This window comes from Streptomyces sp. NPDC002206 (assembly GCF_053593595.1).
On the sequence record NZ_JBSFCW010000017.1, the window covers coordinates 1 to 57,671 of the forward strand.

A 57,671-nucleotide genomic window follows, 5' to 3' on the forward strand; every position below is an offset into this window, starting at 1 on the left:
CAGGCGGGCAGAAGCCGTCCGTGACGGCAACCTGCCCGCTACACTCCCACCGCTCGACGTTTCCCCAGGTCAAGCCACAAAGTACTGCTGGAGTACTAGGGCGCGTATTTGGTTGTGATCAATAGGTGGTCCAGGTGAGGTGCTCAAGCCAGATAAGGTGCCCCCGAAGTCAGGCATGAGGGGGATCTCGTTGGAGCGACGGAAGCTGATCGGGATCGGGGCGGGGCTGGCGGTCCTACCCGCCTGGTGGACCCTGCGTCAGGTGGCGAACGGGGCCAAGAGGGACTGGCACACCGACACCACACCGCTGGAGCGGGCGTTCCCACTGCTGGGCCCGCTCACCGACGCCAAGTGGGTGAGCAGCCGGGACAACGATCGCGGCATACCGTCGCCGGAGCTGGTGATCTCGGGCTTCGCCCGGTTGACACCAGGGAAACTTGCCGAGCTGACGGCGGCCCACGCCTTCGTCTCCGAGGGGCCGGTCGGTGAATTCTCCTCGTGGTTCGAGAAGCCACTCAAGGGCGAGGGGCCGGAGAATCCCCAGTGGATCCGGTCGCACGAGCTCGACCGCGACGGCAGCGACTACTCCACCAAACTGTTGTTTGACCGGCGCAGCGACACCGTCCGCTTCTGGGCACTCAACCCGTACGTCTAGGGCTCATCGATTGTGATCAATGGGCGGTCCGCGTGAGGTCCTTTATCCAGATTGGGTCGTTACCTGCTGGATGGACGCCATGATCGTGGGCCAGGGCAGCTCTCGAACTTCTGGGCCCTCACGAGGTCCATACAGTGGCCAGATATCAGGGCCGTAGACGAGATTCACGTCGGCCTTCCGCAGCGACTCGATGTGCCCCTGCCATGCCGGATGCCTTGCATGAGCTGCGTTGACCCGGGGGAACACCACGACGGGGACGCCGATCGTGCCGAGCGCCTCACTCACCTACGTCAGGGCTTGGTTGTCGGCGATGCCCGTCGCTAGTGCCCTGCGCCAGGAATTCGTTCAAGATATGAGGCGAGGCGTTCGAGGATCTCGTCGGCGGTCCTGGTCCAGGCGAAGGGCCGTGGATTCTCGTTCCAGGTCTTGATCCAGTCCCGAATGTCCTTCTCCAGCGCGTGGACGGACTTGTGGACTCCGCGTCGGAGTTGCTTGTCCGTCAGAAGGCCGAACCACCGCTCGACCTGGTTGAGCCAGGACGAGCTGGTGGGGGTGAAGTGCAGGTGGAAGCGGGGATGGGTGGCCAGCCACTTCTGGATCGCCGGGGTCTTGTGGGTGGCGTAGTTGTCACAGATGAGGTGCACGTCCAGGTCGGCGGGCACCTCCTTGTCCAGCTTGGTGAGGAACTTCTTGAACTCCGCGGCCCGGTGTCGGCGGTGGAGCGAGCCGATGACCTCGCCCGTGGCCACGTCCAGTGCGGCGAACAGCGTGGTGACGCCGTTGCGCAGGTAGTCGTGGGTGCGGCGTTCCGGCCTCCGCTTCTGGAAGTAGCCGCAGGCCAGCCAGAGCCAGCGAGAGGACACCGGGATGAGGCGCGGCGCGTGCCAGATCCGTGCCAGATCGAGCGGTCAACCACGGTCAATTGGGGTGTGAGGCGGTGCAGGCACGTGCTGACAGGCTTGGCCCTGCTGTACGGCTGTTGACCAGGCAAGTTCGTCCTGTGGTCGGCGCCAGGCTTACAACGCAGTGGTCGCGAGCTTCTGGGCAGGTCATGATCTGCCCATGGACGAGTACACCTGGCCAACGCGCCGACCCAACGTGCCGGGGCAGTCGCCAGAGGAAGTCTGGACAGCGCCCCTTGCAGTCCTCCCTCTGGGAGCCTCCGTCGCAGGAGAAGTGATCGGACGCCAGCCCTTCGGTGTCTTCATCCGGGTCGACGGAATTCCGGGCGCCATAGCGCTGGCCGAGATCATTGCCATGCCCGAGGGGATGGGACTGCCCATTCTCGGGGCCCGCATCCGCGGTGAGGTAATCGGGCACGCTGAGCACAACCACCAGGTGAGAGTTCGGCTGCACGAGTCGGGAGCGTCGCTTGGGTGATCACGTCTGGGCCGTGATTGGGAGCGATTGCTGCCCGGCGGCCGAAGGGCACCTGACATCCAAAGCTGACATCAACGGCGTTGGACAGTGGCAGCGTTGGGCGGTCTCCGGCGGCGGTCCTCTCCGGGAGACGGCCGGAGTTCAAGGCGCCCCGGCTGAACTTACAAAGCAGATGTCGGCGGTTCGAAACCGTCCGCGCCCACCAGCCAGAACGCCCCCGCTGCGGGGGCGTTGACGGTAGTAAGTGACGGCAGTTCCTCAGGCGCATCGCGTAGCGGTGGGCTGCGTGAGTAGAAACTTTCTCTACGGGTTCAAGTGCCCGCGCACGGCGCGGGTGCGTGCCGCCTCAGCGGCGCGGCCTGCCTCTGTCTTCGCCCCGGCTGGCCGCGCCAGGCGGCGCGCTGCGTGCTGCGGGTGGAAGCGAGGAAGTCGTCCGCGGCTCAGGGACATGCCTCCGGCGGGGGCGCTCAGACTCCGGGATGGGAGGGGCGCCGTTCGCGAGTGCCGGCCGGATCGTGGCGAGCGTCGTGGGCTCCCATCCCGACCACCTTCGACCCAGGCAGAGCCGAGCAGTCGCGGCCCAGGGCGTCAAGGAAGCTGATCGGAAAATCGAGGTTCGGGAGGGCAGGCGGCAGAACCTTGAGGCTCTTGTACGCGTATCGGGACAGGGGTCGTTTCACTGCGCGGGGGCTGATGCGGAGGCGACGGGCGGGCGTGAGCTGGTCCAGGACGGCTCGGCCGATCGTTCCGACGAGGTCGATCACGGTGTCGGCGATGATGCCCGCAGCCCGGATGATCTGATCGCGGGCGCATCGGAGCGCGACGCTGAAACTGCCCCGGTCCGGGTCCGCTCCGGGTGTGGTCTCGATGGCGTCGGCGATCGCGATCCGCAGGGCCTGGTAGGCACTCAGCAGGGAGTAGACCTCCTGGGCGATGCCGGCCCAGGTCTTCGAGCGCAGGACTCGTCGGCCCAGCATCGACTTCTTGATCGCGAAGTAGGCGGATTCCACTTCCCATCGCTCGTGATACAGGCTGACCAGGTCGGATGCCGGGTATCGGTGGTGGTCAAGGAGGTTGGTGGCCAGTCGGTAGAGCCCTGTGTGACGTCCCTGGCTGGTGGTGATGGTGATCTCGCACTCGATGATGCGGACCTCGATGCCTCCGAAGCGGGAGAGGTAGGAGCCGTCGTCGAAGCGGGCGAGGACCGGGGGCTTGCGGGCGGCCGAGACGCGCGACAGGAAGGCGGCCTCGGTGGCGGCGACGCCGGCCAGGAACGTATTGCTGGAGAAGCCCCGGTCCAGCAGGACGATCATTCCGGCGTGAAGGGAGCGCGTCAGGCGCTTGCCGTAGACGGTCTCGCCGCTGGACCGGGGGCCGAAGGCGGCGTCCAGAACCGCGCGGGTGCCGCAGGCCACCAGCGCGGTCAGGCAGATCTGCGGGTAGCCGGAGGTCGCGTACTGGTTGGTGCCCTTGCCCAGGCGGGCCCGGTGCAGCGGGCTGTCGGGGACGTCGAGGTAGGTGCCGTCGATCGCGACGGTCAGCAAGCCCTTGAAACGGGCGCCGACGGTACGGATCGCCGTGGCCGGCCCGCGCAACAGGTCGAACAGGGCACGCATGGGGCGGACACCGAGACGGGTCCGGGCGTCCCAGAGCGCCGTGCCGGTGACCTTCGCGACCGGTATCGCCTCCAGCGCGGCGGTGAGCTTGCGCCAGACGGCCAGGTATCCGCAGTCCTCGAACAGGGCTGCGGCCAGCAGCAGGTAGACCACCACCCGGGCGGGAATCTTCCGCAGTCATTGCTGGACGGCACCGGTCTCGGTGAGGGCCGCATCGACCATCTCGAACGGGACGATCTGGGTGAGTTCCCCCAGGTGCCCGGGGGCGAACAGGCCCTTGGCTAACGTGATTTCACGCGTGATGACACACTGATCGGACAGCGGAGCCTCCGGTGCTGTGAACGGTTGTCTTGGTCGACTGCCAGTTCTACCGGGGCTCCGCTTCTCACGTCCGAAGTCGCCGCAGATCAGAGCGCACTTGCGAACGCCTCCGGAGCCGTAACTTCACGGCCTTGTCCTAAAGCGGGTGTCGACCCGCCAGTCGAGCGCCGTTGCGGGGCCGCCTTCGGGCCGTCTGCGGGCCGTCCGAGGGCGCCCAGGGGCGATCGACGCTGACAACCGTTGACGGGCTGATCGCAGGTCAAACGGCTGCTGGTCCTGGTCATCCCAGGTCAGCGGAAGCCCGATTGACTTCCAGAAGAACTGATCGAGCGCCCTAGTAGTGCTTGGTCAGGTCGGTTGTGGTGGTGCGTGTCCTTCTGGCCCGGTGTGGCGTTGAGAGTGTGTGACTCCGGACGAGATTGCTGTGGTGCGTGGTGAGTTGGAGACGTTCGCGGCGGAGGTGTTCGAGCCGTTCGCGCGCAAGGATCAGCGCCGGTGGGGGCAGGTCTATCTGCGGGGGCTGCTGGCCGACGGCAAGCGTAAGTCGGTCGAGCCGATGGCCGCCCGCCTGGGTGAGGACGGGAACCGGCAGGCACTGGCCAACTTCATCACTACGAGTCCCTGGGACCCGGCACATATCCGGGCGAAGCTGGCCTGGCGGATGGAGGGGGTGATCGGACCGGAGGCCCTGGTCTTCGACGACACCGGGTTCCTCAAGGACGGGACGGCCTCGGCGTGTGTGTCGCGGCAGTACACCGGCACCGCGGGCAAGGTCACCAATTGCCAGGTCGGCGTCTCGCTCCACCTCGCGTCCGACCACGCTTCGGCGGCGGTCAACTGGCGGCTGTTCCTGCCCCAGACCTGGGATCCCGCCTCACCGAAGGCCGATGCGGGCAAGGTCGCCCGCCGCACCGCCTGCGGCATCCCCGAGGATGTCGGGCACGTGGAGAAGTGGCAGCTGGCCCTGGACATGCTCGACGAGATCCGCTCCTGGGGACTCGAGGTGCCGCTGGCCATCGCTGATGCCGGATACGGCGACGCCGCCGCGTTCCGGCACGGACTGCAGGATCGCGGCCTGAACTACGTGGTGGGGATCTCCAGCACGCTGTCGGCCCAGCCCGGCAACGCGGTCCCGGTGGCCGAGCCGTACTCGGGGATCGGACGCCCGCCGGTGGCGAAGTATCCCGGCAAGCCGCGGTCGGTGAAGGAGCTGGTCATCGCGGCGGGCCGGAAGGCGGCCAGGCCGGTGCAGTGGCGTGAAGGTTCCCGGTCCGGCACCGGCCGGTCGGGCCGCAAGCGGATGTACTCCCGCTTCGTGGCCCTTCGTATCCGGCCCGCCGGACGCGAGGTCCTCCAGAACGTCGACGGCCCGGAGCTGCCGGAGTGCTGGCTGCTGGCCGAATGGCCTGCCGGCGAGAGCGAGCCGGTGCAGTTCTGGCTGTCCGACCTGCCCTCCGGCATGCCGTTGACCACACTGGTCCGCCTCGCCAAGCTCCGCCGGCGCATCGAGCACGACTACCGGGAGATGAAGCAGGCCCTGGGACTTGCCCACTTCGAGGGCCGGACCTGGGGCGGCTGGCATCACCACGTCACCCTCGTCTCCGTCGCGCACGCCTTCTGCACCCTGCGACGACTGGCCCGGGCCCCAAAAGACCCAGCGCCGGCCTGAGCCTCTACCAAGTCGTCCGCGAGTTGCAGACACTACTCGCGGTCTGGACCGGCGCTTGCCCGACCTGCCACCGCGACATACCAGCACCAATACACACCTGACCAAGCCCTACTAGGCACCCTCGGTCGACGAGCCCCCAGTGCAGCCGCCACCAGGCGGCGGGCTAGGGCTAGTGTGCGCCTTGTGAGGGGGCAGGGGTGACGGACAAACCGAAATGGCAGAACCATCCGGTCTGGTACCTGGTGTTCATGGTGCCGCAGCTAATATTCGTGACCTCCGAGGACGATGCAATCAGTCGTTTCCTCGAGGCGTCGGGTCTCGCGCTGTGGGGAATCCTTTGTGGGCGCGAATTGGCGAAGCGGGCCGCGTACCGGAGGACTACCGCTGAGGGCACGGTCGCGGCGGACAAGAGACGCCAGTGGCGCGAACGTAGCCGCAACACCTAGGCCGCAACCCGAACACCTCAAGGCCCTCCTCCGACCGACTCTGTCCTCCCAGCGGTCGCTGGCTATGAGCGTCGGCTGCTCCGTGAACGCGCACCCTCGGGTACGCGCGGGAGATCGCATCGGGCGCACCTCACGGCCGCGCCCGGTGCAGCGGGTCAGTGGACCGTTTCGCGGCCCGCTCCGTGCACGCCTCGGTGTCGGCGCAGGCGCGAGGGAACCATGAGTACGCGGCCCCGTTGGTCGGCCGGGCGCGCTGCTCTCCTAGATCGATGTCGTCCCCCACCGTGAGGGGATGCCGGCACCAGACGCAACGCCACCCGCGGCGCTGCTGCTCGGTGAGCTCGTTGACTGGCGGTAAATCCCTCACGGTCATGGCGTCCCCGGTTGTCTCGTCGGCAGTTCCCTGACGGTACGAGCGGGCGCAGCAAACGAGGGGCAGCAATCCTGCCCCTCGTTCATGGGTTCGAACTATGCGGCGAGCAGCCCAAGTTGGTCAGCCAGCGCCGCAGCCCGCTGGCGCCGAGCCGGGACCCGAGACTCCGTCTCCTCCAGCACAATGCGCCGGGCGTAGCCGTTGTATTTGATCGTCTCCGGGGCGGCCTTGTGCGCCTTCTCCAGCGTGGCGAGCGCGGTCTCCGCCTGCCCGTCGAGTTGGTACGCGCGAGCCTCCTCGATCCGGTGCCGGGCCAGCCTCGGCCGGGACGGAATCGCCGCCGTGTCCGCGGCCACCGCCTGCCGCACGGACTCCCCGTCGGCGCGCAGCTCGACCGCGACTGTCACGGCGTGGGCGCCCATGATGGCCTGTGAAAACGACGTGATCGGGTGGTAGTACGTCGGGTTCAACCGGCGGGCGGTGGCCTGTGCCTTGTCCCACCATCCCCACGCGGAGCCGTTCTCTCCGCGGCGGGCGGCGGTGTATCCGGCCTCGAACTGGAGGGCCCCGGTGATGGCGACGGTGCGGTCATCCGCGTCGGGGAGGAATCGCTCGAGGTAGCCGAGCGCCTCCATGGTCATGGCGTCTGCGGCGTCGAAGTGCGACGGGCCGCTGTCGCGGTGCGCCTGCGCGGCGAGCCACGCGGCTACGCCGATTGCGTGCGGATCCTCGGATTCCTGCGCTGCGACCATGCCGCGCTCGGCCACCCGCCACAGAAGGGCGCTGTCTGGCTGGTACGCCACGAAGAACTGCGACAGGGAGTAGACCTCGGAGAGGACGGCCTGCGCCGCACGTCGGTCCGTTGCCGAATCCGATTGCCGCACGGTGAGTTGGGCGTCGCGAATCAGGCCGGGCAGCAACTCGCCGATGACCTCACGGTGGTTCGCCGCCTGGTGCCGGGCCGCCCATGCTTTCGCGAGGCGTGCCGCTAGGTGCTTCGCTGACGGGGCCTCGCGATCCCCGCTGAGGGCCAAGGCGTTGACCGCCTCCCGGACAGCAGGCAAGCGTGAGTGCCCGGGACCGATGAACAGGTCCACCGGGGCGCTTTGGTCGCCTGTCAGGTCGGAGAGGTCCCGAACTCGCAGGAGCTCAGCGATACGCAGGACTACTGGGAGTTTCGGCATACCGATTTGTCCTGCTTCAACTTGCTTCACCCACGACGGCGACATGCCCAGTAGGCCAGCCACAACCGGACGGCTCATTCCGCGCTTGGTTCGGAGGATCTGCATTCGCTGGCCGAATGCCATCGGGTCGGCGTACGGGGCCGGGGTAGCATCATCTGGCATGGCCTTGCCCCTCTCTGAACAGCTCGTCACTGTCAGGGTATGGGGCAAGGCCCTTTCTGTGGGTGGCCTCGGATGATCCTGTCCGCGCGGGCTGTATGACAGTCGGCCCGGCGGCGCTAGCGTTGGGTCCCGTGATCATATGGCTCAACGGCACCCACGGCGCAGGCAAGACGACGACCAGTGCACTCGTGCAGGAGCTGATCCCGGATTCACGGGTGTTCGACGCAGAGAAGGTCGGCGAGACGCTCATGGACATCACGCCGGGGCTGCCCTGGACGGGCAACTTCCAGCACTGGCCGCCGTGGCGGCCGCTCGTCGTCGAGACCGCCCGCCGCGTACTCGACTACACCGGCGGAACTCTGGTGATGCCCATGACTGTCCTGGTCGAGCAGTACTGGCGCGAGATCAGCACGGGCCTCGCCCAACATGCCATTCCGGTACGGCACTTTGTTCTCCATGCTGACCAAGACACCCTCCGCGGGCGCATCGAGGGGGACACTGTTCTTGGCCCCTCCCCATTCCGTCTCGAATACCTTGAGCCCTACGCCGAGGCGGCCCGCACGTGGCTACACGGCGAGGCCGAGGTCGTCGACACCACGCACCTCACGCCCGCCCAGGCCGCCCTACAGATCGCAGAGGCCGTCAAGAGCTGAGGTCCGCCCGCCGCGCGAAAACAGGTGCAGGTGGCAACAAAGAACGACCTCCCGGTCTCGAGTGGTACGAACAGGCTCAACCAGGGGCCCGCTCAGTCCAGCACCGAGGTGTCATCTATCCCGAAAAGTCGCATCGGGCCAGGCTTTCAGTACCCGCCCGGCGTCCGCTTCGTCGGTGAGCGTGATGCGGGCGCCATCCCTGCTGCCGCGCTCGCCTATCCACCGCGCGTACTTCCGCTCGGCCGTCCTTGAATTCCAGCGATCGACGCAACACGGGGGTCAGTGTGAGGCGGGCGCGAGCAGTTTATGCATGCGCTCGGCTGGGGTTTCCCAGCCCGAGCGTTTTGCGTGGGCGGCTGTTGAGCTCAGCGGCCACGGCGTCCAGCTCCTCGCGGGTGTGGGCAGACAGGTCGGTGCCCTTGGGAAAGTACTGCCGCAACAGGCCGTCGGTGTTCTCGTTCGAGCCGCGCTGCCAGGGGCTGCCCGGTTCGCAGAAGTAGACCGGCATGTCAGCCGCGGTAGAGAAGACGTGGTGGCGTGCCGTCTCGTTGCCCTGGTCCCATGTCAGGGACCTCTTCAACTGCGGCGGAAGCGACTTCACCGTGTCCGCCAGGGCGACGTGGAAGTGCTCGGCTCTGTGCCCGTCGGGTAGGTGCACCAGCATCACGTAGCGAGTGGTTCGTTCGACGAGGGTGCCGATGGCGGATCTGTGACTGGGGCCGACGATGCAGTCGCCTTCCCAGTGGCCCGGGACGGCACGGTCTGCGACTTCGGCCGGCCGTTCGCTGATCATCACCATGGGCGTGGAGAACCGGGGCTGTCGCTTGTTGGACTGGCGGTGCGGCTTGCGGCGAGCCCGTCCCGTGCGCAGGGCCCGGGCGAGGTCCCTGCGGAGCTCGCCCCGAGCCTGGACGTAGAGGGCTTGATAGATCGTCTCGTGGACCACGTGCATCTCCGTCACGATGGACCCCAAGTGCAGAGAACCTGGAGATCTACCACGGATGTTGACGATTGGCCCAACGCCGGGTGGCACCGCCCCAGCCACACGCTGGTTCGCGCTTCCGACCGCTGGCTGCAGCGCGCTGTGCGCTGCAGCCAGCCGGGGCGAGGACAGAAAGGAGGCCGTGCCTCTGAGGCGCGTCATGGGGTGCAGGCCTTGACGAGGTGCTGAAACTCTTCTTACCGTCCACGCTCTTGCTCGGCCGTGGTGACCCGCGGTGGCCTGGTCGGACTGCAAGTTGGAGTGGCGGTACAGCAGCGCAGTACCGCAACCTCAGCAACCACCCCCGTCCGCCACCGTCTCTCCGAGGTTCTGTAGCGGCCGGTATGGCCGTTACTGACCGATCTGGCTAGAGCTACGGAACAGAAGGTGTCCGCGCCCGATCCGTGCCCGGTCGGGCGGGGAACCACGGTCAAGCACGGGTGCCAAGGTGAGCCCTAGAGTGGTGGCTCAGCGGCTTGGGTAGTTGGTATCTATTGGGTCGCGATCAGCGGCACGGCGGGGCAGGCTGTCATGATGGTCAGCCCCTTCGTCAACATCCAGCGGAACGTCGAGGACGGCCCGTACTGCTGTCCCTGCTGCGGCTTCCTGACGCTTGATGAGCGCGGAAGCTACGAGATCTGTCCCGTGTGCTTCTGGGAGGACGATGGGCAGGGCGACCACGATGCGGACCGGGTCCGGGGCGGTCCGAACGGCCGGCTGAGTCTCACGGAGGCACGTCGGAACTTCCACGACATGGGAGCCTGTGACGAGCGGTCTACCAAGTTCGTCCGTGCCCCTCTGCCCGACGAGCACCCAACGGTCTGACATCACCAACTGACATCAACATCGCCAGATGACGACGGATCTCGGCGTCCAAAGTTGGATTCCGATTCGCCCGGCAAGCACGGGCCCGAGCAACCCGCACGGCCCATGGAGCGAACTCCTGGTTCAGCGATCAGAATTGGGTCGCCTGTGGGGGGAGTGGCCGTAGTGGCCGCCCATGGATTGGAGCGCCGGGGGGCTTCGAGGAGTTCGGGCGGAACACGCAGCTGGGCTGTCCGGGGCTTCGAGGCGCTCGGCGGCTAAGGCCAGCACAGAGCTCGGGGTCCCCGGGTTTGCGGCCGCGTGCGATCACCCGCGACGCCCGCCACGGCGAGTTCGAATGGCATCTCCATGGCTGCCACGCGGCGCTTTCGGCGGCGGGGCCCAACCCGGCGCGGCGCGCGCACCTGCCGTGATCCGGCAGATGCCCAACCGCGTGAAGCCGCTGCACGCACACCTCGGCCGTCCCCCACGGGCACCCGTCGATCCACCGGACGGGCAGCCCGCACTCGGACGATCCGTCAGACCGCTTCCACCACCATCGCGTTGGCGAGTCCACCCGCCTCGCACATCGTCTGCAGGGCGTAACGGGCGCCGCGCTCGCGCATCGCGTGGACCAGGGTGGTCGTCAGGCGGGTGCCGCTCGCGCCGAGGGGGTGGCCGATGGCGATCGCGCCGCCGTGCACGTTGACCTTGGCGAGGTCGGCGCCGGTCTCCTGCTGCCAGGCCAGGACCACGCTGGAGAAGGCCTCGTTGACCTCGAACAGGTCGATGTCGTCGAGCCGCAGGTTCGCCCTGCGCAGCACCTTCTCGGTCGCCGGGATGACGCCGGTGAGCATCAGCAGCGGGTCGGAGCCGGTGACGGCGAAGCTGTGCAGGCGGGCGAGGGGACGCAGGCCGAGGCGGGCCGCGGTCTCGCTGGAGGTGATCAGGACGGCCGAGGCGCCGTCGTTGATGGGGCTGGCGTTGCCCGCGGTGACGTTCCACCCGATCTGCGGGAAGCGCTCGCCGAAGCCGGGATCGTAGTAGGCGGGCTTGAGGCCGGCCAGGATCTCCGGGGTGCTGCCGGGCCGTACGCACTCGTCGCGGGTGACGCCCTCCAGGGGCGCGGTCTCGGCGTCGAACAGGCCGGCATCCCAGGCGGCGGCCGCCTTGTGGTGCGAGGAGACAGCGAAGGCGTCCATCCGCTCGCGCGTGATGGACCACTTGGCGGTGATGAGTTCGGCGCTGATGCCCTGCGGGACGAGGCCCTCGGGGTAGCGCTCGGCGACTCCGGGGCCGAAGGGGTCCTTGCCGGCGGGCACGTTCGACCACATCGGCACCCGGCTCATCGACTCGACGCCACAGGCGACGACCAGGTCGTACGCACCCGAGATGACGCCCTGCGCGGCGAAGTGCACCGCCTGCTGGGAGGAACCGCACTGGCGGTCCACCGTGGTCGCCGGGACCGTCTCGGGGAAGCCTGCCGACAGCACGGCGTACCGAGTGGTGTTCATGGCCTGCTCGCCGACCTGGTCGACGGTGCCGCCGATGACGTCGTCGATGAGAGCGGGATCGACGCCGGAGCGCTCGACGAGGGTGCGCAGGGTGTGGGCAAGGAGCTCCACTGGGTGGACGTGCGCGAGGGCGCCGCTCGGCTTGCCCTTGCCTATCGGCGTGCGTACGGCTTCGACGATGACTGCGTCACGCATGGTGCGGGCCTCCTGGCCGCCGGGGCGACGGGCGGGCCGCCGTCGCGATTATCAATGAGTTGGAAAATCAAACTCACTATAGCTCGATGACTTGGAAATTCAAACCACCCTGGTCTGGACGTCATGGCCGCCACGAAAGATCCGCGCCCCTGCTCCATCGCCGACCGTCGAGCCCGGCGGACGTATCCTCCTGACCCCCTGACGCCCGTCGTGTCCGAACACCGGCACGGCCCCAACTGCCGTCGAACGAAGGAAAGTCTTCGGTCAGGACGCGCCCGTGAGAGCCTGCGCATCCGCCTCGGGCTCCTTCGGCGCGGCGGACGCCGTCCGGCCCGAGCCGCCGCCACGGCTGAGGTGTACACCGGTCGCCGACGTCGACAGGCCCAGTACGGCGGCTACGCACCACACGATCCGGAAGTCGGGACGTGAGGCGGCACCTCCGTGGGAGCTGACCACCGCGACCAGGACGGCGACGCCGACCGTGACCGAGATCTGGCGGAAGGAGTTGACCAGCGCCGACCCGGTCGCCGCACGGTGCCCCGGCACGGCAAGCACACCGGCGGCCACCAGAGTGCCCAGGGTCAGACCGATACCCGCACCGGTCATCACCTGGCTGGGCAGCAGGTCACGCAGATAGTCCGGCGTGACGGACGCGAAGCACGCGAGCCAGACCATGCCGCCGGTGAACAGCAACCCGCCCGCGGCGACCAGCGGACCGTGCCCGAAGCGCTGCCCGGCGCGGGCGGTCAGAAGGGTGACGACCGGCACGAGGGCGGGGGCGGGGACCAGGGCGGCACCGGTGCGCAGCGCGCTCCAGTGCCAGACCTCCTGGCACCACAGCACGTTCGACAGCAGCCTGATCGCGAAGGCGACGCAGAAGACGAGGGTGCCCGCGTTCGCCGCTCCGAAGCGCGGCAGCCGCAGCAGGTGCAGCTCGGACAACGGGTGAGGGTGCCGCAGGGACCTGAGGGCGAACGCGGCGCCGCTGACCACGGCAACGGCCAGGAGCAGTACGGTCCTGCCGCTCGTCCAGCCCCGGTCGGGTGCCTGCACCAGTGCCCCGGACAGTCCCGCGACCGAGGAGATGACCAGCAGGGCGCCGAGGAGGTCGGGCAGCGGTCCGGCCTCCCGGGCGGCCGGCTTCGGCAGGACCGATTGGCTGGCGACGAGCGCCGCGATGCCGATGGGCACGTTGACGGCGAAGACCCACCTCCAGTCCACCTCGGTCAGGAGGCCCCCGGCGACGGGCCCGGCGGCCGCGGCGAGTCCGCCGACCGCAGCCCGGCTCCGGGTGGTCTGGGTACGGCGCTCGGCCGGCACTGTCGCCAGCAGCAGGGCCAGGGATGTCGGAATCTGGGCGGACGCCGCGACGGCCTGCACCGCCCGGGACATGACGAGGGTCCCCAGGTTCGGGGCCAGGGCACAGCCCAGCGATGCGAGGGTGAAGACGGCGATGCCGGTGAGGAAGACCGGCCGCCGGCCTATGCGGTCACCCGCACGCCCGGCCACCACCAGCAGCGCGGCGAAGGTGATCGCGTAGGCGTTGAGGACCCACGACAGCGAACCGAGGGTCGCACCCCCGCCGCCCCCGGAGAAGGTCGCTCCCGGCGGCCGTTCGAGGGTGCTTTGAAAATCGAAGCATCGTAGTCATGGCGCAAGCCAAACATGGAGTGATTTGGAAATCAAACCCTGCCGGGGTGATACTGAGGCCGTGACCACGCGCATCGATCCCCAGGACATGACCGGACGCCCCTGCTCGCTCGCCGCCGCCCTGCAGATCATCGGAGACCGATGGGCCCTGCCGGCGATCCGCGAGGTCATGCTCGGCAACCACCGGTTCCGGCAGATCGCCAGGAACACCGGCGCCCCCACAGACCGCCTGGCGGCGCGCCTGAAGGCGCTGGTGGAGAGCGGCGTCCTCGAACGGCGCCCGCTGCCGGACGACGCACGCTACAGCGGCTACTACCTGACGGAGGCGGGGCGCGATCTGGGAGGCATCACCCGCGAGCTCATCGGCTGGGGCGACCGCTGGGTCGTCACCGCGCCGCCCAGCCGGATCCGTCACCGGGACCACGAACTCGTCACCCATACGGTCTGCGAGACCTGCGGCGAGCAGGTCCACGCCGAGGAGGTCCACCGGGAGGAGCTGACCCCCGGCTGGGACCGGTCCGGCCCGGTGCAAGCCCCGTAGACGGTGCGGTGGTCGTCGATCGCGGCGCGGTCGTCGGCCCCGAAAGTCTCGCGGATCTCCCGGTCGTTGTCCTTGATCCGCTCGCCCAGGGCCAGGAGCTGGCGAGCCACGTCGCGCACCGGTCGCCCTGCCCAACGGCCCTCGCCGGCCAGTGCGGTGGTCTGGACGGGGCGGCTGCAGCCCGCGGTCTGCGCCGCGGACCACCTGGCCGAGCGGGACCTGCTCGCCGACGGCTTCACCACCGCAGCCCTCTCCTGCATCGGCTCACCATTGACCGCCGGCATCTTCGCTGTCGCCCGCCGCCGGGGGAACGGTTGGCGTTTGAATGTTGGTACGCCGTCGGGGTGTTGTGTGACAACCAGGGCCGCGGCGGCCGCAGCTCGCTCGGCGTCAGACGATGACTCAACGAACCGATACGCCTCCCACATGGGACGAGCGCACACAGGTGACACCTTCCTGGATCGCATCGACGAGCCGAAGCACTGTGACTACGCCGGTGACACGGCGCGAGCCAAGTGTGAGGGCGTGTCCGCGGAAGACGTTCGCAAGGCCCCGCTCCCGAGTTCCCCACTGATGACGATGTGCGGGCGACCACGACCTGTACTCAACTGCCAAGCGCCCCATTAGTGACGGCCGCCACGTGGACCTCCGCTGGGTGATCCTCCACCTCATTTCTATGTCCTCACCATCGAGCGGACTGCCCGGTACTGACCATGATCGCTCGCGTTCCGGGCGCGGACTGGTGGGTGACCGGTGAGTGGCTGGTTGGCCGTGTCGGCGGGCTCTGTGGTCCTCAGCATGCCTGTCGAGTATCTGTCTGCCGAGCAAGAGGCCCGGCATGCGCAGTTCGCCGCCGCGCCCACACCGGGAGAGCTGGAGCAGTTCTTCCGCCTGGGCGCGAAGGCCCTGGAGTTGTGCAGTGGGCACGGTGCGGATGCTGGACACCTTCCTGACCGAGGACCCCACCGCGGTCCGGGCCTCAGCCATGCGGATCCCGCCGAGGCAGATCTCCACGGCAAATGCTCGTCGGGGCTTGACGTGGACCCCGACGCCCCATCACTCTTTCACTACTTGATTAGTTAAAGGGGGGTTGTTGTGATCGAATACCGGATCGACCGGGGGACCGGCGTAGCCACTTACCTGCAGATCGTCCAGCAGACGAAGCAGGCCTTGCGGCTGGGCCTGCTCGAGCCGGGCGACCGGCTGCCCACCGCCCGCGAGGTTGTCGAGGCAACTGCCATCAACCCGAACACCGTGCTCAAGGCCTATCGCGAGCTGGAGCGCGAGGGCCTGGTGAAGGCACGACGCGGCCTCGGCACGTTTGTGCAGAAGTCGCTGGGGGCGGCAGCGACTCAGTCGCCGCTCGCCGATGAGCTGGCCGACTGGATGAAGCGAGCCCGCACGGGGGGGCTCGCTCGCGAGGACGTCGCCGCACTGTTCAGCTCCATTCTGGAGCAGGAATTCACCGAGGGAGAGCAATGAGCAAGGAACCAGCTGCGCTTGAGGCGCGAGGGCTCGTGATGCGCTACGGCCGCCGTCGCGATCCGGTCCTGCGGGACTGCTCCTTCCGGCTGCCCGCCGGTCGGATATGCGCACTGGTCGGCCCGAACGGCGCCGGCAAGTCCACGCTGCTGGCACTGGCAGCAGGGATGCTCCGCCCGACGCAGGGAACGCTGCGGGTGCTCGGGGCCGGCCCGGCCGAGTCCCGGCCGCGGATCGGCTACGTGGCGCAGGCTCGTCCCCTGTATCCGCAGCTCACCGTGGCGGCCACGCTCCGGCTGGGCGCCGAACTCAACCCGGGGCGCTGGGACCAGGAGGCCGCGGAACGCGCCGCGTACGGCGCTGATCTGGATCCGAAGACCAGGATCCGCACCCTCTCCGGGGGCCAGCGCACGCGAATCGCCCTCGCGCTGGCTCTCGGTAAGCGCGCCGAACTGCTGCTGCTGGACGAGCCGATGGCGGACCTGGATCCGGTCGCTCGCCACCAGCTGATGGGCGCCCTGCTGGCTGTGGCCGTCGAGCACGGCACCAGCGTAGTCATGTCCTCCCATGTCCTTGCCGAACTGGAAGACGCCTGCGACTACCTCCTGCTGCTCGGTAGCGGGCAGATCAGGCTCGCCGGGGAGAGCGAGGACGTCTTGACCGCGCATGCACGCCTCACCGGCACCTCGCCCGACTTCGCACCGCACACCGTCGTTGAGTCCAGCGCGACCGGCCGCGGCCACACCGCGCTGGTGCGCCCGCAGGGCCCAGTCGATGCGGCCTCATGGCTGGTCGAGCAGCCCTCCATGGAGGAGCTGATCCTGGCCCATCTGCGCAACCCCGGCGCTCCCGCCCTGTTCACGGGGAGCGCCTCGCCCGCACCGAGCCAGGAGGCTGTCGCATGACCACTCTCTCGCACTCCCCGCGCCGCGGCCTGACCTGGGCGGTGCTGCGGCTGAACCGGGTGCCGCTGTGGGTCTGGGCGGTGATGGTCATCGCCGGGGCCGGCGGGCTGATCTGGCTCTATGAGCTGGGGCAGGAGGCTGCTCTGTACGACGCCTGTGGTGGCACAGGGATGCTGCAATGCGCCACAGAGATGCGCTATGGGGGTTCTGAACTCCAGTCCGCCCAGCTCCTCGCCTGGCTGCCGTGCGGCATCGCCGCCTGCGCAGGCGCTGCGCTGATCGGCCGCGAACTGGAAGACGGCACTGCCGCCTTGGCGTGGACCCAGTCCGTGTCCCCGGTCCGCTGGCTCGCCGCGAAGCTGGCTGTCCCGGCGGTGGCACTCCTCGGTGGCATGGCGGCGCTGACCCTGATGTTCCGGTGGGTGTGGGTGTCCGGTCCCGGTGGCGGGGGCAACCGGTGGAACAGCGAATACTTCCACGCCGCCGGACCAGTGGGCCCGGCGTACGTTCTGCTCGGACTGGCGCTCGGTGCGCTGGCGGCGTTGCTCACGCGGCGCACCCTTCCCGCGATGGGCCTGACCTTGGTCGGCATCGGGTTGGCGTACCACCTGGGCGACAGAGTCCGGTCTTCTCTCTGGCCGGCGAGCGAGGTGCGAGGCCCGTGGGACTCCACACTCAACCATGTCGATCAGCTCGAGCGCGGGATGATCATGGAGTCCGGGGAGCAAGTCAGCGGTCTCGACTGCAACGACCAGGCCGTGCCCGGCGACCTCAGAACGTGCCTGTCGGATCACGGGGCAGTCGACTTCTACGCGAAGATCCACCCGACCTCGCACTACTGGCCGATCCAATTGGTCGAGACCGGCGTCGTCCTGGCCCTGGCCGCCGCCGCGGTGGCCGCCGCGTTCTGGGTGCTGGGGCGCAGGCTCCCTTGACCGGCTGCTCCGGGCGCGGGTTTCCATGACCGTCTGCGCCCAGAGCTTGCCTCAAGCCGGCGGACCCCACTCCGCGATGCGTGGGCACCGTCCTGTCCAGCCACTTCGACAGTGCTCTGCCAACGTCACTGAAGCAGGACGCGGGCTCGGCCTACCAGGCGCTCGGTGCCGCCCGGCAGTTGGGGCCAGCAGTCCGGGAGGACTTCATACGCGTGCACTGGGGCCAATTCCCCTCCGCGGTCCAAGTCTGCGGCGAATACCCCACGCAGGCCGAGGCGGAACGAGCCTCCCGCGCCATCCTCGCCCTGCTGGGTGCGCACCTGGTGGGCGATGTGCGGGCCGAGCTCGCTGCCCGGTTCCCCGAGACGCTGGCGCTGGAAGCTAGGCCAATTCGTTGGTGGTGGCTGCGGCGGCAGGGAAGAGGCGCTGGACGGCGGCGACGACGGCGGCGCGGCGGGCTGCCAGGGAGGTGTTGCGGACCTGGTCGCCGGCCGCGTCCACGAGATCGAGTTGTCCGGCCCAGGCCATGGCGATCTGGTTGACCAGGACGAGGATGTCAATAGGGTCCCAGGCGGTGTCCAGTTGGCCGACGTCCTGGGCCTTGCGCAGCAGCTCGGCCTTGCGGCGGACGGTCTTCTGGGTGACGGCATCGGCGGTGCTGCCGGCGAACTCCAGTCGGCCCCAGGTCATGAGCCGGTGGCGGTCGGGGTGGCTGACGAAGTAGTCGTGGACCCGCCCGGCGTATTCGGGCAGGTCGGTGGGGTCCAGGCGGGTCGCCTCGGCCACCAGGGCCATCTCGTGCTCGGCGACGAACTGGTAGAGCGCTTCCTTGCTGCGGAAGTAGGCGTAGACGCGTTCCTTGCTGGTCTTCGCGGCTTTGGCGATGCGCTCGATGCGCGCTCCGGCGATCCCGTGCTGGGAGAACTCGGCCGTGGCCGCGGTGACGATGCGGTCGCGGGTGGAATCTGCGCTGGTCGAGGACGGCATGCCCTCAGATTACCCGACCGAACCGTTCGGTTTGGCGTGCGCCGGAGCAAGGCATACGGTAGAACCGAACCGTTTGGTTTGACTTGAGGAGTACGTCATGCAGCACAGGACACTCGGCAGCCAGGGCCTTGAGGTCTCGGCGATCGGCTACGGCACGATGGGCCTGACGATGGCCTACGGCCCCGGCGACACCCAGGAGGGCGTCGCCGCCATCCGGCGCGCCCACGACCTGGGAGTCACTTTCTTCGACACCGCCGAGCTCTACGGCTTCGGCACCGGGTCCAACGAGACCCTGGTCGGCCAGGCCGTCGCGGACTTCCGCGACGACGTGGTCCTGGCCACCAAGTTCGGCTTCGACCTGTCCGACCCTGAGCGGTTCGGTCACGCCCTCAACAGCCGTCCCGACAACATCCGTAAGGTCACCGACAACAGCCTGCGCTACCTCGGCGTCGACCACATCGACGTCCTCTACCAGCACCGCGTCGACCCGGACGTGCCCATCGAAGACGTCGCCGGTACCGTCAAGGAGCTGATCGATGCGGGCAAGGTGAAGTACTTCGGCCTGAGCGAGGCCGGCCCCGCGACCATCCGCAAGGCGCACGCCGTGCAGCCGGTCTCCGTCTTGCAGACCGAGTACAGCCTGTTCGAGCGTGACGTTGAGCAGCTCTTCCCCACGCTCGACGAGCTGGGCATCGGCTTCGTCGCGTACTCGCCGCTGGGGCGCGGCTTCATCACCGGCACGGCGAAGCCCGCCGGTCAGTACGACGCCACCGACATGCGCAATATCGACCCGCGCTGGCAGCCGGGCAACTTCGAGAAGAACGTCGGCGCCGTCAACCGGCTCGCCGACCTCGCGGCCACCAAGGGCGTCACGGTTTCGCAGCTGGCCCTGGCCTGGCTGCTCGCCCAGGGCGAGCACATCGTGCCCATCCCCGGCACCCGCAGCTCGAAGCGCGTCGAGGAGAACACCCGCGCCGCGGGCGTCACGCTGACCGACGCTGACCTGGCCGCGATCGACAAGATCCTGCCCCACGGCGGCTTCGGCGCCCGCTACGCCGAAGCCGCCCTGCCTACCTGGGTCTGACCTCGGATCACTTCGCCCCCAGCCACATGAACGCCGCCGGGGCTCTTGCCTTCAGGGCCCCGGCGGCATCTCACACCCGGCATCGTTCCGACGATCACAATGAAGGGCCTGGGCTACGTGCCTGTCGCGTGCGCAGGTGGGGCCGGCTTTTGTGTGTCGGCGGTGATGACGCCGGCGATTCCCTCAGGGGGCATCGTGCGTCTTCATGGCGGTTCAGGGTCCGCGTTCACAGCGGACGGGTGATCTTCTGTCTCGTGGCATGCGCCAGTGTGTCCTCACTTTGCTGCACCGGGCGGGTGCGGGGCCCGGGCGCTAGAACGCGTGCGGGCCAAAGCGGCCCCGGACGACCACGGCCGCCAGTGCCAGCAGGACGACGTTGATGGTGATCATCTGGAACTCTTTGCGGCGACCGTGGGCGACGGCCGCGCCGATCACCAGTGCCACGAGTCCGGTGGCAGCCACTGGCGTCAGGATCTCCGCGACGTCGACGAGCGACGGAAGGATCAGGCCGAGGACGGCGAGGACGGCGAGGACTTCGAGGGCGCCGATGAGCTCCACCGGTCCGGCACCGAAGTCCTCGGCAGCATTCTGAGGTGGGCATCGAGCACCTCCGAGACCTGCACCCAACTGCGCAAGGCCAGTGGCACCGTGATCTGAGCCCGCCATTGTACCGCCCCGACTGCGTGCCGCTGATCTGCGAACTGGTCCATGGGGGGCGTGGCTTTGGATTGCGCTGGTTGTCGGAGCCGGATGTGGGCTTCGGCGTCGGTGGTGCACCAGTTCAAAGACGAACCTTGGCCACACCGAACAGGCGTGGCGCAAGTTCAGCTCTGTGTCGGCTGCGACAGTCTCAGCGCCCATGCTGACTACGCGTCGGGAAACAGTTTGGTGAGCGCGTCCCAGTCGAGGAGTTCGGGTTCGGTGCCCAATGGTACGAGGCTGCACGTGTGGGAGAGCCAGCGGATCAGGGCGGACCGGTCGATCGTGAACAGCGCATGGGCTTGTGGGTGACCTAGACGCAGGTGGACCTGACCGTCGCGCCCAGAGCCACAGACGGGCCACAGACGGACGTCGCCAACGCCCGTCAGCACACGCGTGCCCGAGATCAGTACATCGCGTGAAACGTGCCAGGCGACCTGCGGTGCGTTCGGAGGCCGGAAGACGATCTGAACGGCAAGCGGATCGGCTGCGGAGTAACGGAACGTCGCGGCTACGGGAAAGCACAGGGAACGACGGACTTGGTGCACGCGCGCCTGCCAGGTGAGAACACGACGGGAAACGCGCGTGGCGGCTGAACTGTCCTGCGTCGTCATACGGCACCAACTCCCACCTCGGTCGTCGGCTCCGCCGGCGTCTTCCTTGCTTCTGGCCGCCGCCCGCTCGATCACTCACGATGGTTGTGTGGATAACGTGACCGGTCGGACAGCGGTCACACCGTCGGAGGCAACGCCCCGAACCTGCCTGGGCATCAACCATCCCCAGCCGCTCGGTGCGTTGTCCGGACAGGTTGGTGACGCGGATGGCTGGGGTCTGAGCGTCGATTCTGGTGTCTGGGCGAACGGCTGGAGCGGTCCTCCATGCCTGCCAGGCCGTGCGCTCGGTAGCGGCTGGCCCACCGGCGCGGTGGTGTGGCTGACCTGGAAACGTTCTGCGGCCCGCCGCAGCGGCCAGCCGTCTTCCACGACGCACCGGGCCAGACGCAGTCTGCCGGTCGGAGGCAGCGGGGCATTTCGGTGGGACACGAGGGTTCCCTGCGGGTCAGTGGAGATGTCGCAATCCACACCGGACCCAGAAGGTCCTCATCCGTACAAGCACCACGAAGCGCATGTCGCCCGCCACTGACATCCTGGGACAAACAGCCAGGACGTGTTCAGATGCGGTCACAGTGCCCGCCGTATCAGGGCTAGTTGGACGGTCGCCTCAGTAGTGGACGGCGAGCTTGATGCCCCTATGGATGTAACCAGTTGGTGCTGGCGCCAGCGCGTGCTTCCTGAGCCGGATGATGTACTGCATCGGATGGCTTCGCGCGTATTGCCCTCGGTGGGGGTTCAAACAGTTGGCTGGGTAAGCGGTGGGAAAACGGAGCCAGTCTCCCGCCATGGCGAGCGTCGTTCCGCCCTTCAAGGAGGCCGTTGAACGCTAGAAGATCAATTCCAAGGGGTACGTGCTCGTGCGTGAAACGAGGTTCGTGATCGTTTTGTGACGATCGACCTCAGCGTGTGCGAAGCAGGACCGGGGCCGGGTCTTGCAGCAGCCCTTGGCCGACACTAGGGTCTGCCGGGTGACTGCCGGGTCGGCCATGGGCCACGTATCAGTGAGGCACCCGGCCTTGGCATGAGCACGAGGCGGGCCCGAGCCCCGCCTTCTCTTCGCGTCTTCCTTCCGGCGCCTGCAAACGGCGCTTCATCCCACGGAACCCAAGACCGGAGAGGCACCACAGATGACGCACAATCAGCAGCACCACTATGAGCCGCTCATCACCACCGCCCAGCTCAATCACACTGCCGTCTATGCGACGGACCGATACCTGTCGGCCGAGTTCATCGCCGCGATCCTGGGCCTGGAAGTCGCCTCCCCCATCGGGCCCTTCCTACCCGTCGACTTGGGCAATGGTGTGACACTCGACTTCTACGAGAAGCGCGACGAGCCGATCCAGTCGCAGCACTACGCGTTCCTTGTGCCCGACGAACAGTTCGACGCCATGATCGCTCGCCTGGAGGCGGTTGGGGTCACCTACTACGCTGACCCCAACCACACCCAACCCCGTGAGATCAACCGCCTCTTCGGCGGCCGCGGCGCGTACTTCGCTGACCCGGACCGCCACAACATGGAGATCATGACCAGGCCCTACGCCCGCCCGTAATCGAATAGGTTCACTGGTCTTCGGTTCATACCGCGTTGGCGAGGGGGCGTTCGTCAGAGACCAGGTGGCTGCGGCATGCGCGGGCTCACCCGGGACATCTCTGCCCGTACCTGCCGCAGCAATCTGGCTACAACAGACGGCTGCGCAAGGCTGCCGACCTGCTCCGCAGGGTCACACGGATCCTGGCCGCGAGCACCTCGGCGTGGAGCGACGACGTGTGGGTCGCGGACTCCACACCCGTGGAGTGCGGCCGCTCCCGGGTGACCGCCAAACGGTCCGACCTGGCCGGATGGGCCGAGTACGGCTACTGTGCCAGCCACAGCCGGTTCTTCTGGGGCCTGCGCCTGCACCTGGTCTGCACGCTCCAGGGCCTGCCCGTGGCCTACGCTCTCACCGGCGCGAAGGCAGACGAGCGCGAGACCCTGCTCGACCTCCTCGCCACCGAATCCGATCTCCTTGGCGACCGTCCCGGACAGACCCTGATCGGCGACAAAAGCTACTTCGGCCGCGTCTTCGAAGACGAACTTGCCGGACACGGAGTCCAGGTGCTGCTGATGGGGCTTCTTGAATTTCCCCACCCCTCGCTCAGAGGCGGACGGACCTGCTCAGCGGAATCCCCAGCCGCGAGCCGCTGAACTCCGAGGGCGTCTCACGCTCCAGGTCCTCCGTGGCAACCCACCCTCCACCAACCTGAGAGGGGTGCCTGGCGTGATCACCGGCCGAGACCGGTGAGTCCGTCGCCGAGGATGCTGGCGCCCAGGATGAGAAGCACAACCATCGTGATCACATTGTTGTTGGTGACCATGAACTGGCGTACGCCGTCCAGGAACGATGCCGCACGCTGCCCTCCGGCCCAGTGGACGGCAACGGCGCCGACGACGGTGCACGAGCCCAGGAGTACGAAAACGGTCACGGCCACGGCGAGGTCGGTGCCGTGCACGTCGGCTTCGATGATGGCTGTGGTGGCCGATGCCGTCAGTACGAAATTCTTCGGATTGGCGCCGGACAGCAGCACACCGAGGGTCAGGGCCCGCACCGCCGTTGCATCGCCCAGCGACGTCATCCAGCCCGGCTCCTTGGTCTCCTCACCGCCTCGCGGCCGAAGCCACCACTTGCGCCCTGCCAGCACGATCAGCGCTGCCCCGGCCAGTACCCGCAGCCAGTCGGCGATCGCCGACGACGTGCTGTCGGGATCGTCAGCTCCGCCGAATACCACCGCGACGACGGTCGCCAGAGCCGCGAGCCCGATGATCCAGCCGACGGCGAACAGAAGGCCGTTGCGGTGGCCGTGTGCGCCCGCCAGGATCAGCACGATTCCGATCAGCGGAAAGGGGCTGAGCGCGACCGCGAGCGCTGCCGGCAGCGCGGCGCCGATTGCTTGGACAAGCACAGGACGCCTTTCCGTATGACACCCCGGCTGCCCCGACGTGCCCCCTTCCCGGACGATATCGACCTGCCAGGGATTCGCCGCCTCGACTGACCATCCAAACGGGACTATTCCTGGCGCACCGGTCGGCGTACGGGCGGACACTTCCGAGTTTCGTTGTCAGAAGCAACTGAGTGAGGAACGAAGAGCTACCCTGGCCTTTTTCGCGGATCCTCATCACTGCGACCAGCCCGCAACGGTGAACGGGAACGGCCCGGCGCACGAAGAGCTTTCGCACCGGCCGTTGAGCGGCGTATTGGCCCGCAGGCGCCGACAGTTGCTCGGGTCTGGGGGAGGGATGAGGACTCCGTCCGCGAGGCGTTCGCTGAGGCCCGCGCGGACGCGCTCCGGATTTGCTCCCTCAACCCCGAGGCCGGGACGGCCCGTGAGTCCCCGCTCCGCCCTGGTCCTGATGTTGCACGCGAGTGGATCGCAAGCAGGTGTCAGAAGAAGGGCATCGACTCCACCCATTTGGCGCGCCAGGCGGGCGGAGTGAACGGATCCGCGAAGTACTGGGTCTCGTGGGCGACCTTGCCGTCGCGGAATTCCATAATGCTGATAGTGGATGCGGGTTTCCCGTCGTAGTCGATCACATATTCGGTGATCCAAAGATCCCCGCTGCCGAGAATCCGACGGATGGTGAAGGTGAGCTTGGCCGGGTGGTTTGAGCGCAGCGCCTGTAGATTGCGGCGGCCGTGAATGCGCTCACCCGACTGGGGATAGTCAGTGATGGCGTCGTCGTGATAGATCTCGTGCTCGGCGTCCTGGTCCCCGGCAGCAGACGCTGCCCAGTGCCGGTCCAGCGCCGCTCGGGTCTCCTGGTCTCCCATTGCGTTCCCTCCGATCACAGAAGTATCGGACGAGATCCATTTCCGGTCTCCCAACCTTGGGAATCAGCGTAACCCGGCAGCGGTGGCCGAGACGTGCGCTGTCGCGCCGTCCAGTGCGTCCATCGAATGAAAGGGCCCCGATGTCCGGGGCCCATTTTCTTATGTCTTGCCTGGCCCGGGCGTTACCCCGTGACCGAAGGCGGAGCGAATCGATTCGCCTGACCTGTGGTCAGACGCGGTCGTGGTCCCCGCGGGCTGCCGTGATCGTGGTGTGGGTGCGTTGTCCGGAGCGGCGGCGGTACCCCCGCCGAGCCGTCCCCCGACGAGGTCGACGGAGAGGACGGCGGGTCCCTCGTCCAGTCCTCCCCGGAATACTTCCGTGAGGACCTGACTGGGCGCTCCACCACCTCTACCGAGGGGGCTGCGGGGTACTCCGCACGGCCCTCGCCGAGCACTTCCCCCTTCTCCTTCACCAGGGCCGTGAAGAGGGTGCTGGACGGGGCCGGTATCCCCTACCGCCCCGGGGTGCGAACACCGGCCGGGAATGGGCCCGACGTCCACCGCCACGAGGAGAGGCCCCAGGAAGAGGGTTGGCGCAGGTCAGAGCAGACGCCAACAATGCCGCCAGCAGCCCCCGGAGGGGGGTGAGTGTATATCGCACCGAGTGGATGCGGGAGGAGCTGGAGAGGGGGCACCGGATCGTCCCGAACACCGACCGGGGGACCAGCCGCCTGGAAGATCGAATACCGCCGTACCGACTGAACTCGAACAGCACGCTCGGTCTGTGATCCGGTGCGGTCCGTAGCTGATGGGCCGAAAAGTCCGCCATGATGGGAAGTGATCTGAAATGAAGGAGGGAACGGGGGTGTACGCCTACCGGTGCACCCAGTGCCGCACGACCTCGCTGACGGTGGTCACGCGCCGCGGCCTGAACGAGGAGCGGAACAAGCGCCGGCACCTCTTCCACGGCGGCCACGTCCCCGACGGCGAGCAGGTCATGGAGCCGGACAAGTTCAACGTCTTCGACGTCCCCCGGGAGCAGTGGGTCGTCGGCACGCTGATGATCGTCGTCATCGTGACCGGCATCCTGTACCGCTTGCTCTAGCGGCCCCCGTACGTTCCCCGCCGTAGACTTATCAGGGAGCTTGAGCCCTGCCAGACGTTCAGTTCAGGCGGGCTCCGCGAGATTGATCCCGCCAAGGGCGGCGGGATTGGGGTTTTCCACGGCTCCGGCCATCGCGGGCTCTCTCTCCAATGAGCGGAAGCTTCTGCCTCGCTTTGTGAGCAGTGGAATCCTCTCAGGAAGGACGTGGGCCAGATGAGCCATCTTGTGAGCCAGGTGCCCATCAGTGACATCACACTGGCCGCTTCGGCTGTGCGCTGGATTTTCCCCCTCGGTATAGCAGTGGTCGTAGTCGCTGTTCTGCTTGGCCTCGTCTGGTGGGACGCGCGCCGTCGCTCTCAGGCGCGACAGCAGGCCGAGCGTCCCTCCCGAAGCCGGCGGCCTTTTCACGGCGAAAACGTGAGGGATGCAGATGATTTCGGGGAAGGTCTCAGTCCATATGAGATCAACCGGCCCTCTTCGACACGGGACGTGCCCAAGGATGACAACGGTGGGGCTTTTGGCAGTGGAGGACCCGGCGGCTGACGGGTCGGCGACATCGGCGGCACTTGTCGAGATCATCGCGCGGTCAAGATCTACTTTCAATACACGCCCAGGAGGTCACGGCACCGGCTGTCAGGGAGGTGACGAGCGGTGCAGCGATGTCTCTGAGCTGCCTGACCTCGTAGCGGGCGCGTTCCATGACAGCGAGGCTCCGTGTGGCAGTGACCACGAGGCGGGCTGACCGTCTCACCGCCCTGAGGTGCTCGTCAGCTGCTGGTACAGCTCCCAGGTGGCACGTTCCACCCAGTTGTGCTGCAGCTTGCCGTCCTCGCGCACCGCCCAGACGGCCGTACCGCTGAAGGAGATCGGCTGCCCGTCGGGCTCGGTGCCCAGAAGCCCGTTGTTCCTCCCGTGCACGATCCACCGTGACGCCACCCGGCTCCCGTCCTCGTTCTGAAAGGACTCGACGACTTCGAGCCTCAGGTCGTGGACCTGGTCCAGGAAAGCGGCGACCCACGCCTTGAATTTCTCCCGGCCTTCGATGGATCCGCCGGGGTTGGTGATGACGAAGTCCTCGACGACGAAGTCGTCGATCTTGTCGGGGTTGTGGCCGTTCCAGACCTCCTCCCAGAACGCTTCGACGATCTCCACGGAATTCCTGCGTGCTATGGGACCCACTCTCCGGACCTCTGAAAACACGCCGTGGTCCCCGTCTGGCGCGGGCGAGACAGCCCTGACTCCTTCCGGATGTACAGGGCTTACGTCACGCCGCTTCGTACCGGTGGGCCGGGCCGCCGCGCCATTCGATCCACTGCGGGTCGTCGAGGCAATGCTCGGCGTCGTAGACGCCGGCACGCCGGAGGAGTTCGATCAGGGCATGGTCGTCGTGGACGAGGCCGACCATCTCATCGTTGATGGTGACCACCCGACCACCGGTCGGTGCAGAGCTGTGCACGACTATCGGGGTACTCATCCGTCCAGAGTGCACCAGGCTCCTGATCGCAGCATCCCGAGCTCAGGGCTGCCGTCGCCCGTTTGGCCGACGGGCGTTTTGTCCCGACTCACACGGGCTGGTCAGGTACTCCTGCCGTGCGGTCTGCGCAAGTGTCAGCGGCTTACCGTGACCGGGCGGCGATCCCGCCCCCTTCGGGGAAGGGGGCGGTCTGGCCTGTGGGTCGGGCAGGGGTTTCGTCAGGCCGCGTCGACGGACTGCTTGAAGGGGCGACCACCTCGCGCACGTCTTCGGCATCGACGAAAAGACCGCCATCCGCTACGCGGAGTCGACACGCATGCTTCTGGGTGAGGCTGCCGAGCAGCGGTGGCAGTGAAACTCGTTCGACCCGGTTACCTCCTTGAAGAGACCCTCTGGGCATGGAGTTCTTCTGCTACCACCGTGACCGGCCCGGCTCCGTAGAGCTGCGCGACGAGCTGCTGGAAAAGCATTGGTCCTATATGGACCGGTACGCGAAAGAGATGATCGCGCGGGGCCCGACCCTCGTCGGCGACACACCCACCGGCAGCGTGCACATCGTCGACCTGCCTGATCCCGCCGCCGCCCGCGCGTTCGCCTTCGACGAGCCCGGCTACCAGGCCGGCGTGTACCGGGACGTGCTGGTGCGACGGTGGCGCAACATGCTGGGGCGCACCATGTGGGACTTCCCCGGCGGCCGGACCGGTGGCAACCGGTACCTGGTGCTCGGCCTCGGCGCGGAGCCTGCCGCCGACCTCGCGGTACCGTCCGACCGGGACGAGCTGATCGCCTACGGACCGCTGCTGTCCGATGACGGCGCCACCTGGCTGGGTACTGCGGCGTTGGTCCGGGCATCGAACCCGGACACGGCGCGCGCCATCCTGACCGCGGACCGGTACGCCGACATCGAGGTGCACAACTGGCAGTTCGGCGGGCGGCCGTCATGACCCGAGGACGTCCAGGCCGATGTCACGCCGAAGCCCTTCGGATCGTTCAGCATCCTCGTGTTTCACCCGAACCCACGGACGCGTCGGCCTGACGTACACCGGTGGGCCGTGTGTTCGCGCTGAGGCACCTTCGGTTTCCCTGAACGCACGGGGATCATGGCCCTGAAGTCCAGCTCGGACACCAGCCGCAAAGTGGCGGTCAGGTCTTCGTGACCCCGGTCCGGTCTGCCCCGTTCCGTACCTTCGGCGTACACCACGTTCCTGGTTGGCGCGGCGAGCGCCGGTCAGCCGGGGCAGCCTTGGTGGTGGCCGTCCAGTACGTCCGGTACGCCCAGCGGACGTACCGGACGGCATCACAGCCGAGAGCGCACGTCCGGCCATTGGGCCGATGTGGTTTCGCCGCGCGTTCCGGGCCTGCACAATTTGGCTTGTGATGGATGACGACCCGTACCTGTGGCTGGAAGACGTTGAGGGTGAGGCCGCGCTCGAGTGGGTGGCCGAGCGGAACGCCGAGACGGAGGCCGCGCTGGCTGTCGGCGCCGGGTTCGCTCCCCTGAAGGAGCGTCTGCGGGAGGTGTTGGACGCTTCGGACCGTATCCCTTACGCCACCCGTCGCGGAGTGTTCCTTTACAACTTCTGGCGGGACGCCGAGCACGTGCGTGGGGTGTGGCGGCGTACGACGCTGGAGCAGTACCGCAAGGATGCTCCGGAGTGGGAGGTCCTTCTCGACGTCGACGCGCTCGCTGCCGCGGAGGGCGAGAAGTGGGTGTGGGCCGGTGCGCGGGTGCGCCATCCCGATTACGACCGGGCACTGGTGTCTCTGTCGCGCGACGGTGGTGATGCCGTTGTGGTCCGCGAGTTCGACCTCGCCACTGGGGCGTTTGTCGAGGGCGGGTTCCAGGCGGGGGAGGCGAAGACGTGGATCGCATGGATCGACGCCGACACCGTCTTCATCGGCACGGACTTCGGACCGGGCTCGCTGACCGACTCCGGGTATCCGTGCACGGTTCGCAGGTGGCGACGCGGCACGCCGTTGGAGGAAGCCGCCCCGGTCTTCGAGGCCGAGCCGGGAGATGTGTCGACCTGGGGCTGGCACGACACCACACCCGGTTTCGAGCGGGACTTCGTCGCCCGGTCGTTGGACTTCTTCCGCAGCGAGGTGTACCTCCTGACCCCCGACGCCACGCTCGTCAGGATCGACGTTCCCGACGACGCCACCACCTCTGTCCATCGCCAGCATCTGATCGTCACCTTGAAGTCCGACTGGCTCGGACAGAGGGCGGGCTCTCTGCTGGCGTTCGACTTCGACGCCTTCCTGGCGGGCGACCGCACCGCGGAGGTGCTGTTCACCCCGGATGAGCGAACGGCTCTGGCCGGGCACTCATGGACCCGCCACCATCTGATCCTGGAGACGATGCGCGACGTCAGCACCCGCATCGAGGTCCTCACCCCCACCCCCGTCGGTGGGTGGGCACGCAAGCCGCTCGCGGACGTCCCGGCGCTGTCCGCCGTCACTGTTATGGACACGGACCCGGACATCTCCGACGAGTACCTCCTGGACGTGTCCGGGTTCTTGCAGCCTTCCACCCTTTACCACGGGCAGATCGGCGCCGACACGGAGATCCTCAAGCAGGCTCCGGCCCGCTTCGACACGGCCGGTCTGGCGGCGGAGCAGTTCTTCGCGACCTCTCAGGACGGCACGCGGGTGCCGTACTTCGTGATCGGCCCCGACCGTTCCCCCACCGGCCCCGGACCCGCCCTGCTCTACGGCTACGGCGGTTTCGAGGTCTCCCTCACCCCCTTCTACGACGCGGTGACGGGACGGGCGTGGCTGGAGCGCGGCGGCACCTACGTGATCGCGAACATCCGAGGTGGCGGCGAGTACGGACCGGACTGGCACCAGGCCGCGCTCGGCGCGGACCGGCCGCGCGCCTTCGAGGACTTCGCGGCCATCGCCGCAGACCTCATCACGCGGGGCATCACCACCCCGGCCATGCTGGGCGCCGCGGGGGGCAGCAACGGCGGCCTGCTCATGGGCGCGATGGTCACCCGCTACCCGCACCTGTTCGGCGCGATCGTCGCTCAGGTACCGCTGCTGGACATGCTCCGCTTCCACAAGCTCCTCGCGGGCGCGTCCTGGATCGCCGAGTACGGCAACCCGGACAACGAAGCCGATCGCCCCCACCTCCGTGCCCTCTCCGCCTACCACCGGCTCAGCGCGGACCAGGCCTACCCGCCGGTACTTCTGACGACCTCCACCCGTGACGACCGCGTCCACCCTGGCCATGCCCGCAAAGCGGCCGCACGGCTGCGCGAACTCGGCCACCCGGTCCTGCTCCACGAGAACACCGGCGGTGGCCACGCGGGCGCAAGCGACAACGAACAGTCCGCCCACAACAACGCCCTGGTGCATACCTTCTTGTGGCGGCACCTCGCACAACCGGTTCCGCCGGCCTCCGGCAGACCGGGCGGGACTCACCTGGATGATGGGGCCTGCCACTGAGGGGATCGCCGCTGAGCCAGCCGCAAGCACGAGTTCCCCACGTGCCTCCCCGCGGGCAGTGCTGCGGCGGACCGTCCCGCCCAGCCCCAATTGCTGTCGGTCCGACGCGGTGTGCGACGACGTTCCGCCGACGAACCTCAGGACTCAAACACCCACCGCCCCGATCCACCTGAGGGAATGCCCCCAGGGCTTCGGGCGGACGAGGGTCGAAGGGTGAGGGACGCGTCCGGCACACCACCCTGTGGCCACCGTGCCCGGTTCCTCGCCTTGTTGGATCCGGCCAAGGGGAGCGTGCTGCGTCCAATCCGAGCTCCTACGCTGCGTCTCCGTCGACAGCCGCCGACGCCGCGTCCGGCGTCCGACGGCAGTCCTCGGGGAACAGGGACTGACGTGGCGTTCCACAGGCACCCGATCTCAACTGCTGTGACCGGGATGGTTGGCCGCGTTTGGAGTCGGGCTGGTGGCGTCGGGCGGTCGGTCGATCAACTCGGTGGACAAGGAACTCTGGATCACTCGTCGGCCTTGCGCTCGTGTGCGCTCCAACTCATAGCGTGCGTAGGCATGGAGAACAGAACGCTGGGAGACAGCGAGATCGAGGTCAGTGCGCTGGGATTCGGGTGCTGGGCCATCGGTGGTGAGTGGCAGGACGCCGACGGGCACCCCCTCGGGTGGGGCACGGTCGACGACCAGGAATCCGTCGCGGCGATCCGTCGGGCGATGGAGCTCGGGGTCACCTTTTTCGACACCGCCGACGTGTACGGCACCGGCCGCAGCGAGCGGGTACTGGGGCGGGCGCTCGCGGGTCGGCGGGACGAGGTGGTCATCGCCACCAAGTGGGGCAACGTCTTCAACGAGGAGACCCGCACGCTGATCGGTGAGGACACAACCGTCGCGTACGCGCGCCGCGCACTGACCGCGTCGCTGCGGCGGCTGGGCACCGATTGGATCGACGTCTACCAGCTGCATCTGGGCGACGTACCGCTGGACGAGGCAACCGAACTGCGCGAAATTTGCGAGGATTTCGTACGAGAAGGGCTCATCCGCACTTACGCCTGGAGCACCGACGATCCCGGGCGAGCGGCGCTCTTCGCCCACGGGGAGCACTGCGTTGGCGTCCAGCACGCGTGCAATGTGCTGGTGGACGCGCCTGAAATGCTGGCGTTGTGCGAGCAGCACGGACTCGCGTCCATCGTGCGCAGCCCGCTCGCTATGGGCCTGCTCACCGGCAAGCAGGGCTCCTCGGGCCGCGGCGCAGCGGGTGACATCCGTTCGGTGCCGCCCGCGTGGCTGCACTGGTTCGACGAGGGTGGCGTGCCCGCAGCCCAATGGGGGGCGCGCATCAACGCCGTACGGGACGTGCTCACCGCCGACGACCGCACGCTTGCACAGGGCGCCCTCGCGTGGCTGTGGGCACGCAGCCCGCGGACGGTACCGATCCCTGGCTTCCGCAGCGTCGCCCAGGCCGAGGAGAATGCCAGGGCCCTCCAGCGCGGCCCCCTGTCCAAGGCCCAGCTCTCCGAGGTCGCTGAGCTGCTGCAGTGAGAGGTCCGGCAAAGCGCCGTTCCCCGCGACGACAGCTTGGCTCGCCTCACGAGAACCGGTTCTGGCACAACTTCTGTGAAGCTGGTTGGACCGGTCCTCGCCGCGACGACGGCTGTGGCTCGTGACATGCAGAACTCCTGAGCGCGCCAGCGTGGCCAGCTCGCCACAAGCGCCGCCACCACAGAAGTTGAGCCAGAACCCGAGAACCGACAGCAGATGTTCAGCAGTTCCGACATCACCCCGGCGCATTCCGTGTTCGACAGGGGTACCGGGTCCGAGCTCCGATTTCTGGCCACCTCGCAGTGGCGGCCGGTTCATTGAGTCAGGAAGCCTGAGAGGTCCCGTTGCCGGACGAGGTGCGGGCGAACCAGGTTCGCGCCTCGTCGTCGGACAGGATGCGGGTCAGCTCGGCCGTACCCGGGAGATAGGGGAAGAACCGGTCGGCGTTCCAGCTGCGTTGGTACAGCGGTTCGTCCAGCACGAGCAGACGGTATCCCTCCACGACGGGGATATCGTCGGGTAGCCCCTCGTTCCAGATCCGTTCGCCGTCCGGGGCGAGGAGTTCGAAGGCCCCGGTCGCGACGGCCTCAGCGCGTTCTCGGGCGGGCTCGGGGTCCGTGGCCAGGCGGACGCTCTCGGCCGAAGGGGCGGTACCGGGCACGTGGCCGCCGCCGACGAGTACGTGGGCGAGCAGCGTGTGCAACTGGAAGTTGTCCCCGATGCCGCCGATGCGTACCTCGAACCCGCTCCCGGTGGGCCGGTGCAGCACCACCAGGGGCTCGTCGTCCAGGACCGCCAGCGCGTAGGCCAGGCACTTGAGGTCATGCCGCTCCAGGGCTGCCAGGTCGTGGCAGGCGGGGAGGAGCGTGGATGCGTGCCGACGGCGCACCTCTGCGCTGCGGCACAGTACGGCCAGCGCGGGCGGCTGCCATTCCTCGACCGAGCACCAGGCCAGCGCCAACCGCGTGGCCTCGTATGCGTCGCCGCCCAGGCGGGCCAGCAGCGCATCATCGATGATCTTCTCGTCGGGCTCCGGCAGTTCGACCGCGGCTCCGCCGGCGGCGGTCCAGCGGCGGGCGAACTCCAGGGCATCGAGCAGGTCTCGGTGGACGCCGCCGAGGATCGGCTCCCCGCAGGCCGCCGGATCTGTGCCGCTCTCGACGCAAAAGCCGGCCGCCGATGCGAGGAGCGGGCGCGGGCCGGTGGGCGGGAAAGCGGGGAGCAGCGCGGCCAGCCGGGGCCCCGCCAGGACGCGTTCGGTGTCCGTCGCCTGCTGCAGAGCCTTCAGCGCGGCGGTGAAGGCATGTTCGGTGCGGGCACCGTCGCGAGCGTCAACGGCTTGCTCCAGCTCGGATATGACGGCGCCGAGGTCCGAGGCCTTCTGCTTCCTCTTGAAGATCACTGGCACACCTTAGGCCCAAGGGCTGACAGGCGTCACCGTTCGAATCTTCCGGACCGCTCTGTGCTGTCGAAATCGGTGAACATCCGCTGTCGGGTCTCGGGTTCTGGCACAACTTCTGTGGTGCTACTTGTCGACACGGACTGTCTAGAGTGTCGCGGCGTGACAATTTTGATCGTTGGTGGTTCCGGGTTCTTGGGCGCCGAGCTGGTCCGGCAAGCGGCAGTGGCCGGGCACACGACGGCCGCGACCTACGCGACCAGGCCCGGGAGCACTCGAGAGGTCGCGTGGCGCGCCCTCGACCTGCGGGATCCCGGAAGCGTGGAAGCGGTCGTGGCCGAGGTCAGCCCTCGTGTCGTCGTCAACGCATCGAGCGGCGGGGCTGACTGGGCGGTCACGGCCGAGGGTCCTGTCCGTCTGGCGATGGCGGCGGCGAAGTCCGGCAGCCGTCTGATCCATGTCTCCAGTGACGCCGTGTTCTCCGGCACCCGCGTCCACTACGACGAGTCCTGTCTGCCCGATCCCATCACCCCGTACGGGGCGGCGAAGGCCGCGGCGGAGACAGGGGTTCTTCTCGTGCATCCGGACGCCGTGGTCGCCCGCACCTCACTGATCATCGGCGACGGGCAGTCCGTACACGAACGTGCTGTGCACGAACTTGCCGCCGGGGCTCGTGCCGGCGTCCTGTTCACAGACGACATCCGTTGCCCGGTGCATGTGGCCGACTTGGCCGCAGCTCTCATGGAACTCGCGTCGGGAGATGCGAGCGGCATCCACCATCTCGGTGGAAACGAGGCCCTGAGCCGTCACGAACTCGGCATCCTCATAGCCAGGCGCGACGGACTCGACGACTCCCGGCTGCCCACGGGTCTGCGGGCAGACAGCGCGCTTCCCGGGGCCCTCGAAGTACGCCTCGACAGCCGCGCGACCCAGCGCAAACTGCGCACCACGCTGCGTGGTGGCCACCAGTTCCTCACCCCGGCGGCTTGAACGCCCGGAGCCCGACGGCTCGCTTTTGCAGATCAGGCACTTGATCCGCTGAGCGCTGACGCACCACCACAAAACTTGAGCCAGAACCCAACTCGGGTTCTGGCTCAGGTTCCGTGCAGCAATGACTGAGCGTTGCGAGCCGGGAGGCGGCTGCCTCGCTGGGCAGGGCTGGATTTGATCCGGCCCTACGAGGTTAAGGTGCTGATTCACGAAGCGAGGAGAGCTGGCGTGCACGGCAGACCGCGGATGGAGGAAGCCCTCGATCTCCTGCGTGTCGAGCTGGAGGTCGGGCGATCGACGAAGACCGAGTTGACCACTCGAGCTGCATGGCTGGCCTTCATGCGATTCGGGCGGCAGCGCTTTGCCACCGCGCCCACACCCGACTCAGACGGCTTGCTCTTCCAGTACGGCACGTACGCCTTCAGCGGGCGACCGATGTTCACTGTGGACCTCACGCGACAGTTCGACATCAGTGACGACGACGGTGAGCACGATCACTACGTACAGGTTCACTGCGAACTCCGCTACGAGTGCGAACCCGCCCTGGACGCCCTGGGAGGCTTCGACTCCTGGTTCTTTCACGACGCCAATGCGGACCTCGACGAGTGGCTCGCCGCCATGGAAGGGCACCTCGAACTGTTGCTTGCTCGTGGGCCCTCCGAGATCGATGTGTACGAGGAGTCGGTATAGGTCGTCACGCAAGCAGGACTCGCTTGCGCAGGAGGTCGAAGCCGGCGCGGCCGAACATGTGGCGCTTGAGCATCTTGATTCTGTTGACGTGGCCTTCGACGACACCGGAGTTCCAGGGCAGGGGGAGGCCGGCGATGACGGCGTCACGGTCGCGGTCAATGCCCGCGGCGAGCGTGTGGAGGCTGGGGAGGTCGTCCTGCCGGACCGCGGCGATCCATTCCGGCAGGCACTCACCCTTGCGGTCCGCGAGCATGATTGCGAAAGACCGGACGTGACGAGTGAGCGCGTCCAGTTCGGGGCAGTGTTCCGGACGGTCTTGAGCCGAATCTGCTCGGTCTCGGTGAGGTTCTCTGGGCGGCGGAGGATCCATCCGGCGACGGACCGGGGCGAGGGCGCCCTGGCAGTCACCGGCCGCGGTGACGTGCGCTTCTCGTGCAGGTAGGCGCGAACGCGCTGGTAGCTGCCTCTCTAGCCGAGTGGAACGATCTCCTCCCACAGCTTCCAGGCATTGGTGCAGCCTTCGGCCCAGCGGTCGTCGAGGTAGGTCTTGCACTCGTCGAGAACGGAGGGGCGGTTCTGTCACTGGCCTGTGAAGAGCTCCTCTGGAGTCTGGGCGTCGGCGAGCTGCTTGACGGTGCGGTAGGTCATTCCGAGCTGCCGTTGGATCGAACGTCGGCTGTGCCCGGCCCCCAGCAGGGTGCGCACGGCGGCGTGCCGGGTCCGGGTGCGCTCGGCGAACCGGTGCCCTCGCGGCCACGGCGAGCCGGACGGGTCCGCAGCCGGGGCGGGCTCGGATTCGGACTCGGCTTCGGGAGTAGCGGGGACGAGGACGCGCAGGCAGCGGCGGTGCTGGGCGACGCTTCGCTCGGCGGCATCGCTGAGGTTGTGCCAGAGATGCCATCGGTCCGCGACCTGGATCGCCTGCGGGGCTCCGGCTTCGGCGCCTTCTGCGAAGAACGGCGCGCGGTCCCGGCAGACGACCTCGACACCGGGCCGCTGCGCGAGCCAGGCGGCCAGGCTCGATGCTTCCCGATCAGGGAGGAGATCGATGGGACGGCGGGTTTCGACGTCCACCAGGACGGTGCCGTAGTGGCGGCCCTTGCGGGTGGCGTACTCGTCGACGCCGACGACGCGCGGCGCGGCAGCCTCCGGATCGGGGAGCGCGTCAATCAGACGCAAGACCGTTTTCCGACTGACGGACAACCCAAGGACGGAGGCCAGGCGGGCGCCGGCTCGGCCCGCCAAGCTCCGCGCAGACAAGGGGTACGACTACGACCACCTGCGCCGATGACTCGTGTCCCGGAACATCACCGCGCATCGCCCGCAAGAGGATCAAGTCGCCGCCGCCCCTTGGACCGTGGAACGGACGGTGGCCTGGCCGGCTGCCACCGCCTGGACCGTCACGAGAAGCGCAAGGCGGAACACTTCCTGGCCTTCTCCGGAACTGCCGCAGCCCTGATCTGCTACCGCCGACTGGACCGGCTGACCAGTTCACACGGCCCCAAGAAGGCCCGGATCAACTCCATCGAACTGTCGGCACGAATCCCGGGCGACACCGAGCAACTCCGCCATGGGAACGGCGCGACGAGTGGTCGCAGAGAGGTCCTGACGTGCCTCGGCAGACCACAACGGCGGAAACAGCGATAGGCCCTGATCGCTGTTCAGTGCCCGGACCTCATCCTTCCAGCCGGGCCAGCGAAGATCCGCGTAGAACTCATCAAGCGCCCCCGACACCAGCCAGGCCATCCACGCTGAGTGACTGACCCCAAGAGCCTCCCAGCGAAGCGAATCGGGGGCGAAGTAGACCATCTCGCCAGCTTCCCCGGGACGACCCGCGTTGGCGGGAGCTCCACCGTTGAGAGCGAAGACGCCGCCCAGCACGTCGTGCGCCACCACGAGACCGGGATAAGCCTGCCACGCAGGGTCGAGCGCTCCAGGGAATCGATTGACCCGAGCCAGACTCGGCACCCCGTGCGCAGCCCCGTCCGCAGGGCTGCCGAAGACCCGCAACCATCCGCCGTCGACCAGCAGCCCGCCGCAGTGCAGTGTCACCGCGCCCAAGTAGGACCTGGCCGTGACCTGCAACTGGAGAAGCGACGCTGTCCCCAGGTCGCCATCGGGCGGAAACACCTCGACGGACACCGGCCCGGCACCGAGGGTTTCTCTGAGTTCAGGCCAGGCCGGTTCCTCAACGTCGATCAAATGCCTCAACTCGCGCATGCCCGCATCGTCGCACCCGCACCTTGCACCTCAACCGGTAGGGCGCTTCGACGAACCGAACGCCTATCGGGATGACCTCTGAAGCTGTGGAGCCGACGCCCCGGCCGCAGAGGGTTGACGTCCTCGATGTGCGATTCGCTTGTAGGTAGGTGTCATGTGCGCAGGTCGAGCAGCATGACGTCATAGAGGTCCGGGCCCTCCCACGGGCGCGCCTCGCCGATCTTGCGGTAGCCCCATGCCCGGTAGGCGGCCGACGCTGCCTTGCTGTCCGGGTGGACGTTCAGGAGCACCCGCTCGGCTTCGATGCGGTCAAGCAGGACCTCGTGCAGACGTCGCGCGATACCCTGCCCGCGCCATGGTCCGCGCACGGCAAGTTCCATGAGGCCGAAGGTGCGGTGCCCATCCTCGCGGCGCATGTCGGCGGGCACAGGATCGGTCAGTTCGTCCCACCACCCTGTGTCAGGCTCGACTGGATAGCCGTAGGCCATGCCGACTGGCTCGCCGTCCTCGGTATGGGCCAGGGCGGCGCGAAAAGTGCGCTTGCGGGTCTGGAAGCGAAAGTGCCGGAACGTGCCCGCGACGTCGTCCGCGGCCTCGTTGTACGGCGGTTCCGCGAAGACGTCGGCATAGACCCGCCTGAACGAGTCCTCAGCCTGTGCTGCGGCCGAGCCGTCTAGCCGCTCTACCGTGATGGTTCCCTGTGGCGTCATGTGGTGCCCCCTCGGACGTTCTCGCGGATGCACTCGCCACACTCTCGGGCAGTGGCACCCGCACGCCACTCCCAACCCTACTCAGTACCTCACGGAGTCTTGGGATAGCCGTACAGCAGCCCAGTACCGCAACCGCAGCAACTGCCCCCGTCCGCCGCTACTGTCTCTCCGGAGTTTCGTAGCGACCGGCATGACCGTCAGCGACTGTTCTGTCTAGAGCCTCGGATTGCGCCGCCGATGGCGCCGGCAATCTGGGCAGACAGGTAGGCGGCGACCTCGCGGGCAGTCGGCCCGTCGTCCGCTGAGCGGCCGGTCCGCCCCGCGGCGAGGGGGACGACCGGGTTGAAGTGGGCGCCGGAGGCCGGACCGAGCAGCGCGATGAACACGGCAAGGCCGAACACGGCTGCCAGCGAGTTGGCGAACAGTTGCACGCCCACGTCGCGGGACAGCTCGGTTGACTGAATGCCGGAGCCCACCACGACCGTCACCAGGGCGGCCGTACCAATGCACTCGGCTGCGACGCGGCGGCCGAGAGAGGCGATGGAAGTCGTCAGCAGACCCCGACCTCGGTCGGCTCGGCGGGGGTTTGCAGGAGGGAGGACAGCCGGGCCAGCGCGGCCGGCAGCACCCAGTAGTAGACCCAGGTCCCTCGCCGCTCCGAGCCCACCAGGCCCGCTTCCCGCAGCACCTTCAGATGATGCGAGATCGTTGGCTGTGACACGTCGAATGGCCCGGTCAGGTCACACACGCAGGCCTCGCCACCCTCATGGGAGGCGATCAGCGACAGCAGCCGGAGCCGCACTGGGTCCGAGAGCGCCTTGAACATGCCCGCCAGGTCGACGGCGTCCGCCTCGCCCAGCGGTTCGCGGACCATCGGCGAGCAGCACACTGCCTGTTCGTCCTGCCTGAGAACCCGTAGTTCCGATTTCGACATGTGTCTATGTTGACGCTTATCGATTCTGGTGGCAACCTCGGGCTTGTCGAGCTGTATCGATGAATGTCGATACAGAACCAGATGAGGGAGACCATCATGTCTCGCGTTCAGCTCGCCCTGCGCGTTGCCGACCTTGAAGGCTCGATCGCCTTCTACTCCAAGTTCTTCGGCACCGAGCCCGTCAAGCTCCGCCCCGGCTACGCCAACTTCGCCATCACCGAGCCCCCGCTCAAGCTCGTCCTGATCGAAGGCGAGGACGGCCAGGACACCCTCCTGGACCACCTCGGCGTCGAGGTCGAGTCGACCGACCAAGTCACCGCAGCCACCGGCCGACTCCAGGAAGCGGGCCTGGCCACCTTCGAGGAGAACGACACCTCCTGCTGCTACGCCGTCCAGGACAAGGTCTGGGTCACCGGCCCCGGCAAGGAGCCCTGGGAGGTCTACGTGGTCAAGGCCGACGCCGACACCCTCCGTAAGAGCGGCGACAGCGCACCGGCCGCCTGCTGCACCTCCGACGAGCAGGCCGAGCCCGTTGCCCTTGGTACCGGATGCGCCTGCGGCGGCTAGTGCAGCAGCGCACCAGATCAAATCGTCGACGGGCGGGCTCCGACGTCGAGTCCAGACGCGCTCCGATGGGTGGCGGTGGGCCCGGCAGTACAAGCGTCGGTCGCGGCCACTGAGACGTGCCGAGCGGTCGGGCAGGGACTCACGGGGAATTATGGCAAGTGAGGGGGGAGCAACAGACTATGCCGAAGCCAGCGTTCTGCAGGTCCGGCCGACGGCCTCGCACCCGTCCCGACTGCCTGTTGGCGGACAAGGGTCGCGTGCCCATTCCGTACCCGATGCCTGATCGTCGGGCACAATCACAGCCTTTCATCGAGCGAACCTCGGCAGAGTCGACAGCAGTTGACTGGCTCATGCCTGCAGGGGTCTCCGAGCGGATGGCAGAGGTGTACGCGGTCCGGCTACTCGATGCCCTGGACGGCAACGGACCTCATGTCCGGAGCCATGATGGCAAGCACCTGATCCAAGCGCGGTAGAAGATTCCCTACTTCATCAAGGCCCGCGCACGGCGTGACCTGCCTCATGTCTCCGCCGCGGCTGGCCGCGTGAGGCGGCGCGCTCGGCGACTGCGGGCATGAACTGGGGGACCCCCTCTGTGGCTGGGGCGGGCAGGCCCACAGACTGCCCGGCTCGCCGGAAGCTTAAGGGGCCATGATTACGCGCCTCAAAGCAGCTCCAGACCGGAGCCGCTCCGCCGACCTTCGTTGCTGCTGTCAGGGGCGGACGAGGACGGTGCCGACCTTGCCGGGCTGTACCGCGTGCTCCACGGCGTCGGCCAGCTCGCCGAGGCCGTATGTGGCGACCACGTCGAACTGCTCCGCCAGCGCCAGCGCGATCTGCTTCGCGGTGGCGATGTCGGACGCCCGCCGCTCGGGGGACGCCTCGGACGGCCACCCGCTGATGATGTTCTTGCCCCGCAGCGTCAGCGACTTGCTCACCAGCGTCGATGCATGCACCGAGATCGGCTCCTCGGCGATCATTCCGTAACTGACCAGCTTCCCGCCCGGCGCCAGGAGGTCCACAAGGCTCCCGGTCATCATCCCCCCGATCGGGTCAAGGGCCACGCTCACCGGACGACCTCCGGCCGCCTTGCGGACCTCATCGGCCCAGCCCGGATGCTCCGTCGCCACGACCGGCACATCCGGGAACCGCTTGCGCAGCTCGACGGCACCGCGCTCGCTGCGGACGACGTTGATGAGCGCGAAGTTGTGGAACTGGGACACGCCCGTCACCAGCCGCCCGACCGATGAACCCGCGGCGGTCTGCACCAGAAAACCGTCGTAGCCGAAGGCAACGTGCTCCTGCGCCTCACGGCGCAGCATCACCACGGTGAGCGGGTTCGCCAGCATCTGCGCGGCGACCTCGTCCGGCAACTCGTCCGGTACGGCGACGACCGCCTCGGCGTCCGCCACGAACCACTGGGACCACGCCCCCGGCTGGGGGAAGACCGTCACGCGGCCGCCGACCTCGACCCCCGGCGCCACGCGCGTTCCCGGGCCGATAGCCTCCACCACGCCGGTCGCCTCGATGCCCGGCGTCACCGGATCCGCAGCGTCCCCTTGGTAGGCCTCGATGAGATGGAGATCTCCAGGGTGTACTGGGAAGGCCGTGGTGCGGATGAGGACCTGGCCGCGCTCGGGCGCTGGCGGCTCCGGCTCCTCGATGACGGTCAGGACGTCGGGGGGCGATCCGCCACGGGTGTAGACGACACGCCGGTTCATGGCTCTCCTCCTGCGCGCTGGGTACGTGAGGGGCTTGAGGGGACATCAGCCGACGTCCCGCAGCAGCAGGTGCTGCCCGCTGAGTGCACCGTCCAGGCGCATCAGCTGCCCGCCTTCACGCAGGCCCCCGTTCACGCTCGCACGCTGGGCAACCAGCAGCACAGCCGAATGGGCCGATCGGGTTCTGGGCCATATGAGGCGTCCCTGGCGCCGCACTCTCACCGGAAGCGACCAGTGAGCCGACGCAGGCCGTCGAGGTCTTGGCAGGTTGCGATACAGCAGCGAGTACATCAACCGCAGAAGCCGAAGGCGGCCACCAACGGCCCCCGACGACCGCCGTACCAGCCTCCCGGACCGTAATGGCCGTCCGGCCGGTAGTTCGGGACGAAGAGGTCGCCGTGCTACAGCCGTGCCAGGTACAGGGGCCAGCCGCCGTCAACAAGGGTGGCCGACGGGCATGTCCCCGCCTACTGGCTCGGCCATAGAAGCCGCAGGTCACAGGCGCGGCGCCCCTGCCCCCTAAAGCGGGTGTCAGGCCGGCAGCCCATCGCCGATGATGCGCTGATGAGCGATGACGTGGTGGAGTTCCTGCGAGCGCGGCTGCACGAGGTGGCCGAGCTGGCCGGCCGATGCGACGGGGATGACTGCGGACAGTGGACCGCCCACGGAGACACTGTCGATTTCTGTCAGATGGATCTCTCCGGATTTGACCCGACGATCGCCCAGCACGTTGCTCTCCACGATCCCGCCCGCGTTCTCCGTGACGTAGAAGCCAAGCGTCGTGTCCTGGCGCGACACGTGCTCAGCCCCGCAATCGACGACCCAGAGTTGCCCTGGGACAACCGAAACGACTGCCAGTACGACGGCGAGGACTGGCCCTGTCCCGACCTCCTGGACCTGGCCCTGCCATACGCCGATCATCCGGACCACTGTGAACAGTGGTGGCCGCACCAGATGCGCACCAGGTAGGCCAGGGACCAGCGGTCAACGACGGTCATCCCCGTGACCCGGCGGCCCGACGGATCTTGCACCACCAGACCGTCCCCAAGCAAGGAATTCACAGGCTCACCCACCGTTGCTTCACCACAAGAAGATGACGTCCATGAACAGTACGACTACGGGTGTCCCAGCCGTCCGACCGTCCGATTAGAGCTGTGACCAGCAAGAACAGGCCGGACAGTCCATACGGGTTGCGCACCCCGCAGTAGAGGCGAAGAGGCGATGTGGCCTGGTGGAACCAGAGACGTTCGCTACTCGTCGGCTCGGGCGCGAGGGTTGGCAGCCGTCGGCACCGCTCAGTGGCGGTGAGCTGATCGGAACGACGGCGCCGCCGCTTCACCGGCGACGGCGTCCACTGCACCGTCCCAGCACCGGGCGGGCGGCGCCCCTGCGCGTGCAGGCCCATGGCGATCAGCCTCGCGCGTCTCGTGCGGAGCCCCGCCGCGGAGACCGCGCCTGGAGGCGGTCAGCCGCGGCGTGACATAGCGTTTTCCCTGACGGGCCGGAGCCGACAGTGGCAATGCGGAACGGCGGATCAGCGGTGGAGCAGCACGAGGGCAAAGCTTCCTGTCAGGCGGATGACGGATGGTGGTCCGGCCGTCTGCATGAGCTCTGGAGTCTCGCCGACAAGGCGCAGGACGTGACAGAGCTGGCCGATTCCCTCTACGACATGCTGCTCCGTATGCCCGGTGTGCTGGCCGTCGTGGGCACCCGCTGGAGCGGTGGGCTGCTGCACTATCTGCGTAGTGTCACCCTGGCGGAGCCGACGCCATCGTTCGTGGAATTCGAACAGGATTTTGGTGAATCTGCCGCCGCCGAGGCCCCTGGCGGCGATCCGACTGTCACAGTTCACGAGGTATCGGAGCTCGACGGCGCTATGCCGCATGTCCAGGTTCTGGCGGCAGCGGGCGTGCGGAGCGTGGCCTTGTGTGCCGTGCCGCTGGGGCAGGGCGGCTGGGCGTCGTTCATGGTCGGCACCGCAGACAGGGACGCAGTCGATGTGACGCTACGGGCCCGGTTGAAGCAGGTGGCCGAGGTCACCATGGTCTCCAACAGGCGCATCATGGCGCGACGCGCGGATGAGCTGCGTCAGGTGAGTGACGCCTTCCTGGCGGAGGCGTCGTTGCAGATGGATTCGAGCCTTGATGTGGAGAGGACCGTGCGACGGGTTGCTCGGACGGCTGTTCCCGCTGTCGCCGAGGGGTGCGTCCTGCATCTGCGTCTTTCCGGCGGACTGACTCCCGTGGCCTCCACACATATGGACGCGGGCGAGCAGCAGTGGCTCGGTGTGGTCGCGGCCGAGGACCTCTGGCTCACGGATGTGTTGCAGCAGGTCGTCAACCGCGGGCAGGGGCTGGTGTTGCAAGGTGACGAGCTGGCAGGAGGACCCTTCGGGCCCACCTCGTCCGGGGCGGGGCGTGCTGTGCGTGCGCTCAGTGTGAATCCGCTCAAAGCTCGAGGGCGGGCTCTGGGCACTCTGACCTTCCTCTACCACCGGGTGGACCTCGCCGAGGCGGCCTCGTGGTTCCTTGCCGATCTTGCAGACCGGGCCGCGTTGGCCATCGATACCAGCACCCTCTACGAACAGCGGCGCCAGCACGTGGTCTCCCTCCAGCGGCATCTGCTACCGAGAGAGCTACCGCAGATTTCGGGTCTCATTCTGAGTTCGGCTTACGAAGTGGGCGATGAATCGCTCGACGTGGGCGGCGACTTCTATGACGCTGTCCCGGGGGCGCAGGGCGGTGTGACGCTCCTTATCGGTGACGTCTGCGGTCGCGGGGCGGAGGCTGCGGCACTGACTGGTCTGGCCCGCCATACCCTGCGCACCCTGCTCGAGGACGGCAGTACGCCCGAGCACGCGCTGGGACGGCTGAACCAGGCTCTGGTCAGGGAGGGCACGTCCCGCTTCGTGACAGCGCTCGTAGCGGTGCTGGTGTCGGACGGAAAGGGATTTGGCCTGCGTTATTGGAGTGCCGGGCATCCGGCGCCTCTGGTGCGGCGTGAGGATGGCGCTGTGGAGGAGCTCGCAGCCCACGGGGATCTGCTGGGTGTGCTGGAAGAAATCGAGTACGGATCTGGGTCGGCGCATGTGGCGCCGGGGGACGCGCTGGTGCTGTTCACCGACGGGGTGACCGAGGCGAGAGCGGCTGACGGAACGTTCTTCGAATCCTGCCTGCAGGACGCGGTGGCGCAGCAGGGGGCCGGTGAGGCTCATGGGTTCGCCGAACGGCTGGCAGCGGCTGTTGTGGAATTCCGGGCGGCAGGTGCGGACGACATCGCCGTGCTCGTCGCACAGGCGGAGATGGTCGCGTGAGCGGGTCAGCCGGGGATCCGAGGATCGATCACGATTTCGTCTGGGTCGTCGAGGATTCGGCGGAGGACGCTGAGGCGATTCAGCGGGCGCTCGGTCGCACTCATCCGGGTCTGACGCTGGAATTCACCGACAGGGGGGCCGGAGTCGCCGAGCGGTTGCTGGAATCCACCCGACGACCGGGGCTCGTCCTGCTGGATCTGCACATGCCCGGCCTCAGTGGAGCCGCGGTGCTCCGATCGATCCGCTCCATGCCTGAACTGAACAACGTGACCGTGGTTGTCTTCACGTCGTTCACCTCGCCGGACGAGGTCGACGCAACCTACGCGGCAGGAGCCGACAGTTACATCTACAAGCCGGTCAACTTCGAGCTCTTCCGCACCGTTCTGAAGGGGGCCGTGGACTACTGGCAGCGAAGAGCGAAGGGCGGGGACGAGGGCCCTGCCGCTCAGTCGCCGCCTTCGTGACCCAGAGTGAAGTAGAAGCTGGTCCCGCAGCCTGGTTCGCTTTCGAGCCACAGCTCGCCGCCGTGGCGTTCGACGATCCGTTTGACGATCGCGAGACCCACGCCGGTGCCTCCACCGCGCTCGTCCTGCCCGTGCAGTCTGCGGAACAGCTCGAAGACCTCGCCCTGATGGTCGGCCGGAATGCCGATGCCGTTGTCGCGGACCACGACGGTCTGCTGGGGGGTTCCGCCTGCCGGAGTGCGGAGTGTGTCGACCAGGACCTCGACCATGCGGTCTCCTTGATCGGCGGCGTACTTGGCAGCGTTCACCAAGAGGTTGACCAGGACCTCGTAGAGCCGGTGCTCATCGGCGTACACCTCGGGCAGATCTCTTCTGATGACCCGCACGTGGGCCTCGGCCAGACGTTCCCCGGCCACCTCAAGTGCGGAGTCCAGCACCCGGTCCAGTGGGACACGGATGCGGTGCAGCCCGCCTCGGCCCAGCCGGGCGAAGTGCAGCAGCGAGTCGAGCAAGTCGTCCATCCGGCCGGCCAGTCGCCGCATGGTGAGCATCCGTCGGACGGTCGTCGCGTCGAGGTCCGCTGCGGCATCCTCGATGACGAAGGTCGCGGCGTTGAAGATGCCCCGCAGTGGTTCCTTGAGGTCGTGGGCCGTCACATGGGCGAACGAGTCGAGGTCGGAGTTGGCGACGCGTAGCTGTTCGTTGAGCGCTGCCAGTTCGGCCTCGTGCCGGAGTACGAGACCGGTCAGCGTGCGCCAGAGCTCCTGCGCGGTGGCGCGGTCGGTCGGCGTCCAGGGCAGGCTCTGTCCACGTACCACCGCGCGGAAGACGGCGCCCGACCCGCGAGGAGTGAGCCGCTCGCCTCGCGGGCCGACTTGGACGGGTTTGGAAGGGTCGGTGGCCCATTGGCGGGCGGTGGGACGGTCCCTGCGGAACCAAGCGAGGAAGTCACCCGAGCGGCTCAGCGTCACCATCAGGATCCCCGCCGGACCGCCTTCCGCCATGTCGCCGCCGGGTTGGTCCGGTTCCTCGGACAGACGGTCCGTACTCCAGACCGTGCCCGGTGACAGTCCTGCCGCGCGTGCCTGGAGGGTCTCCAGCAGAGCGGGCGCGATATTCATCCCGCTGGTGGTGCTGCGTCCGCCGCGGCAGAGCGCCGCACCATCGGCGTCCAGCAGTCTTCTGAGGGCGTCGTCGCCTGCCAGAAGCGAGTCCTCCAGATCGGACGTGACCCGGGAGATGATCTGATCAAGCCGCTCACGGGACGCGGTGAGCGCCTCGGCCTGCTCTCGTTCCTCGATGACCGCGAGTTGCAGGGAGAAAGCGACACCGAAGAACTCACATACCGCTCGCAGTTCCGGGGGAATGGTGGTGGGGGCGTCGCCATGACAGGCGATCAGCCCCCAGAGCTCGCCCTCCCGGAGGACACTCACCGACATCGACGACTTCACACCGATGTTCCGCAGGTACTCCAGATGAAAGCCGGACACGGTGCGCAGTACGGAATTCGACAGGTCCAGTGGCACGCCCGAGCCGGCCCGTCGCGGGGGATGCAAGCCCACACTGACGTCGTCCACATCGGCGATCACCCGGATCCAATTGTCGCGGTAGAGCCGCCTCGCCTGGGGCGGGATGTCACTGGCGGGGAACCAGAGCCCCAGCCAGGGCTCGTGGCCGTCGGTGAGTTCCTCCGCGACCACCTCTCCTGGCCCGTCCTCACCCTCGAAGCGGTAGGCGACAACACGGTCGAAGCCGGTCAGCGCCCGGATCTCACGGGTGGCCGCCTGGCAGCACTCGGCTGCCGTCGTCGACGACCGAAGCCGTGTCAGGGCTCGCCGAACCCCCTGGTAGTACCGCGCGAAATGCGGCAACGCGACGGCTCGCGGCTCCCACTCCAGGATCAGAAAGGGCCCCTGCCGGTGTGCGGTCACGTCGAACATCCGGGGGGTGCCTGCCACGTCGATGGAGACAGGAAGAACCAGGCTTGCCGCCTCGTGCTGAGCGCTGACCTCAAGAGCCTCGGCCCAGTCCTCGGGGGACAGCACCCGCGCGATGGGACCCCCGACCAACTCCTGGGCCGCGATCCCCAGCAAACAACCGGTGTTCAGAGCTGCGGTGTCCACGGTGCCGGTATCGGCCTCCACCGCGAGCAGGGTGCCGTGGGACTGGATCCTGCCCAGCAGATGAATGGGCTCCTGGACGCATTCGCTGAGGTCGAAACCCAGGGCCGCCGTGGCCTCGGCCTCCCGCCCCGGGTTCGGAAGGGACATCTCTTCTCCCACGTACCGTGTTCTCGATCCGGTCTGGTCGGCCGTCCGGCTCGCCGAAATCCTTCCACGGCACCCTGGGGCCGAAGGGCTGCTGCGGGCGCGTGTCGTCGCTCCGGGCGGCGGCCACCTGCCGCCAGGCTGCCGGTGCCGAGTTGGCGGAAGCGATCACAGCCTATGGCTTCGGCACCCTCGGACTGACCAGGGTTCACGCCACCGTAACTGCATCGAACAAGGCCTCACTGGCCCTGCTGGACGGAATCGGTTTCGAGCATGTCCGGGACGTCAAAGAGGACGACGGCAGCACCACCTGCGTGTTGGTCCGCCGTCTGAATGCGAGCGACAAGTCGCCCATCGCACGATAGGACGGGCCTGCGTTCGCGAGCGCACCCCGCCACACCAACCGCGAGCAGCGCAAACGGCGCCCTTCTTCCCTACTCCATGGTCATGGCATGGGCTGACAGGGCGAACTGTAGGAGCTCTCGGTCAGGCCTCCCCTGGGAAGCCGGGGCCGTGGCTATCGTCGGACTATTCCCAACCTCCACCTACCGGGATGGACATGAACAAGGCTCAGCTCGTCGAAGCGATTGCTGACAAGCTCGGTGGGCAACAGCAGGCCGCCCAGGCGGTCGATGCGGTCCTCGACGCCATGGTCCGCGCAGTTGTCGCGGGCGAACGGGTGTCGGTCGCCGGAATCGGCAGCTTCGAAAGGCTTGACCGGACCGCTCGTTACGCATGCAAGCCGCAGACCGGCGAGCGCGCGCCCGCCAAGAAGAGCGCCGATTGAAATCCGGCGACGCCTTAGATGCCGTCCTCTACCGAGTTGCCAGCAGACGGCACGATTTCCATGTCGAGGCAGAGGCGGGCCACGGAGCAGCGGCGTGACGACAGTGGCGACGACGGCCACCCCAGCCTGAGCAGCAGGGCTTGCTCGACGAGGTGCTGGCCGTAACCGCCGTTCACTCATGCCGTGTGGATCGAGGTGTGGGTCGTGGAGATCTTCTTGACGTGCTGGGAGCCGGCCACCCGGGAGGGCGCGCTCGCGGCGGTGACGAGCATCGCTGGCAGCAGGCCGAGTGAGTCGATGCCAGGGCGAGCTGCACCCGCAGCAGATCGTGGGTGCAGTTTCTGCCCTCTGCCCGGGGGCCCTCAACTGTGCAGGTTCGTTCTTCAGCAGTCATGAGATCGGTCCGGCAGCAAGGGATGCGAAGGTCTCCAGAAAGGGCAGGAGCCTGCGGGAGCTGCGGGCGGACCTGCCGTTTCTGTACTCCGGTGAACGCGCAGAGGCCCACGAACGCGGGCCGGACGCGGTGGTGGAGCCGGGAAGGATGTCAATGGCGCCGCGGCCCCCTTTGAAAATATTCAAATAATTACGAGGAGTGGAACAAATCAGCTCATCACCGCTTATCCCGCCGGCTGACCCGGTGGTCACTTCGTGGCTTGACTGTGCAGTGTGCAGTCGCAGCACCGTGCTGCGGCTCACGGACACGCCGAAGCAACTCGCCATGCGGGCACCGGCCCGACCGGCGAGCGCGAGGCCGACTGCGGCCAGCGTCGACCGCAGCCGCTCGGTCCGCCGGCTCTACGACCTGCTGCGGATGTTCGGCCGCGAGGGACGCCCCACCCCGCTGGGCACCGCGTCGTCGAGTACGGGCGGATCGGCAAGACCCTGCATCTGCTGCGCGTGGTCGACCCGGTCGACGACACGTACCGGCGGCAGATGAACCGGCAGCTCACCGTGCAGGAGTCCCGCCACAAGCTTGCCCGGGACATCTGCCACGGCAAGCGCGGACAGATCATGTAGGCGTACACGACGGGGCAGGAGGACCAGCTCGGCGCGCTCGGGCTGGTGCTGAATGCCGCCGTGCTGTGGACGACCCGCTATCTGGACGCCGCCGTCGAGGAGTTGCGAGCGCTGCCGACCGATGAGCGCGAGCACGACGTCCTGGACGAGGACGTCGCCCGCGTCTCCCCGCTCAAGCACGCGAACCTCAACGTGCTCGGCCGTTACAGCTTCACCGCCAGCGTCCCGGCCGCCGGCGCCCTGCGCCCGCTGCGCGACCCGGACGCGCTGGAGCCAGAGGACGAGACCGGCACGGAGTGAACCGCGCGCGGGTCAGCCGACCGGGGTGAGGGCAGCGTCGTACTGCTCGACGGCCCAGGACAGCACTACGCACGGCAGCACGAACCAGTCGGCGTAGCGGTGAAGGTGTGGCCCAGATATACGCCAAAGGGCAATGAGTTGATTTCGAGGCCGTGAAGGGCCGAGACCGTCACCCGCTTGGCTCGGTGCCCCGTGGTTCAACCGGCTGATCACTGAACATGAGTTGCATCTGTTCTTCTCGCCGACTCGCGACGAGCTGAAGTGGGCGGCTGAGGCGACGGACAGCGGCGGGACAGCAGGCATCCAGTCAGCGCGGCGGCGAGGCCGGCCAGCCCGGCCGCCGCGAAGCCGCCCGCTGGCACGGAGGCGTCGATTGCCACCCCGACGATCGGGGATCCGAGCGCGAAACCCGCACTCTGCGCCGAGGATTGCAGACCTGTCGCCTCACCCCGCACGCTGGCTGGCGCCAGTCGGCTCACCGCGTCGGCCACCGCGGAAAGGGTCGGCGCGGCGAGAAACCCGGTGCCGACAACGGCCACGCACAACCAGGGCCAGTCGTGGGCAAGCCCTGCTGGAATCGTCACGAGCCCGAGCAAGCCGAGCAGCAACCACATGGGCACCGACCGGGACAGCGCGCCGTAGATCAGCCCGCCGGCGACAGAGGTCACGCCGAGCACGGCCACGACCACGGCGGCCCAGGACACCTGACCTGCTTCTTCGAGCGTGGCGACGATGGCGAGGTCGACGCCGCTGAGCAGTGTCGTAGTACCGAACGCCATCGTCAGTACGGCAATCATGCCGACGCCCAGCCACTCCCGTCGCGGGGGCCGTCCGGCCGCGCCAGCATCCGCCTCGTCCTCGGCACGCAGCGGCGGGTTGAGCAAGGCGATCCCGGTTCCGCCGGCCACGATCGCGACGCCGAGCCCCCACGCCACCACACCGGGGGACACCTTCGCGGCGCACAGGATCACGACCGCCGGGCCCACCATGTACGACAGCTCGCCCTGCACCGACTCCAGCGCGAACGCGGCCCGGCGCTGTTCCGCCGTCGTCATCGCGGCGATCGCCTGCCTGGTCACCGGCTGGGCCGGCACCATCAGCAGACCCGCCGCAAAGGCGGCACCCAATAGGGCCCTGTACGGCAGGATCGGCACGCTCAGCCAGAACACGACCTGCACTGCGACAGTTACCAGCAGCACCGCACGCAGGCCCCGCCGATCGATCATGCGGCCAAGCAGCGGCCCGCCCAGCGCCAGCCCGGTGGTCAGAGCCGCCGCGACACCGCCGGCTGCCGCATAGCTCATATTCAGGCCCAGCACGACATACATCGTCAGTGCCATCACGACAGCCGTGATCGCGGTACGGGCGAGAAAGGAAACGCCCAACAGCGATGCCATCCCTGGCACGGCGAGTATCTGCCGGTATCCGGTCACTTGCGTGACGCTAGATCCTCCGTCATGCCATAGGTAGTGGTTCATTTGCTGGGGCTGACATAATGAATCGTTATGGCCAGGGATCTTGAAACCGCATTGCTGCGGTCCTTCGTCACCATCGTGCAAGCGGGCAGCATCAGCCGCGCCGCGACCACGCTTGGACATACCCAGCCCGCGCTCAGCCAGCAGGTGCGCAAGCTTGAGAGGGCCATCGGCCGTCCGCTGCTTTACCGATCACCGTCCGGTGTTTCGCTTACCCGGGCGGGCGAGGAGCTCCTGCCGTACGCCGAACGCATTCTCTCGCTCTCCGCACAGGCACTCACCGAAACCGGGCGCACGCTTACCGGCCGCTGCGGCGTCGGGTTGCTCGAAGACCTCGCTGCGTCCCAGCTTCCGCAGGCCCTCGCCGACCTCGCCCGGCTGCACCCCGGCGCAACCCTGGAGGTGCTCAGCATGTCCAACGCCGCGATGCGGGAGGCCTACGACACGGGCCGCGTCCAACTCGTGCTCAACGAGGTGCCGGCCGTTCCCGGACCGCCGCGCTGGACGGTACGCCGCCCGCTGGTCTGGGCGATCGGCCAGGGTGTGGACGTGGCTGCTGATCCGCTGCCGGTGGTGCTGTTCTCGAACATGTGCTCCTGGCGTACGTCGGTGCTGGAAACCCTGGAACGTGCCGATCGGCCCTGGCGGGTGGCGTTCGAAAGCAACAGCCTGGTCGCTGTGCTCGCCGCGGTACGGGCAGGGCTCGGCGTCGCGGCGCTCATGCCCACGAACCTTGAACCGGCCATGGCCTGCCACGACGCGGACGCCCTGCCCGCCCTGCCGGACGTCGAGCTCGGCCTCGCACGGCACCCACGATCCGAAGGTGATCCGCTGATCGATGCCGTTGAGACCGCGCTACGACGCATGATCTGAGTTTCGCGGCTGGCCAACGCGCCGGTTTGCGTCCAACCCGCAACAGGAATTGGCCAGGCGCCCTTGCGCTGGCGTCGTGAACTTTCCTGTGGTGCCGGAGCTCTGCCGGTCTGGAACCGAGGTGGGAAACGTGGCTGCCAACTGCCCGTGACACGGGAAGCCAGGCCGACGAATCCGTGCTTTCGTCCCGCCCCACGGGAGCCCTCAGTTTAGGCCGTTGACCAGTGCTTTTTCGGTGCTGTGCTGGGTTACACGATGACGTTCAAGCAAGTCAGCAAGGGCTCCGCGTACAAGTATTACGGGCGTCAGGTGGTGGTCGGTGATGGCCGTCGGCCGCGGGGGAGGAGCCTGGAGCAGGCGCAGGAGGAGACGGGTGTCCCGCCGGGTGTGTGGATGGGCCGGGCGCTGCCCGCGGTCGGCCTGGTGGCCGGGGCGCGGGTCACCGAGTGGCAGATACGGAACCTGTTCGGCGAAGGTCTCCACCCGGACGCGGACCGCATCGTTGCCGACCGCCTTGCCGCCGGGGACAGTCCCGCAGCGTCCACGCGCGCGTCCCGGCTCGGCTACCGGCTGCGTTCGACAGGATAAGCCCAGGTCGGAGAGGTGTGGACTGGATGCCGCAGCTAGATTGGAAACATGGTGTTGCCGGGGCGTTCCGCGGTTTTCCTGGGTCGGCGTGCTGAATGTGCGCTGTTCGACCGCTGGCAGGATGCCGTCAAGGCCGGTCGAGGTGGCGCTCTTGTGGTCCTCGGTGAGCCTGGTATTGGCAAGTCCGCGCTGCTCGACCACATGGCTTCGACTGCGGTCGGCTTCCGCGTGGTGCGGGCCGCCGGTGTGGAAGCGGAGGCGGAGCTGCCCTTCGGGGTGTTGCACCAGGTCTGTGCGCCGTTCCTAGCCACACTGGAGCACCTGCCCGGACCGCAGCAGGACACCCTGGCTGCGGCATTCGGGCTGCGGACAGGAGCGGCGCCCGACCGCTTCATGCTGGGCCTGGCCGTACTGGGCTTGTTGTCCGAGGCGGCGGCCCGCCAACCGCTGATCTGTGTGATCGACGACGCCCAGTGGCTCGATCTGGGTTCGGCCCAGGCGTTGACGTTTGTGGCGCACCGCGTCGGTGCGGAGCCCCTCGGCCTCGTGTTCGCCACTGCCGGTGGTGGTCTGGGCGGGTTGCAGGAGATGGTGCTGACCGGGCTCGGCCCTGGCGACGCCCGCGCCTTGCTGCACTCGGCTCTGCACGTGCCGTTGGACGAGGAAGTCGTGGACCGGATCGCAGCGGAGGCCCGCGGCAATCCGCTGGCCCTGCTCGAACTGCCCCGGGCCATGACGGCTGCCGGGTTCGTGGGCGGTTTCAGTCCGACGGACACCGCAGCCGTGCCGGGGCGCATCGAGGACAGTTTCCGTAGCAGGGTCCTCAGGCTTCCGCCGGCCACCCGGATGCTGCTCCTGGTGGCCGCGGCGGAGCCGACCGGCGACTCCGCGCTGCTGTGGCGCGCGGCCGCCCGTCTGGGAATCGGGGTCTCGGCCGCGACGGCGGCCGAGGCCGACGGGCTGCTGTCCATCGGCACGCAGGTGGTCTTCCGCCATCCCCTGGTGCGGTCGGCTGTCTATCAGGCGATGCCGCCGTCGCAGCGGCGGGCCGCGCACCGGGCTCTGGCCGATGTCACCGGTCCTTCGGAACCGGACCGGCGAGCCTGGCACCGCGCGCAGGCTGCCGTCGGCTTCGACGAGGAAGCCGCAGCGGAGCTCGAGGGGTCGGCTCACCGGGCGCTGGCACGCGGCGGTATCGCTGCCGCCGCGGCATTCCTGGAGCGGTCGGTCGCGCTCACTGCCGACCCCGCCGCCAGGGCAGAGCGGGCGCTGCGGGCGGCACGCGCCAAACAGCAGGCCGGCGCATACGACAGCGCTCTGGACCTCCTTGCCCTGGCTGACCGAGGGCCCGAGAACGAGCTGCGGGCCGCCAACAGTGAGTTGCTGCGAGGGCAGATCGCCTTTGCCCGCAGTTTCGGTGGCGGAGCCGCCCCCGTGCTGCTGCGCGCGGCCCGCCGTTTCGAGTCCATCGACGTCTCCCGTGCCAGGGATGTCTACTTGCAGGCCCTGACCGCAGCGATGCTCGCCGGCCGGCTGGGCGACGAGTGCCGGATTGCGGAGGTTGCCCATAGTGCTCGCAGGGTGCCTGCGGCGTCCGTGCCACGCGCCTCCGACCTCTTGCTGGACGGGCTGACGCTCCTGATCGTCGAAGGCCGCGACGCCGCAGTTCCGGTGTTGCGCAGGGCGGTGTCGGCGTTCACCACAGAGGAATTGGCCCCTGAGGAGGAGCTGTACTGGCTGTGGCTGGCCTGCCACGGCGCCGGGCTGTTGTGGGACGACGAGGCATGGCGACTCCTGGCCACGCGGCTGCTGCGATCCTGCGAGGAACGAGGAGCACTCAGCATTCTCCCGGTTGCCGCAGCCACACGTGCGGCACTGCACCTGCTGGGCGGGGAACTCCTGAAGGCCGCGTCGTTGGCCGAGGCGGCCGCCGACGTCACTTTCATGACCGGAGCCGGCCCGGTCCCCTACGCGGAGGTGGGGCTCGCCGTCTTCCGCGGCCGGGATGATGAGGCTGCTGCCGCGATCCGCACCGCGACCCGGGACGCGATGGCGCGGGGCGAAGGCATGGCGCTGACCTACCTGCAATGGGCCACCGCCGTGCTCCACAACGGTGCATGCCGGTACGATCAGGCGCTGGAATCCGCCCGCCAGGCCGGAGCCGACTCCAGCGTCCAGCGGATCCGCAACTGGGCGCTGGCTGAGCTCATCGAGGCGGCCGTACGCACGGGACACCAGGACCTGGCCGACGAGGCGTTGAGGGAGCTGTGCCGGACGACCAGACCCTGCTCCAGCCACTGGGCCGCAGGCGTCGAGGCACACTGCCGGGCTCTGCTTGCCGTTGGCGCGGACGCCGAGGACCTGTACCGCACGGCTTTGGGACGGCTTGAGTGCACTGGCCTGCGCGCCGCGGTGGCCCGTGTCCATCTTCTGTACGGGGAGTGGCTGCGGCGCGAGCGCCGCCACCTTGAGGCACGAGACCAACTGCGGCAGGCACACGAGATGTTCGTACGGTTTGGCATGGACGGTTTCGCCGAACGGGCCCGCAGCGAACTGTCTGCGGCCGGCGAGCCCACCCACAAGCGTCGGTCTCGGTTCGGCGAGCAGCTCACTCCCCAGGAAAGACGTGTTGCGATGCTGGCGGCCGAGGGAGCTACCAACCCCGAGATCGCGTCGCGATTGTTCATCAGCGCCAGCACGGTCGACTACCATCTGCGCAAAGTCTTCCGCAAGCTCAAGGTCACCACGCGTACTCAGCTTGCCCGGCTGCTGCAAGATGGCCAGCCGATCCCCGGAGACACAGATCGGCCCTGATGCCGCAACCCGGGCACAACTACGCATTCACGTGATGCCCTCGGGCGGGGGCGTGTGCCTACCGTTATCAGTGAAGCGGCACCGGCGCGCGCTGGCGGCACACCGTCGGCCGTGCCTCGCGCGACACACCGCGGAAAGCGAGCGGACCGCCATGATCACGCGTAGGACCACACCTGATTCTCTCCCGTGTCCTGCTACGAGGTATTCCACCAGTGGGCATGCCTCCTGCTTGCCCGCGACCCGCCCAGGCAGCACCATCGTCCTGAAGCGCCTCCAGGGGTGCACCCGACCTCCACGATCGCCACACCGCTCGACCGCATGCGACGGCGAGGTGACGATCCGTAAGCTCCCGTGGCACGGCGGCGACTTGGGCTCGGACGCCTTCAATCGCCTCGACAGCGCGATGCTCGTCCTCGACGACCTCCCTGGACTGGCTGCTCACGAGCGGCACCAGGGACATCGCCATCCACCCCGAGCTGCACATGGCCTGCCACCGACCGCCCAGTTCCTCGCACCAGAGCAGGACCGACACGGGCACGCAGACCCCGCCGGGCGGAGGGCGGGCGACGGCCCGGCCTCGGCCGAGCGCCGACCGGACCCGCACTGACCGGCCCGGCGACGGCACCACACCCCACGCAGCAACTGCCACCACCGTTGGGCAAACCCAACGATCAAGAAAGGCGGTGGGCACATGCCCACCCCACCTGTCGGCGCGGCCCAGCGCATGGTCGAGACCCTCTCGCAGTACGGCGTGCCGTACGTCTTCGGTGTCCCCGGAGCCACGAGCGACGCCGTTCACGATGCCCTGGCAGTCGGAGGCCCCGAACTTGTGATGTGCCGCCACGAACAGAACGCTGCCGTGATGGCCGCCGCTGTCGGGCTGCTGACCGGCACCCCCGGAGCGGTCCTGGCCGCCTCAGGAGTCGGCACCACCAATCTGATGACCGCTCTGCTCACGGCGACGACTGAGCAGCACCCCATGATTGCTGTCTGCGGGGCCGGGACCCGCAGGGACCGGTTCAAGCGAACCCAGCGGTCGATGGACGCCATCGCCGCACTGAGACTGGTCACCACTTACACCTGCGAAGTCCACGACCCCGACAACGTCCCCGAAGCCATCGCCAACGCCCTGCGTGCGGCGGTCACCCCGCCCCGCGGTGCGGCGGCGGTGGTAATTCCGGCCGACGTCGCAGGCGCGCTCACCGCCGCAACCATCGTCCAGCCGCACAGGCACCCCTCTCCCGGCCCCGCTCCCGCCGAATACATCCACCGTGCCGCACAGATCATCCGTGCCGCAAAGCAGCCCGTCCTGCTGGTCGGGTTGCGTGGTGCAGATCCCGAGGCCTGCGCCGCGCTGCGCGAACTGATCCGTGTCACAGGCCTGCCCGTGGTGGAGACCTCCCAGGCGGCGGGCATCGTCCCGCGCACGCTGGAGGAGCAGTACGCCGGCCGGGTCGGCCTTTTCCGCAACCAGCCTGGGGACGGCGTGGTGACACACGCCGACGTTCTGATTACCGTCGGCTACGACCCCGTGGAGTACGACCCGGGCCTGTGGAACACCGACCCGGCCCGTACGGTCGTCCACATCGATGCACTGCCCGCCGAGATCGGCAGCCACTACCAGCCCACTCTGGAACTGCGGGGCGATGTGGCCGCGACGGTCGGTGAGCTGTCAGGGGAGCTGTCCGGGCTGCCGATCAACGACCGGACCCGAGCTGCCCTGGCCGAACAACGCGCCGCTCTGGCCTGTATTGAAGAGGAGGCCAGGTCGGTCCCGGCCACCGCTGCCGGCCTCAATCCCGCCGCGGTGATCCTGAAGATCGCTGAGAACGTGGAGGACGACGCCACCGTGGTGTCCGACACAGGCTCGCACATCTACATGGCCCGACACTTCCGCGGACACCAGCCGCGGCGCATCCTGCTCCCCAACGGCCTGCAGACACCGGGAGTCGCCCTGCCACGGGCGATGACCGCCGCGCTGCTGCGACCGGGGACACAGGTGGTGTCAGTCTCCGGGGACGGCGGGTTTCTGTCCAGCGCACCCGAAATAGAGACCGCTACCCGTCTGGGCCTCCACACCACGCACGTGATCATGCGGGACAACGCCTACGACATGGTGGCCTTCCAGGAGCATCGCAAATACGGCAGGGCCTCCGGTGTCCGGTCGGGCGACTACGACATCACCCTGTACGCCAGCGCGTTCGGCGCCAGAGGAATCCGGACCGAGACCATGGACGCCTTCGAGACCGAACTGCGCAGATCTCTCGACCCGGGCAGACTCTGCGACCCCGGTATCACGGTCATCGACGTCCCGGTCGAC

The 57,671-nt window shown here is 68.0% G+C and carries 44 protein-coding genes and 13 pseudogenes (1 of these 57 running past the window's edge); 34 read left to right on the top strand and 23 right to left on the bottom strand.

The features are described from left to right. The first annotated feature begins 190 nt into the window (after positions 1–190). Entirely contained in the window at positions 191–655 is a 465-nt protein-coding gene (locus tag ACWCP8_RS26340) for a hypothetical protein (protein WP_451118520.1), read from the top strand. A gap of 320 nt (positions 656–975) precedes the next feature. Here ACWCP8_RS26340 and ACWCP8_RS26345 read toward each other — a convergent pair. Next, positions 976–1,476: pseudogene (locus ACWCP8_RS26345) on the bottom strand (IS630 family transposase); the annotation flags it as partial. Between the two features lie 241 nt (positions 1,477–1,717). Between ACWCP8_RS26345 and ACWCP8_RS26350 the strand changes: the two are divergent. Further along, entirely contained in the window at positions 1,718–2,035 is a 318-nt protein-coding gene (locus ACWCP8_RS26350) for a hypothetical protein (RefSeq protein WP_451118522.1), read from the top strand. A 467-nt stretch (positions 2,036–2,502) separates the two neighbouring features. On the opposite strand, the gene ACWCP8_RS26355 is transcribed toward ACWCP8_RS26350, so the two are convergent. Then, a complete protein-coding gene (locus tag ACWCP8_RS26355) occupies positions 2,503–3,828 on the bottom strand; it encodes an IS4 family transposase (protein WP_451118642.1) in 1,326 nt (441 codons plus the stop codon). A gap of 547 nt (positions 3,829–4,375) precedes the next feature. Between ACWCP8_RS26355 and ACWCP8_RS26360 the strand changes: the two genes are divergently transcribed. Next, positions 4,376–5,641 carry an IS701 family transposase gene (locus ACWCP8_RS26360; protein ID WP_451118524.1) on the top strand — a complete coding sequence of 422 codons (1,266 nt, stop codon included), beginning with the start codon at positions 4,376–4,378 and terminating at the stop codon, positions 5,639–5,641. A gap of 197 nt (positions 5,642–5,838) precedes the next feature. After that, positions 5,839–6,087, top strand: a complete 249-nt coding sequence (locus ACWCP8_RS26365; RefSeq protein WP_376268586.1) for a hypothetical protein — start codon at positions 5,839–5,841, stop codon at positions 6,085–6,087. Positions 6,088–6,555: 468 nt separating this feature from the next. On the opposite strand, the gene ACWCP8_RS26370 is transcribed toward ACWCP8_RS26365, so the two are convergent. Continuing rightward, the gene (locus tag ACWCP8_RS26370) at positions 6,556–7,806 is read right to left on the bottom strand and encodes a helix-turn-helix domain-containing protein (protein WP_451118526.1); all 1,251 of its coding nucleotides are present in this window, start codon (positions 7,804–7,806) and stop codon (positions 6,556–6,558) included. Between the two features lie 131 nt (positions 7,807–7,937). Here ACWCP8_RS26370 and ACWCP8_RS26375 point away from each other — a divergent pair, with 131 nt between their 5' ends. Then, positions 7,938–8,459, top strand: coding sequence for an ATP-binding protein (locus ACWCP8_RS26375; RefSeq protein WP_352269397.1), 522 nt, complete (start codon positions 7,938–7,940; stop codon positions 8,457–8,459). Positions 8,460–8,738: 279 nt separating this feature from the next. Here the strand turns inward: ACWCP8_RS26375 and ACWCP8_RS26380 are convergent. After that, positions 8,739–9,414 (bottom strand): annotated as a pseudogene (locus ACWCP8_RS26380) (IS30 family transposase); the annotation flags it as partial. A gap of 561 nt (positions 9,415–9,975) precedes the next feature. On the opposite strand from ACWCP8_RS26380, the gene ACWCP8_RS26385 reads away from it, so the two are divergent. Further along, positions 9,976–10,266, top strand: a complete 291-nt coding sequence (locus ACWCP8_RS26385) for a CPCC family cysteine-rich protein (protein WP_451118528.1) — start codon at positions 9,976–9,978, stop codon at positions 10,264–10,266. Positions 10,267–10,784: 518 nt separating this feature from the next. Here the strand turns inward: ACWCP8_RS26385 and ACWCP8_RS26390 are convergent. Next, positions 10,785–11,954 (bottom strand): thiolase family protein, encoded by a 1,170-nt coding sequence (locus ACWCP8_RS26390; RefSeq protein ID WP_352269395.1) that lies wholly within the window; start codon positions 11,952–11,954, stop codon positions 10,785–10,787. A 264-nt stretch (positions 11,955–12,218) separates the two neighbouring features. Continuing rightward, positions 12,219–13,520, bottom strand: a pseudogene (locus ACWCP8_RS26395) (MFS transporter); the annotation flags it as partial. Between the two features lie 145 nt (positions 13,521–13,665). Between ACWCP8_RS26395 and ACWCP8_RS26400 the strand changes: the two are divergent. The 6 genes and pseudogenes from ACWCP8_RS26400 to ACWCP8_RS26425 all read left to right on the top strand — a co-directional run. Next, positions 13,666–14,145 (top strand): winged helix-turn-helix transcriptional regulator, encoded by a 480-nt coding sequence (locus ACWCP8_RS26400; protein WP_352269394.1) that lies wholly within the window; start codon positions 13,666–13,668, stop codon positions 14,143–14,145. A gap of 397 nt (positions 14,146–14,542) precedes the next feature. After that, positions 14,543–14,902 (top strand): annotated as a pseudogene (locus tag ACWCP8_RS26405) (hypothetical protein). 338 nt (positions 14,903–15,240) lie between these two features. After that, positions 15,241–15,627: a GntR family transcriptional regulator gene (locus ACWCP8_RS26410; protein WP_352269391.1), complete on the top strand. Its 387-nt coding sequence runs from the start codon at positions 15,241–15,243 to the stop codon at positions 15,625–15,627. Continuing rightward, entirely contained in the window at positions 15,624–16,532 is a 909-nt protein-coding gene (locus tag ACWCP8_RS26415) for an ABC transporter ATP-binding protein (protein WP_352269390.1), read from the top strand. The genes ACWCP8_RS26410 and ACWCP8_RS26415 overlap by 4 nt, the downstream gene beginning before the upstream one ends. After that, a complete protein-coding gene (locus tag ACWCP8_RS26420) occupies positions 16,529–17,467 on the top strand; it encodes an ABC transporter permease (RefSeq protein WP_352269389.1) in 939 nt (312 codons plus the stop codon). Before ACWCP8_RS26415 ends, ACWCP8_RS26420 begins: the two co-directional genes overlap by 4 nt. Before the next feature lie 212 nt (positions 17,468–17,679). Next, positions 17,680–17,781, top strand: a pseudogene (locus ACWCP8_RS26425) (DUF2267 domain-containing protein); the annotation flags it as partial. A 67-nt stretch (positions 17,782–17,848) separates the two neighbouring features. Here the strand turns inward: ACWCP8_RS26425 and ACWCP8_RS26430 are convergent. Continuing rightward, positions 17,849–18,454, bottom strand: a complete 606-nt coding sequence (locus ACWCP8_RS26430; protein ID WP_352269388.1) for a TetR family transcriptional regulator — start codon at positions 18,452–18,454, stop codon at positions 17,849–17,851. 97 nt (positions 18,455–18,551) lie between these two features. Here ACWCP8_RS26430 and ACWCP8_RS26435 point away from each other — a divergent pair, with 97 nt between their 5' ends. Further along, positions 18,552–19,538 carry an aldo/keto reductase gene (locus ACWCP8_RS26435; RefSeq protein WP_352269386.1) on the top strand — a complete coding sequence of 329 codons (987 nt, stop codon included), beginning with the start codon at positions 18,552–18,554 and terminating at the stop codon, positions 19,536–19,538. A 312-nt stretch (positions 19,539–19,850) separates the two neighbouring features. Here ACWCP8_RS26435 and ACWCP8_RS26440 read toward each other — a convergent pair whose 3' ends face one another. The 3 genes and pseudogenes from ACWCP8_RS26440 to ACWCP8_RS26450 form a co-directional block, all read right to left on the bottom strand. Continuing rightward, positions 19,851–20,096: a DoxX family protein gene (locus tag ACWCP8_RS26440; RefSeq protein ID WP_451118532.1), complete on the bottom strand. Its 246-nt coding sequence runs from the start codon at positions 20,094–20,096 to the stop codon at positions 19,851–19,853. Positions 20,097–20,404: 308 nt separating this feature from the next. Further along, complete coding sequence (locus ACWCP8_RS26445) at positions 20,405–20,851, bottom strand: SsgA family sporulation/cell division regulator (RefSeq protein ID WP_352269384.1); 447 nt, start codon at positions 20,849–20,851, stop codon at positions 20,405–20,407. A 173-nt stretch (positions 20,852–21,024) separates the two neighbouring features. Beyond that, positions 21,025–21,280: pseudogene (locus ACWCP8_RS26450) on the bottom strand (helix-turn-helix domain-containing protein); the annotation flags it as partial. A gap of 698 nt (positions 21,281–21,978) precedes the next feature. Between ACWCP8_RS26450 and ACWCP8_RS26455 the strand changes: the two are divergent. Both ACWCP8_RS26455 and ACWCP8_RS26460 read left to right on the top strand, forming a co-directional pair. Then, positions 21,979–22,401: a VOC family protein gene (locus tag ACWCP8_RS26455; protein WP_352269383.1), complete on the top strand. Its 423-nt coding sequence runs from the start codon at positions 21,979–21,981 to the stop codon at positions 22,399–22,401. Between the two features lie 44 nt (positions 22,402–22,445). Next, positions 22,446–22,952 (top strand): annotated as a pseudogene (locus ACWCP8_RS26460) (transposase); the annotation flags it as partial. Positions 22,953–23,113: 161 nt separating this feature from the next. Here ACWCP8_RS26460 and ACWCP8_RS26465 read toward each other — a convergent pair. Both ACWCP8_RS26465 and ACWCP8_RS26470 read right to left on the bottom strand, forming a co-directional pair. Continuing rightward, positions 23,114–23,791 carry a GAP family protein gene (locus ACWCP8_RS26465; protein ID WP_352269382.1) on the bottom strand — a complete coding sequence of 226 codons (678 nt, stop codon included), beginning with the start codon at positions 23,789–23,791 and terminating at the stop codon, positions 23,114–23,116. A gap of 479 nt (positions 23,792–24,270) precedes the next feature. Next, positions 24,271–24,657 (bottom strand): nuclear transport factor 2 family protein, encoded by a 387-nt coding sequence (locus tag ACWCP8_RS26470; protein ID WP_352269381.1) that lies wholly within the window; start codon positions 24,655–24,657, stop codon positions 24,271–24,273. A 644-nt stretch (positions 24,658–25,301) separates the two neighbouring features. Here ACWCP8_RS26470 and ACWCP8_RS26475 point away from each other — a divergent pair. Together ACWCP8_RS26475 and ACWCP8_RS26480 are read left to right on the top strand one after the other, a co-directional pair. Beyond that, positions 25,302–25,445: a hypothetical protein gene (locus tag ACWCP8_RS26475; protein WP_352269379.1), complete on the top strand. Its 144-nt coding sequence runs from the start codon at positions 25,302–25,304 to the stop codon at positions 25,443–25,445. Positions 25,446–25,504: 59 nt separating this feature from the next. Beyond that, positions 25,505–25,762: a hypothetical protein gene (locus ACWCP8_RS26480; protein WP_451118535.1), complete on the top strand. Its 258-nt coding sequence runs from the start codon at positions 25,505–25,507 to the stop codon at positions 25,760–25,762. 747 nt (positions 25,763–26,509) lie between these two features. Here the strand turns inward: ACWCP8_RS26480 and ACWCP8_RS26485 are convergent. Together ACWCP8_RS26485 and ACWCP8_RS26490 are read right to left on the bottom strand one after the other, a co-directional pair. Beyond that, on the bottom strand, positions 26,510–26,914 hold the full coding sequence (locus ACWCP8_RS26485) for an ester cyclase (RefSeq protein ID WP_451118537.1): 405 nt from the start codon (positions 26,912–26,914) through the stop codon (positions 26,510–26,512). A 112-nt stretch (positions 26,915–27,026) separates the two neighbouring features. Then, positions 27,027–27,236, bottom strand: coding sequence for a hypothetical protein (locus ACWCP8_RS26490; RefSeq protein ID WP_352269373.1), 210 nt, complete (start codon positions 27,234–27,236; stop codon positions 27,027–27,029). Between the two features lie 398 nt (positions 27,237–27,634). Between ACWCP8_RS26490 and ACWCP8_RS26495 the strand changes: the two genes are divergently transcribed. The 3 genes from ACWCP8_RS26495 to ACWCP8_RS26505 all read left to right on the top strand — a co-directional run bounded on the left by ACWCP8_RS26495 (position 27,635) and on the right by ACWCP8_RS26505 (position 32,225). Continuing rightward, the gene (locus ACWCP8_RS26495; RefSeq protein ID WP_352269372.1) at positions 27,635–28,180 is read left to right on the top strand and encodes a YciI family protein; all 546 of its coding nucleotides are present in this window, start codon (positions 27,635–27,637) and stop codon (positions 28,178–28,180) included. Between the two features lie 433 nt (positions 28,181–28,613). Then, positions 28,614–30,683, top strand: a complete 2,070-nt coding sequence (locus tag ACWCP8_RS26500; protein ID WP_451118644.1) for a prolyl oligopeptidase family serine peptidase — start codon at positions 28,614–28,616, stop codon at positions 30,681–30,683. A gap of 561 nt (positions 30,684–31,244) precedes the next feature. After that, positions 31,245–32,225 (top strand): aldo/keto reductase, encoded by a 981-nt coding sequence (locus ACWCP8_RS26505; protein ID WP_352269370.1) that lies wholly within the window; start codon positions 31,245–31,247, stop codon positions 32,223–32,225. Between the two features lie 322 nt (positions 32,226–32,547). Here ACWCP8_RS26505 and ACWCP8_RS26510 read toward each other — a convergent pair whose 3' ends face one another. Continuing rightward, entirely contained in the window at positions 32,548–33,627 is a 1,080-nt protein-coding gene (locus tag ACWCP8_RS26510) for a hypothetical protein (RefSeq protein ID WP_451118540.1), read from the bottom strand. A gap of 159 nt (positions 33,628–33,786) precedes the next feature. On the opposite strand from ACWCP8_RS26510, the gene ACWCP8_RS26515 reads away from it, so the two are divergent. Then, positions 33,787–34,614: an SDR family oxidoreductase gene (locus ACWCP8_RS26515; protein ID WP_451118542.1), complete on the top strand. Its 828-nt coding sequence runs from the start codon at positions 33,787–33,789 to the stop codon at positions 34,612–34,614. Positions 34,615–34,842: 228 nt separating this feature from the next. Beyond that, entirely contained in the window at positions 34,843–35,304 is a 462-nt protein-coding gene (locus ACWCP8_RS26520) for a hypothetical protein (protein WP_352269367.1), read from the top strand. 4 nt (positions 35,305–35,308) lie between these two features. Here ACWCP8_RS26520 and ACWCP8_RS26525 read toward each other — a convergent pair. The 5 genes and pseudogenes from ACWCP8_RS26525 to ACWCP8_RS26545 form a co-directional block, all read right to left on the bottom strand. Further along, positions 35,309–36,552: pseudogene (locus ACWCP8_RS26525) on the bottom strand (ISL3 family transposase); the annotation flags it as partial. 243 nt (positions 36,553–36,795) lie between these two features. Beyond that, positions 36,796–37,524, bottom strand: coding sequence for a DUF2625 domain-containing protein (locus ACWCP8_RS26530; RefSeq protein WP_451118544.1), 729 nt, complete (start codon positions 37,522–37,524; stop codon positions 36,796–36,798). Positions 37,525–37,676: 152 nt separating this feature from the next. Next, positions 37,677–38,234, bottom strand: a complete 558-nt coding sequence (locus ACWCP8_RS26535; protein WP_352269364.1) for a GNAT family N-acetyltransferase — start codon at positions 38,232–38,234, stop codon at positions 37,677–37,679. 224 nt (positions 38,235–38,458) lie between these two features. Next, positions 38,459–38,776 (bottom strand): annotated as a pseudogene (locus ACWCP8_RS26540) (aquaporin); the annotation flags it as partial. Positions 38,777–38,784: 8 nt separating this feature from the next. Continuing rightward, a complete protein-coding gene (locus tag ACWCP8_RS26545; RefSeq protein WP_352269363.1) occupies positions 38,785–39,168 on the bottom strand; it encodes an ArsR/SmtB family transcription factor in 384 nt (127 codons plus the stop codon). Between the two features lie 96 nt (positions 39,169–39,264). On the opposite strand from ACWCP8_RS26545, the gene ACWCP8_RS26550 reads away from it, so the two are divergent. Further along, a complete protein-coding gene (locus tag ACWCP8_RS26550) occupies positions 39,265–39,735 on the top strand; it encodes an ArsI/CadI family heavy metal resistance metalloenzyme (RefSeq protein ID WP_451118547.1) in 471 nt (156 codons plus the stop codon). Positions 39,736–40,046: 311 nt separating this feature from the next. After that, positions 40,047–40,208 (top strand): annotated as a pseudogene (locus ACWCP8_RS26555) (NUDIX hydrolase); the annotation flags it as partial. A 237-nt stretch (positions 40,209–40,445) separates the two neighbouring features. On the opposite strand, the gene ACWCP8_RS26560 reads toward ACWCP8_RS26555, so the two are convergent. Then, a complete protein-coding gene (locus tag ACWCP8_RS26560) occupies positions 40,446–41,453 on the bottom strand; it encodes an alcohol dehydrogenase catalytic domain-containing protein (protein WP_352269360.1) in 1,008 nt (335 codons plus the stop codon). 564 nt (positions 41,454–42,017) lie between these two features. Here ACWCP8_RS26560 and ACWCP8_RS26565 point away from each other — a divergent pair. The 3 genes from ACWCP8_RS26565 to ACWCP8_RS26575 all read left to right on the top strand — a co-directional run bounded on the left by ACWCP8_RS26565 (position 42,018) and on the right by ACWCP8_RS26575 (position 45,230). After that, positions 42,018–42,422: a DUF6221 family protein gene (locus tag ACWCP8_RS26565; protein ID WP_451118550.1), complete on the top strand. Its 405-nt coding sequence runs from the start codon at positions 42,018–42,020 to the stop codon at positions 42,420–42,422. A gap of 571 nt (positions 42,423–42,993) precedes the next feature. Next, a complete protein-coding gene (locus tag ACWCP8_RS26570; protein ID WP_352269357.1) occupies positions 42,994–44,766 on the top strand; it encodes a PP2C family protein-serine/threonine phosphatase in 1,773 nt (590 codons plus the stop codon). Continuing rightward, positions 44,763–45,230, top strand: a complete 468-nt coding sequence (locus ACWCP8_RS26575; protein WP_451118553.1) for a response regulator — start codon at positions 44,763–44,765, stop codon at positions 45,228–45,230. The genes ACWCP8_RS26570 and ACWCP8_RS26575 overlap by 4 nt, the downstream gene beginning before the upstream one ends. Here ACWCP8_RS26575 and ACWCP8_RS26580 read toward each other — a convergent pair. Continuing rightward, positions 45,212–47,500 carry an ATP-binding protein gene (locus ACWCP8_RS26580; protein WP_352269354.1) on the bottom strand — a complete coding sequence of 763 codons (2,289 nt, stop codon included), beginning with the start codon at positions 47,498–47,500 and terminating at the stop codon, positions 45,212–45,214. The two genes, ACWCP8_RS26575 and ACWCP8_RS26580, sit on opposite strands and share 19 nt — an antisense overlap. A 143-nt stretch (positions 47,501–47,643) precedes the next feature. Here ACWCP8_RS26580 and ACWCP8_RS26585 point away from each other — a divergent pair. From ACWCP8_RS26585 to ACWCP8_RS26595, 3 pseudogenes are all read left to right on the top strand, one after another. Next, a pseudogene (locus ACWCP8_RS26585) lies at positions 47,644–47,862 on the top strand (GNAT family N-acetyltransferase); the annotation flags it as partial. A 194-nt stretch (positions 47,863–48,056) separates the two neighbouring features. Next, positions 48,057–48,278, top strand: a pseudogene (locus ACWCP8_RS26590) (HU family DNA-binding protein); the annotation flags it as partial. Positions 48,279–49,074: 796 nt separating this feature from the next. Then, positions 49,075–49,601 (top strand): annotated as a pseudogene (locus ACWCP8_RS26595) (Tn3 family transposase); the annotation flags it as partial. Between the two features lie 209 nt (positions 49,602–49,810). Here ACWCP8_RS26595 and ACWCP8_RS26600 read toward each other — a convergent pair. After that, positions 49,811–51,034 (bottom strand): MFS transporter, encoded by a 1,224-nt coding sequence (locus ACWCP8_RS26600; protein ID WP_352269353.1) that lies wholly within the window; start codon positions 51,032–51,034, stop codon positions 49,811–49,813. A 72-nt stretch (positions 51,035–51,106) separates the two neighbouring features. On the opposite strand from ACWCP8_RS26600, the gene ACWCP8_RS26605 reads away from it, so the two are divergent. The 4 genes from ACWCP8_RS26605 to alsS form a co-directional block, all read left to right on the top strand. Further along, a complete protein-coding gene (locus ACWCP8_RS26605) occupies positions 51,107–51,949 on the top strand; it encodes a LysR family transcriptional regulator (protein WP_451118556.1) in 843 nt (280 codons plus the stop codon). Between the two features lie 255 nt (positions 51,950–52,204). Further along, positions 52,205–52,537, top strand: coding sequence for a relaxase domain-containing protein (locus ACWCP8_RS26610; protein WP_352269350.1), 333 nt, complete (start codon positions 52,205–52,207; stop codon positions 52,535–52,537). A 48-nt stretch (positions 52,538–52,585) separates the two neighbouring features. Beyond that, entirely contained in the window at positions 52,586–55,351 is a 2,766-nt protein-coding gene (locus ACWCP8_RS26615; protein ID WP_352269349.1) for a helix-turn-helix transcriptional regulator, read from the top strand. Positions 55,352–56,042: 691 nt separating this feature from the next. Beyond that, positions 56,043–57,671, top strand: the 5' portion of a protein-coding gene (alsS, locus tag ACWCP8_RS26620; protein ID WP_451118559.1) for an acetolactate synthase AlsS. Its footprint extends 54 nt past the window's final position; only the first 1,629 of its 1,683 coding nucleotides appear in the window; the start codon lies at positions 56,043–56,045; its stop codon lies beyond the right edge, outside the window.

Coding starts and splice junctions, on each gene's coding strand:
- ACWCP8_RS26350 (WP_451118522.1), top strand. CDS start 1,718: ATGGACGAGTACACCTGGCCAACGCGCCGACCCAACGTGCCGGGGCAG.
- ACWCP8_RS26370 (WP_451118526.1), bottom strand. CDS start 7,806: ATGCCAGATGATGCTACCCCGGCCCCGTACGCCGACCCGATGGCATTC.
- ACWCP8_RS26385 (WP_451118528.1), top strand. CDS start 9,976: ATGGTCAGCCCCTTCGTCAACATCCAGCGGAACGTCGAGGACGGCCCG.
- ACWCP8_RS26390 (WP_352269395.1), bottom strand. CDS start 11,954: ATGCGTGACGCAGTCATCGTCGAAGCCGTACGCACGCCGATAGGCAAG.
- ACWCP8_RS26415 (WP_352269390.1), top strand. CDS start 15,624: ATGAGCAAGGAACCAGCTGCGCTTGAGGCGCGAGGGCTCGTGATGCGC.
- ACWCP8_RS26420 (WP_352269389.1), top strand. CDS start 16,529: ATGACCACTCTCTCGCACTCCCCGCGCCGCGGCCTGACCTGGGCGGTG.
- ACWCP8_RS26430 (WP_352269388.1), bottom strand. CDS start 18,454: ATGCCGTCCTCGACCAGCGCAGATTCCACCCGCGACCGCATCGTCACC.
- ACWCP8_RS26435 (WP_352269386.1), top strand. CDS start 18,552: ATGCAGCACAGGACACTCGGCAGCCAGGGCCTTGAGGTCTCGGCGATC.
- ACWCP8_RS26445 (WP_352269384.1), bottom strand. CDS start 20,851: ATGACGACGCAGGACAGTTCAGCCGCCACGCGCGTTTCCCGTCGTGTT.
- ACWCP8_RS26455 (WP_352269383.1), top strand. CDS start 21,979: ATGACGCACAATCAGCAGCACCACTATGAGCCGCTCATCACCACCGCC.
- ACWCP8_RS26470 (WP_352269381.1), bottom strand. CDS start 24,657: ATGGGAGACCAGGAGACCCGAGCGGCGCTGGACCGGCACTGGGCAGCG.
- ACWCP8_RS26480 (WP_451118535.1), top strand. CDS start 25,505: ATGAAGGAGGGAACGGGGGTGTACGCCTACCGGTGCACCCAGTGCCGC.
- ACWCP8_RS26490 (WP_352269373.1), bottom strand. CDS start 27,236: ATGAGTACCCCGATAGTCGTGCACAGCTCTGCACCGACCGGTGGTCGG.
- ACWCP8_RS26495 (WP_352269372.1), top strand. CDS start 27,635: ATGGAGTTCTTCTGCTACCACCGTGACCGGCCCGGCTCCGTAGAGCTG.
- ACWCP8_RS26500 (WP_451118644.1), top strand. CDS start 28,614: ATGGATGACGACCCGTACCTGTGGCTGGAAGACGTTGAGGGTGAGGCC.
- ACWCP8_RS26505 (WP_352269370.1), top strand. CDS start 31,245: ATGGAGAACAGAACGCTGGGAGACAGCGAGATCGAGGTCAGTGCGCTG.
- ACWCP8_RS26530 (WP_451118544.1), bottom strand. CDS start 37,524: ATGCGCGAGTTGAGGCATTTGATCGACGTTGAGGAACCGGCCTGGCCT.
- ACWCP8_RS26535 (WP_352269364.1), bottom strand. CDS start 38,234: ATGACGCCACAGGGAACCATCACGGTAGAGCGGCTAGACGGCTCGGCC.
- ACWCP8_RS26545 (WP_352269363.1), bottom strand. CDS start 39,168: ATGTCGAAATCGGAACTACGGGTTCTCAGGCAGGACGAACAGGCAGTG.
- ACWCP8_RS26550 (WP_451118547.1), top strand. CDS start 39,265: ATGTCTCGCGTTCAGCTCGCCCTGCGCGTTGCCGACCTTGAAGGCTCG.
- ACWCP8_RS26560 (WP_352269360.1), bottom strand. CDS start 41,453: ATGAACCGGCGTGTCGTCTACACCCGTGGCGGATCGCCCCCCGACGTC.
- ACWCP8_RS26565 (WP_451118550.1), top strand. CDS start 42,018: ATGAGCGATGACGTGGTGGAGTTCCTGCGAGCGCGGCTGCACGAGGTG.
- ACWCP8_RS26580 (WP_352269354.1), bottom strand. CDS start 47,500: ATGTCCCTTCCGAACCCGGGGCGGGAGGCCGAGGCCACGGCGGCCCTG.
- ACWCP8_RS26605 (WP_451118556.1), top strand. CDS start 51,107: ATGGCCAGGGATCTTGAAACCGCATTGCTGCGGTCCTTCGTCACCATC.
- ACWCP8_RS26610 (WP_352269350.1), top strand. CDS start 52,205: ATGACGTTCAAGCAAGTCAGCAAGGGCTCCGCGTACAAGTATTACGGG.
- ACWCP8_RS26615 (WP_352269349.1), top strand. CDS start 52,586: ATGGTGTTGCCGGGGCGTTCCGCGGTTTTCCTGGGTCGGCGTGCTGAA.